Origin of the sequence: Ruegeria sp. HKCCA4633 (genome assembly GCF_013034605.1) — a bacterium.
Lineage (GTDB): Bacteria > Pseudomonadota > Alphaproteobacteria > Rhodobacterales > Rhodobacteraceae > Ruegeria.
Genome location: NZ_WQGJ01000003.1, coordinates 170,332 through 227,518, shown reverse-complemented (window position 1 = coordinate 227,518; position 57,187 = coordinate 170,332). Strand labels below are relative to the sequence as shown.

The following is a 57,187-nucleotide window of genomic DNA, read 5'->3' as shown; positions in this document are numbered from 1 at the left end:
GAGGCACCCGATGGGAATCCTGAACAGTCTTTTGCGAGCCGTGACCTGGTGGAACGGGTCCACTCTGAACACGCAGATCTATACGTCGCGTAAGGGCGTCAAAGTTGGCGAAGACAATGAAGGCAATGTGTTTTATCGAACGGCGGATGACAGCAAGCGCTGGGTGATATTCAACGGCGAGGCTGAAGCCAGTCGAGTTGACCCGGAATGGCACGGCTGGTTGCACCGCACCTGGGACGAACCTCCGACGGACAAACCTTTACCGCATAAATCCTGGGAAAAACCACATCAGGAAAACCTGACGGGTACTGCGCTGGCTTATACGCCGGCCGGATCGCTGCGTCGGGCCGAACCGGTTGAGCGCAAAGATTATGAGGCCTGGAGCCCGGAATAAGCGAGGCAAAGATGTCGAGCCATAATTGGACCGAAGTTGTTGTCGGTGGCGTCGTGTTGGCCGGTGCGCTGGCATTTGGTGTTTACGCCAGCCAATCGACGGGCCTGTCGAAGGGCGCGGCCGGGTATGAACTTGGCGCGTCTTTCAGATCGTTGGAAGGGGTCGGTGTCGGGACGGATGTTCGTCTTGCAGGTGTCAAGATTGGAACCGTGACCGGCGTGACGCTGAACGCGGATACTTATCGCGCAGACACGACCTTCACCATTGCCGATGGCGTCCTGGTGCCGGATGACAGCGCCATTGTGATCTCGTCCGAGGGGCTGCTGGGCGGAAATTTCGTCGAGTTAATGCCCGGCGGGTCACCATTCTATTTCGAACCCGGAGACGAGATTGAGGATACGCAAGGCGCGGTCAGTCTGATCTCTCTGCTGGTCAAGTTTGTGGCCGGAGATGGCAGCGAATGATCCGCGCTGCTTTAATTGCCCTTCTTATGGTCGGGACCAGCGCTGTTGCTCAGCAAAAGGTCCAGTCCGGTCCGGGGGCCATGTTGCGCGGATTGGACAAAGTCAGCGGTCAGACCGTCGATGTTGAAATGCAAAGCGGTGAGACCGAAGCTGTTTTTGGCTTGGACGTTGCCCTGGGGGATTGCCGCTATCCGGTTGACAACCCGACGGGTGACGCGTTTGCCTATTTGACGATTTGGGAAACGGGGAAAGCTGATCAGTTGTTTGACGGCTGGATGATTGCAACATCCCCAGCCCTGAACGCGCTGGATCATGCGCGTTATGATGTCTGGGTGATCCGCTGTATTACACCTGCTGCGGACTGATCTATTGATGCTGTGAAATCGGCGCTGAGATTCAGAGCCTCTTCCAGTTCCTTTTTGTAAGCGCTGCGTGGAATTTCGATGGCACCCAATGAAGCCAGGTGTGCGGTTAGAAACTGCGTATCGAACAGGTGGAATCCGGTTTGTCGCAGGCGGTCCACAAGATAGGCAAGGGCGATTTTCGACGCATCCGTTCGGCGTGAGAACATGCTTTCCCCAAAGAATGCAGCCCCCAAGGTTACACCATAGACACCGCCCACAAGTGCGGCTCTGTCCCAGACTTCAAGAGAATGGGCATAACCTGTTTGGTGCAATTGGCGGTACAGATCGTGCAGCTCTGCGTTGATCCAGGTGTCGGCCCGGTCGGCACAGCCATCCACGACGCCTGAAAAGTCCTGATTGATCGTGATATCGAACCCGCAATTGCGGATGCGGCGTGAAAGACTACGCGAGACATGGAACCCGTCCAACGGAAAGACGCCGCGAAACTTTGGATCGACCCAGAACAACTCGGGATCATCGCGATGTTCGGCCATCGGGAAAATGCCGATGGAGTACCCGTGCAGCAAAAGTTCAGCGGATAGGCTCATTTTGGGTAAGAGGGAACCGGAAGGCGTGCGCCCTCCGGTTCTTGGAGGTTACTATTCCATATTCTCCGCAAGCCAGCGCTCCAGCCAGTGGATGTTGTAATCGCCGCTGTGCAGGTCGGGTTCCTGCAACAAGGCATGGAACAGAGGGACTGTGGTATCGATGCCGTCCACGATCAACTCTCCCAGCGCGCGATCCAGACGCGCCAGAGCTTCGGCCCGGTCGCGGCCCTGAACGATCAGCTTCGCGATCAGCGAGTCATAGTAGGGTGGGATCGAGTAGCCGTCATAGAGAGCTGAATCCATCCGCACGCCCAGACCGCCCGGCGCGTGATAGGCCGTAATCTTGCCCGGGCAAGGTGAAAAGTTCGGCAGCTTTTCGGCGTTTATCCGAACCTCAATGGCGTGGCCGTTGATTTCCAGATCCTCTTGCCCAAATGACATCGGTTCGCCTGCGGCCACACGGATTTGCTCGCGCACCAGATCGACGCCAAAGATGCCTTCGGTGACAGGATGTTCCACCTGAAGGCGGGTGTTCATTTCGATGAAATAGAACTCGCCGTTTTCATAGAGGAACTCGATGGTGCCCGCGCCGATATAGTTGATCTTGGCCACGGCATCTGCACAGACCTTGCCGATCCTGGCGCGTTCTTCGGGGGTGATGCAGGGGCCGGGGGCCTCTTCAAACACTTTCTGGTGCCGGCGCTGCAACGAGCAGTCGCGTTCACCCAGATGCACGGCTTTGCCCTTGCCGTCACCGAAGACCTGAATTTCGATATGACGGGGAGTGGTCAGGTATTTCTCGATATAGACCTCGTCATTGCCAAAGGCGGCCTTGCCCTCAGCGCGCGCGGTCATAAAGGCGCTTTCCATCTCGTCGGCGTTCATCGCGACCTTCATGCCACGACCGCCGCCACCAGCGGTAGCCTTGATGATGACGGGATAGCCGAATTCCTCTCCGATACGCTTGGCATCTTCCAGCGTGGGAACGCCACCGTCCGAGCCGGGCACGCAGGGCACACCCAGCGCCTTCATCGTGTCCTTGGCGGTGATCTTGTCGCCCATCACGCGGATATGTTCCGCGGTGGGGCCGATAAAGGTAATGCCGTGATCTTCGACGATCTGCACGAACTCGGCATTCTCTGACAGGAAGCCATAGCCAGGGTGGATCGCTTGCGCACCTGTAATCTCACAAGCCGAGATGATCGCCGGTACGGACAGATAGCTTTGCGGTGAAGGAGGGGGGCCAATGCAGACCGATTCGTCTGCCATGCGCACGTGCATCGCGTCGCTGTCAGCGGTGGAATGGACGGCGACCGTCTTAATCCCCATCTCGCGGGCGGCGCGGATGACGCGCAGGGCGATCTCGCCTCGGTTGGCAATCAGGATCTTGTCGAACATGGGCCCGCCTTACTCGATGATGACCAGAGGGGTGCCGAATTCCACTGCGTCGCCATCGCCAACCAGAATGCGTTTAATCGAGCCCGATTTGGGGGCGTGGATGTGGTTCATGGTTTTCATCGCTTCGACGATCAGCAGTGTGTCGCCTTCAGAAACAGAAGCACCGACGCTAATGAATGCAGGCGCGCCGGGTTCGGGCTGCATATAGACCGTTCCAACCATAGGCGAGGTGACAGCGCCAGGGTGATTGGCCGGGTCTTCTTGCGCTGCGGGGGTTTCGGTTGCGACAGGGGCAGCCGAAGGGGCGACGGCTGGTGCGGGGGCCGCGGCGGGTACTGCGACCTGAACCGGAGCGGCTGCGGCCTTTGTCATGCGGCTGACGCGCACGTTGAGGCTGTCTTCCTCGCCATATTCGCGTTTGACCTGCAGTTCCGTCAGGTCGTTTTCGCGCAGCAATTCAGCCAGAGCCTTGATGAATGCCACATCCGCTTCGTGTTTGGTATCTGTCATGAGTGTCCTCGACGGTTCCCCTTTGGCCCGTCTGTTTTTGCGGGCTCTAATCAAATTACGCAGCGTTATAGGCCAAGCAGCCGTGCATGAAAAGCGCCGACTCGCACCATTGCGAGCTGGTTTGCCGCTTAAATTAAGGGGCCGAATGGGTCACAATGGCATTCCCGACAGCTTTGCGACCAACTCAGAAAGTTTTCGAGCGCCGAACTTTTCAAGCAAGCGGGCACGATAGGCTTCGATTGTCCGATAACTCAGCCCCAGTTCCCCACCGATTTCCTTAGCCGACAAGCCGCGACACGACAGGATGGCCACCTCGCGTTCACGTACCGTCAACTCAACCAGAGGCCGTTCTTCCGAGATGTCGGAAAAGCTCCAGATACCGTGTCGGAACGGGTCATCAGGGGTGAGTGAGCGGCCCCGAGCGCGGCACCAGAACAGATCGCCATTGCGCCGCCGCATGACGCGTTCATCGGTGTAGTATCCGGTGTCGCGCATCACCTGCAGGCTGCGCTCTCCGATCCGCTCCCAATCGGCGACCGAGGGATAGAGGTGCAGCAAAGGCATATTGCGATAGTCAGCTTCCTCACCACCAAACGTGCGCGAGAACTGCAGATTGCAGCGCCGGATAATCCGGTTCTCCAGCTCTACAAGGCCGATGGGTGCGTATTCAAAGGCGGGGTCGCTCATGTGGGTATCGTGCCGGGAAACAGCACGGAAGAGAAGGGGTGAAGCAACTTCTTACATGATGATGACAAGTTGCGCTGTCGTGGAGTGTGTCTGGATTGTGTAAACTATGTAAATCGAAATAGAAAATTTTGACCTAACTAAATGAGAAATATAGTATGTTTCGAAAATAATTTGGGGTGCTTAGCTTGTCGCGGGTCAGGAGGCAACTAACATGCGTGACGCTTTGACTGGAAGCCGCATTCGCGAGCGGCGGCAGATTGCCGGGCTTAAGCAAGCGGAACTGGCCCGTTTGGCGGGGATTTCGGCCTCTTACCTGAACCTTATCGAGCACAATCGCCGTCGGATCGGGGGTAAGTTGCTGGTGGATATTGCTGCGGCCCTGTCGGTTGAACCATCGGTGTTGACGCGAGGGATAGAAGCCACGCTGGTGTCGGCCTTGCGCGAAGCGGCAGATGACGCGGTTGGCCAGAATGCAGAGTTGGACAGCTTGGAGGAGTTCGCCGGGCGCTTTACCGGCTGGGCAGGTGTTCTGGCGCAGATGCATCGCCGTGTCGTCTCGCTCGAACGAAATGTTGAGATCCTATCGGACCGGCTGACTCATGACCCCCATCTGGCGGCCTCGATGCACGAGGTTTTGTCGACCGCGGCAGCGATTCGATCTACGGCCGCGATTCTTGCGGATACTGAAGACATCGAGGCTGAATGGCGCGAACGGTTCCATAAAAACCTGCACCAGGATGCCGAGCGGTTGGCGGACAGCTCCAAGGCGTTGGTGACATTTCTGGATGAAAGCGACGCAGCCGTCGACCCGCGTGGCGTTCCGTTGGAGGAGGTCGAAGCGTTTTTCCAGGCCCGCGATTATAGTTTCACGGAACTGGAAGAGGGGGGCGCTACGGATGCCGTCGATCTGAGCAGCCTAAATACCACAGCAGCCCAAACCTTGGCACGCGAGATGTTGGAGATTTACAGGGCTGACGCCCGGGCAATGCCACTGGATGCTGTCGCCGCTCGTGTTCGGGGCGCCCAACCAGACCCTGTTGATTTGGCCCATCATTTTTCTGTCGACATGGCGACCGTGCTGCGGCGTTTGGCTTTTTTGCCAGAAAGTGTTGTTTCTGAACCGGCGGGGTTGGTGTTGTGCGATGCATCCGGCAGCATCTTGTTTCTAAAACCAACACCAGGATTTGCCATGCCCAGACATGGCGAGGCTTGTCCGCTTTGGCCTGTTTTCACGGCGCTGAACCGACCTTTGGTTCCGGTGCGTAAGCAAGTCGAGCAAACCGGGCGGGCTTCGGCTGAGTTCGAGTGCTTTGCCTATGCGTGGCCCCATGCGGTGCCGGGCTATGATCAGGATCCGGCTTATCGATCCGTCATGTTGGTACGGCCGGTTCAAGAGCAAGCCGGTGATGCACCGGTTACGCAAGTTGGGCCGAACTGCCGGGTCTGCCCCCGCAACGAATGCACCGCTCGCCGCGAACCGTCGATTTTGAGCGAAGGTTTTTGACACTTTCCTGACAGAACGCTTAATCTGATCCTAATCGGTTGCGGGACGGACGACCGGTTTTGGGGAGGAACAGAAAATATGAGCCGCAAGGTTCTGTTGATCGAGGACGAGCCGAACATTGCCGAAGCAATCCGGTTTCTGTTGTCCCGCGAGGGGTGGCAGGTCGAGATTCATGGCGATGGCTCCGATGCGCTTGAGGTTATCCAGGGGGCTCAGCCCGACTTGGTTATTCTGGATGTTATGTTGCCGGGTAAAAACGGCATGGATATTCTGCGCGATCTCAGAGAGATGGAAGAACTGGCAAGCCTTCCGGTCTTGATGCTGACGGCGCGCGGGCAGTCGCGCGACCGGGAAATGGCGGAAAATGCAGGCGTTAGCCGCTTTATGACCAAACCGTTTTCCAACGCCGAAGTGTTGACGGCTGTGCGTGATCTTCACGCGCAGGCGACGCAAATGTAATGTCAGACGAGAGCGACAAAGGTCAGCCATCCAGCCCCAGACCCTCGCTTTTTCTGGAACGTCAAAGCTATCGCCGTCGCAGACTGACGGATGCGGCCCGGTTTTTGCCGTTTCTTGGGGCGCTCTTGTTCGCACTGCCGCTTCTTTGGCCCGACCGGTCCAGCGGAGATGCGGCCGTACCGCTTTCTTCGGCAATTTTCTACATCTTCGTCTGCTGGGGCGCGCTGATCTTGATCAGCGTGATTTTCGGCTTTGCCGCGCGCCGTATGCGCACGCCCGAGGACCCTGAAACAGGGGCCGAGTGATGACCACCGTAAACGTTCTGATTCTGGTTTGTCTGGGCTATGTGGTCTTTCTGTTTGCCGTCGCCTTCGCTGCGGATCGCATGGCTGCTGCTGGGCGTGGGAAATGGTTGCGCTCGCCGCTGATCTACACCTTGTCGCTGTCGATCTATTGCACCGCCTGGACCTTCTATGGCGCCGTGGGCAACGCCGCGCGGTCAGGGTTGGAGTTTGTTACGATCTATCTTGGCCCGACACTGGTCATGGTCAGCTGGTGGTGGGGGCTGCGCAAACTGGTGCGTGTGGGGCGCAGTCAAAGAGTGACCTCAATCGCGGACCTGCTGTCGTCTCGATATGGTAAATCAAACACGCTGGCGGTCTGCGTAACCATTCTGGCGGTATTGGGCGGAACGCCATATATCGCGCTACAGCTGCAATCGATTACCCTGTCTTTCTCGATCTTTGCCGAAGCTGACCCATCGGGCCTGTATCGCGAAGGGTCCAGTGTATTTTGGGTTGCGGCTGGCTTGGCCGTTTTTGCCATCCTCTTCGGAACGCGCAATCTGGACGTGAACGAACGCCACCACGGGGTGGTTACGGCCATCGCGGTGGAGGCTATCGTCAAGCTGTTTGCGTTGATTGCGGTCGGCGTTTTTGTCGTGTGGGGCATCGCTGGCGGTATCGGCCCGATGATGGAGCGGATCGACGCGTCGGAAATCGGGCAGTGGCATGTTGATGCCGGGCGGTGGACGACCTTTATATTCCTGTCGGCGGCGGCCTTTATCTGTTTGCCGCGCATGTTCCAGGTGATGGTGGTCGAGAATGACGACGAAAGCCATCTAAGAACTGCTGCCTGGGCTTTCCCCCTCTACTTGCTGTTAATGAGCTTGTTTGTAGTACCGATTGCCGTAGTGGGTCTGGACCTGCTGCCCGAAGGGGCTAACCCCGACCTTTTCGTCCTGACCGTACCGTTGTCGCAAGGCAATGACTGGCTGGCGATGCTGTCTTTCATCGGCGGGTTTTCTTCTGCGACATCGATGGTGATCGTAACAGCCATGGCTTTGTCCACGATGGTGTCGAACCATGTTGTCATGCCCATCTGGCTGAACACACAAGAAGGTACGGGCTCGGTCTCTGGCGATGTGCGCAATATCGTATTGATGGCCCGTCGTGTGTCCATCGCGGTTGTTATGGCGTTGGGCTTTTTCTACTACCGCCTGTCCGGAGGCGGTGCAGCGCTGGCTTCAATCGGATTGATCGCTTTTGCGGGGATTTCTCAAATTTTGCCCGCTTTGGTCGGCGGTCTGTTTTGGCGCGGGGCCACGCGAACCGGGGCTCTGGTTGGGCTGACGGTCGGTTTTGTTTTGTGGATTTACACCTTGTTGTTGCCCGGCATGAGCGGCGCGTCGATGCCGGAAACGGTGTTGCAGAACGGATTGTTCGGCATCAGCTGGCTGCGCCCACAGGCCTTGTTCGGGATCGAGGGGATCGACCCAATGGTCCATTCCGTGATGTGGTCACTGTTGCTGAACACAATCGCGTTCTGTGTGGCTTCTTTGCTGAGTTTTCCCAGCCCGTTGGAACGGTTGCAGGGCGCGCAATTTGTCAATGTTTTCGATCATTCGGTCGCGCCGCGTGGCTGGTCCGGATCGGTCGCGCAAAGCGAAGATTTGATGATCATGACCCAGCGGATTCTGGGCACCGGGCCCGCGCAGGAGTTTTTCCAGGCCGAGGCCGAGAAACAAGGAGGTCGATCGCATCTGCCCGAGCCCACGCCAGCATTCCTGGGCCGCCTTGAACGCGAATTGAGCGGATCAGTTGGAACGGCCACGGCTCACGCGATGATTGGGCAGATCGTCGGCGGCTCGTCGGTTTCGGTCGAAGACCTTTTGGCTGTTGCGGATGAGTCAGCGCAATTGCTGGAGTATTCCAGTCAGCTTGAGGTGAAGTCCTCTGAACTCAGCCGGACGGCACGGCAACTGCGCGAAGCAAATGCCAAACTCACGCAGGTTTCGGCGCAAAAGGACAACTTTTTGAGTCAGGTCAGTCATGAGTTGCGGACGCCGATGACCTCGATCCGCGCGTTTTCTGAAATCATGCGCGATACCGAAGGGCTGAGCAGGGATGAGCAGACCCGATACGCGACGATCATCCATGACGAAGCGCTGCGTTTGACCCGCTTGCTGGATGATCTGTTGGATCTGAGCGTGCTGGAAAACGGGCAAGTCAATCTCAACTTGGGTGATGATAGTCTGCGCTCGGTCCTGGATCGGGCCGTGTCCAGCGCATTGGCTGGTGCTGGGCGCAAGATAAGCGTGCGTCGCGCCCGTGCGGCCGAACGGATTGTCTTGCACACGGATCTGGACAGGTTGGGGCAGGTGTTCATTAACCTGATCTCAAACGCACAGAAATACTGTGACGCGGACGAGCCCGTTCTGACCATTTCCGCATATGATGTTGGCGGGCGCGTAATCATAGATTTCATCGACAATGGCAGTGGCATTCCGCCCGGCGCGCGCTCGATGGTGTTCGAGAAATTTGCCCGCGTCGGCGGCGACAAGGCCGGAGGGGCAGGTCTGGGCTTGGCAATTTGCCGCGAAATCATGCAGCGGTTGGGGGGCGAGATCAGCTATTTACCGGGGCAGGGCGGGGCGGCGTTCCGAGTCAGCCTGCCATTGGCGCACCGACAGGCCGCCCAGTGAAGCGGACATAAAGAACTTCGTAACGTCCGACGGTGTAAACCTGTTGCCAATTGCTGAAACAATTGGTGATCAGGCGTTATGTCAGAACCCGTCAATGCCGCATTGGTGCGCAAACTGTCCGCTGGGCAAAAGGATTTGGACGACCGGCCGCGCTCGGTTCTGCGGGCGCTGCGCTTGGGGTTCGCGCGGGCCGCGGGGGATCGCCTGAACTTGCCGCTTGCAGTGATCGGGGCCAGACAAACCAGTCAGTCTGCTGAACATCTGGTTGAAGCGATTGGTCAAGACTGGTTACTATTGGAGTTTGATGGGCCACAGGGACGTGCAGCCACGTGCTTGGACTCGCACTTGGTGTCCGCCATCGTTCAAACGCAAACCATCGGTGAGGTGATGTCGGACGCGCCAACACCACGGGCCTTTACAGATACCGACGCCGCCATGGTTGCGCCATTGGTCGAAGCGGCCTTGGCTCGATCTGCGGGTCTAATCGACCCGACGACAGAACAAGTTTGCCTTGAGGGAAACGAGTATTCGTCACGCGCGGCAGATTTGCAGAGCTTGTCTCTGACCATGACCGAGGATGAGTATCGCATCTTCGACCTGACCGTCGATTTGGCCAACGGGGTACGGCAAGGGCAGATTTCGGTCATTTTACCCGAAGCACCGGTTGCGCCAGAAGTTGTGGAGGAAACCCCAAGCCCTGCAGGCCCCCGCATTGAACAGTCTTCGGGTATGGTAAGGGCGGATTTGAATGCGGCCTTGTGTCGGATGACGTTGCCATTGTCCGCGTTGTCTGGGATGCAGGTTGGTGATGTCCTGCCGTTGCGCGGCGCGCGCTTGGATCGAGCTGAGGTTCTGACGATTGAACGAACGCGAGCAGGTGTTGGTCGCTTGGGACAGTGCGGTGGTCTAAGGGCCATTCGATTAAACGAGCATGCTGCTTTACCAGCGCTGAGCGGAGCAGAAGCCCAGGAGTTTATCGAAAGCCGGGGAGGGCTAAACCCTCAGGGCAGCCTGGACGCGCCAATTGACAGCGCCGTTGAAATCACGCCCCCGGTGCCCTTGGCCGAGACCGGTGGGACCCTTGCGGGGGATTTGGTCATTGGCGACTCTGAGCAGATGGTGGCGGAAATCTCGCAGCTGGCCGGTCTGAACGCATCAGAACCAGGGCTGGGTGAACAGTAATAACGCTTTAGGTCTAACCAGCCTTACTGCGAAGTTGCTCGAGAGCAGGGCGCAGACCGTCCAACTGGTATCCGGCGTTTGTGGTCGCGGTCAGGATGTCATCCGTGCTCATATGTTCGCATTGACCCAAAGCCCAAATCACTGAACATCGCGTGCCCGAAGCGCAATAGGCCAAGACCGGTCCGCTACAATTTTCCGCCATATCGCGCTGACGCTGCACATTCTCGGGCGTCATGGTCTGATGGGTCAACTCAAGCACTTCGTATTCCATGCCCGCAGCGCGCACTGCATCACCGATCGCGTCGGATCGCATTGTGGGTGGAACTTCGACGTTGGGTCGGTTGCAGATCACTTTGACAAAGCCGGCAGCAGCTATCGCTGGCACATCATCAACTGTGATCTGCGGTGAGACGGCATAGCGGGGGGTGATCGGTCGAATCTCCATGCCAATTCCTTAGGCTGCGTTTGCTGCTCTGTCCAGTTGCGCGCCAAAGGTCGGGGCCAGGAACATACCAACCACCATTGCGACCAGAAAAACCAGTCCTCCAAGCCCACCATAACTCAGCGAGGCCATGGCCGGTCCGGGGCAGAGCCCAACCAGCCCCCAACCCATGCCGAATAGGACTGAACCCACAACCAGTCTACGATCCACTTCGGGCTTCGCAGGAGGCGGAAATTCATTCCCGGTCAAAGGCTTGCGCCCGGTCGTCAGTCGCCATGCGACCAGCATTGGCAAAATGGCGCCCCCCATAACAAACGCCAAAGTCGGATCCCAGTTGCCGAATACGTCCAGCCATCCTTGAACTTTTGTCGTATCGGTCATGCCAGAAATCAACAATCCGGCACCAAATAGTGATCCAGCTGTTAGGGCAACAAGAAGGCGCATCAGATCAATCCCCAGATATGGCGTAGCAGAACAAGGGTCACGCCCCCGGCGAGAATGTAGAAGACGGTGGCCACAATGCCGCGGAGTGAGAACCGAGAGATGCCGCAGACCCCGTGACCAGATGTGCAGCCATTGGCGATACGTGTGCCGATGCCAACCAGCAAACCAGCTATGACAACAAGGCCCAAGTTGCTGGTGAGATGCGTTTGGGCCTCGGGCGCGATCAGCGGTCGCAGCAGAAGAGGCATGCCGATCAGGCCTGCAACAAAGGCCAACTTCTCGGCCTTCGTATCGCGGGCGCTGCCGTCAACAAGGCCGCCCAGAATGCCGCTTGCGCCCATAACCCGGCCATTCCCAAGCAGGTAAACTGCGCCGCCCAGCCCAATCAGTAAACCGCCGCACAGGCCCCAGACCCATTCTATTTCCATAAGTTATATCCTTTTTTAACTCGCGTCAGAGCTTGTTGACCGGCAGTTTCAGAAAGACATCACCTTGCTCATCCGCCGGAGGCATCTGCCCTGCGCGCATATTCACCTGTAAGGAGGGCAAGATCAGGCGCGGCATCGCCAAGGTCGCATCACGTGCGTCGCGCATTTCCACAAATTCTTCGATACTACGCCCCTGTCCGATGTGCACGTTCAGCGCCTTTTGCTCACCCACCGTTGTTTCCCAAGCGTATTCTTCACGGCCCGGCGCTTTGTAATCGTGGCCCACATAGATGCGCGTTTCATCAGGCAGGGCCAGAATTTTCTGGATCGACTCATACAAGGTTGCCGAAGAGCCGCCGGGGAAGTCGCAGCGCGCTGTACCAAAATCAGGCATGAACAGCGTGTCGCCCACAAAGGCGGCGTCGCCAATGACATAGGTTAGGCAGGCAGGTGTGTGACCCGGAGTGTGCAGCACGTCGCCGCGCATCTGGCCAATGTGGAAACTGTCACCTTCCGAGAACAACGCATCGAACTGACTGCCATCGCGTTGGAATTCGGTTCCTTCATTGAAGACCTTGCCGAACGTGTCCTGAACAGTAACGATCTGGGCACCAATCCCGATCTTGCCGCCAAGTTCCTGTTGCAGATAGGGGGCCGCAGACAGGTGATCGGCGTGAACGTGGCTTTCTAAAACCCATTCGACCTTGAGATCGCGACTGCGCACATAGTCGATGATTTGATCTGCAGATGTGGTCGCTGTTCGACCCGAGGCATGATCGAAATCCAAAACACTGTCGATGATGGCGCAGGCGCGCCCTTGTGGTTCGTGAACGACGTAGGACACCGTAAAGGTCTGATCGTCGAAAAACGCTTTCACTGCGGGCGTCATGAGGTCCTCCGTTTCCGTTGTGTATATCATATATGTAATTTGGAATGTGACACAACTGCCAATCTGAATTTGATGCCCGTCAAGGCAGGTTCGGTTAAATTGGCTTAAACTTTAACCTATCTGCGCCGAATTGCCGAAATTACGAATACGTCAGGCAAATTCCCGCACAAGTTCAGGTTAATATCTGTGGGTCGTATTCCCGTTACCTATATTTGGAATACTGGCAACACTTGGGAGGATGGTTATGACAGCAACTAATCTGTATTCCGAAGCAGAACAGCTTGAGCAGAAACTGGAAGGCGCGTGTCTGGACACGCGGTTGGCGCTTCAACCGAGTGTAAGCAAGGTTGTAGATCGTATGCGCCAGCAGGGGATGCATGTGCCATCTCGATTGCGGCGTCTCGATGCGGCGTTGTGTGAAGACGCTATGGAAGCGCAGTTCGACAACCTGCCGATCTGACAAGGGGGGTCATCCGAAGGAAATCCCTAGGATAACCATCATCAGTCCAATCACAGACAAGAACAAAGAGGCCAGGTTCCAGGGCAGAACGCCCTGAACCACCGCGCGCAACTCGTCATCCGACAAACCGGCCTTGCGCGCTTTCATCACGCGAAGAATACACCAGACCAGACCAAAGAGCCCGGCAAGGGAAAGGGCTGCACCGCCCCAGGTGATGAATTCGAACATGGTTCCCCACATCTCATCGTGAACTGACACCGCGCTTAACGGATCGAATCAGATCGTACAAGTGCGACCGGGGATTGGGTGCTTGCGACCCGGGCGGCAGCACTGTATCCGGCATCTTGCATCAGATTTTCAGCCTTTGGGAGAGACGCATATGGAAGATATCACCGAAGATCAGGCCGCCGCCAACTATCGCGTAACAGCAGGCGAGCTGCGCCAGTTCATCGAACGGTTTGAACGTCTGGATGCCGAGAAAAAGGACCTGGCCGAGCAACAGAAGGAAGTCATGGCCGAAGCCAAGGCGCGGGGCTACGACACCAAGGTCATGCGTAAGGTGATCGCGTTGCGAAAGCGGGACAAGGATGACATCGCCGAGGAAGAGGCGGTTTTGGAAATGTATAAAGAAGCGCTGGGCATGTGAGCCTTCCAAAGGGGCGGGGCAGCGCCACGCCCTTATTAATCGGGAAGAGGGATGTCTTGTAACTGGATTTCCCGACACATTTACAGCCGCATTTGCATCAAAGTGCATTGTTCTCATCCGGTTGTGACTGTAAGGGGAATGCAGGGCCCGACAAGGCCGCGCCGTGCGGGCGTGATGGAATGGTAGACATATCAGACTTAAAATCTGAAGGGCGTATGCCCGTGTGGGTTCGAGTCCCACCGCCCGCACCACAAAAGTAAATTAAACGATTATAAATAAACAATAAAAAAATGGGGCAACTTTCATTGCCCCACATTCTGCCCCACACTTGGCTATTCGTACCTGCGGTTTCAGGCCGCTTTTCGTTCGATCAGGTTTTTCAGATCCTCGACCTTCACCGTCTTGCAGCCCGTGCCCCGGTGACTATTCGATTTGCCGTTTTTTTCTGTGCACAAGATCGGTTGATCCGATTGGCATGGTGTGTAGAACGTTTACTCTTTATCCAGGGCGGATCCCTTAGCTACTTTCGCCCATTCGAGCCAAGCTTTTCGCTGTTCGGGGGAAAGGGCACGGAACGCCTCGAGAAGAAGCACCTCTTCGTCTTTGTCAGGTGCGCTGAAATCTACAAGCTCAGTTGGCTCAGATGATAGGTAAGAGTCCGAAGCGAACATTGGGCTGTTGCGAAAAAATTTAGCTGCATTCTTTATGAATGCCCGTCTAGCCAAATCTGTTTTTCTTTTCGCTCAACATATTCAGAGTATACTTCGGTAATGAAAGAGCAAGTAAACCTGAACTTTCTTGGTCGTTTTGAAGTTGTATCTGCACGTCAGCCACGTGGTCCTATCGCAAAAAAAGCGCAGTCGCTTTTGGCTTATCTCGCTGTGGAAAATGCCGGCCCGAAAAGCAGGGAACATTTGGCTGCGCTTCTTTGGGGTGAAACTGGCGACGACCGGGCCCGACATAACCTGCGCCAGACATTGTCGAACATCAAGCAGTATTGTGGAGCGGTTATTGCTTCAAACGGTCAGTATCTTGAGCTCGACAGAAACGTGTGTTCGTCGGACATAGCCGAATTTCTCGATGGTGTCGAAAGCGATGACCCGACAAGGCTTTTTTCGTGCCTTGAGCATTACAAAGGCGACCTTCTGGAAGGTATTCAGATAAATGCCCCTGCGTTCGAGGACTGGCTTCGCGACACGCGTCAACGCCTTCATGAGAGCGCCTGCACGATCATTGATCGCCTCTCGGAGGTGTTGCTCAAAGAGGGCAGAACCGAAGAAGCCGAAGGGGTTGTTCGGAAGCGATTGCAAATGGATCCGGCTTGCGAAAGTGCACATCGCGCATTGATGAACATGCTTGCACGACGCGGGCACCGCTCGGAAGCAATCAGGCAGTATCAGATTTGCGTCGATGCGCTGGAGCGCGAACTCGGGGTGAAACCGGAGGCTGCAACTTTGGCCATGTACGAAGAGATACGTACCGGCGGCCACAGTCAGGAGTGCGGGCAAAATGTGCAATACGAGCCCCCTGAACCCGGTGAATCCTCGCCAATCATAGCTGTCTTGCCATTCGACAACCTTTCCGGAGAGGACGATCTGTACTTTGCAGACGGGATAACTGAGGATATGACAACCGCGCTGTCACGGTTTCACGATCTGCAAGTGATAGCACGCGACTCATCCTTTGTTTACCGCGGCAATGATGTCCCTGAAAACGAAGCCGCAGCGGCCCTTGGCGCAAATTATCTGGTACGGGGAAGCGTTCGTCGATCAAATGCAGCAGTACGTATCAACGTGCAACTGCTGGACATTGAAAACAAACGAACGATTTGGGGGGAACAATACAACCGCCAATTGGAGGACGTGTTCGCAATCCAAAACGACATCGTGTCGACCCTGGTTGCCACGCTTGTGGGCCGGGTTGAAACTGCAAGGCTCAAACAAGCGCGTTCTGTTCCGGTCGAACGGCTCGAAGCCTATGACATCATGCTCAGAGGGAAGTATCACCACCACCTATTTACGGCCGAAGATTGCCAGGCCTGCATCGATTGCTTTGAGCTCGCGATCCAACGCGAACCGAATTACGCGATCGCGCATGCTTGGTTGGCGTGCGGCTATGGTCAGGCGATGGTCCACAATTTGGGCGGCATCGCAGAACTCGTCGACAAGGCGCAAGCAGCGGCCGAACGGGGCTTGGAACTGGATGAGAATGAAAGCGAGTGCCACCGTGTTCTGGCACAGGTCTACCTAACCCGTGGCAATCTGCGTCGCGCGCTCTGGCACCAGGAACGCGCATTGTTTCTCAACCCGAATGATGACCGTTCGATCTGCGCGATGGGAGAGCTTTTGACCTTTGCGGGACAAGCTGCAGAGGGCGAGATGTGGGTGCGAAAATCTTTGAAACTGAACCCCTACCACCCTCAACGATACTGGAGCCATTTGGCCCGCGCGCTGGTCCACCTTGAACGTTACAGCGAAGCTTTGGACATTTTGGATCGGATCGGAAGGCCAAGAAGCGACGACCTGGTATATGGCATCGTGGCAAGCACGAAGCTGGGGGACAAACGTCTTACGCAGAAAGCCCTGGACACGCTCCGCAACGCGCTGCCGGGTTTTGACGCTGAAGTGTTTGCAAAGACCTTGCCGTACGAGCGCGCCGAGGACAGTGAATTGATCCTCGACGCGCTACGTTCGGTTATTTAGGGGCCGCGTTCGCCCGGTCAGGCGGCACGGGCCTGTTTTCTCGCCATCAAATGGTCGGTCAAGTACTCTGCATCGCGGCCGACACCGTCAACGATATTGGAGCCCTTTGTTCTCTGAAAGCGCATACCGAGAACATACAAGCCCTCGACCGGTGTCACACCGTTCTTGTGCTCGATCTCGCCACGTTCATCCACGACCGGGACCTTGAGCCACGGATACTGGCGGGAATATCCCGACGCCCAGATGACAGAGCGGATGTTTTCTGCGTCGATATCCAAAGTTTCCGGGGCAACGGGCAACGTTACCGGCTGGATTGCATCAGGTTCGGATTGCGGCGCTTCAATGCCATTGGCGGCAATGTACCCGTCAATCTTTCCGAGGATATCGAACATCTGCGCATCGGCTTTGCGAACGGTCTCGCCAAGATCGCCGGCAAACCGAATGGAACGGCCGGTTACCCCGGTTGCGTGACCAGCCAGGCGGGCGCCGCGACTTTGGAGAGCGTTCAGGTCCAGATCGTGGTTGTCCAGTGATCCAACCAACTGGGGGGGCGGCATTGAACGCTCGTCCTTCGGATCGGCCTGTGCCGCAAAAGCGCCAATGGCGTCCATCCAGTAGAGGATGTCTTTGCCCCGATAACGGCGCGGAACCCGTATATGAGTGCCGACCGCAACGGTGACTTCGTGTCCGGCGTCCAACAACTCTTCGCCGATTTGCAGCCCCGTGGCCGAAGCGCCGACGATTAGAACGTGACCCTTGGGCACTTGCCCGGGATTCCGGTACTGCGCGGGCACGATTTGAGCAATGTCTTTGGGCAAATCCGCCGCAAAGCCTGGCACGCGGGGGATATCGCAGAAACCGGTTGCAACCACCAGGTTTGAAGAAATCCATTCGACTCTGTCCGTGGCAACCTTAAAGGCTCCGTCCTTTCGGCACTCGACCGCCAATACAGTCGTTCCCGTTTCAACGGGCGCTTCATAGGACTCTGCATATGCTTCCAGATGGCGGATAAACTCGCCCATGGACATGAAACCGTCAGGGTCGTCGCCCTGATAGTGCCAGTACGGCAGGCGGCTTTGCCAGTTGGGGGTCAGCATGCGCAGCGAATCCCAGCGTTCACTGCGCCACCGTTCAGCGATTTGCCCCCTTTCGAGGATCACGTGGTCGATGTTGTGTTCAGCGAGGCACCGGCCCATGGCGAGACCCGCTTGACCTCCACCAATGATGAGTGTGTTGACATGTTTCATGGCTTTCGCTCCTGCATTCTGAATTGCTGATGTACATCCAGTATCGCTTGGCGATGTCCGTAGGGTGTCTGCCCCGGCGTCATTGGACTATCTAAAATGCGTCTATTTCTTACGACGCGTTCGCGATGTTCAGAAGGAGGCTCTTAAAAGGCAATTAGCGTGCGTCCAGAAAATCGCCGAGACAGGAGCATTCGCGCCACGCGTTTGGTCAACAGGTCTGGTCCCGCAATCGATTGGATCCCCGCCGAATCTAAATTCCGCTTTGTCTCACACAGCGAAAATTCGCGGGTGCCTTGATTGTCCACCTCGAGTGAATGGCCGGTCTGGCGCAGCTGCATTGCGGCGACAGGAACGTCGGGAAACGGTAACAATGGGCCGAAAGCAGCAGCTGGTCTGATCAATGCGAACGGCAGGAAAGTCCGCACAGCAGACACTCGCTCCAGTTCATCAACGACAATAACCGGCCCGCTTGAGCCGTGATTTGGCTGCTGACGTCTCCAGGTGCCTATAGCGGCCACCTGAATACCTACGACAGTCTAGCGCGTGCCCTGCGGCGATAACAGCCGCTCCTATGTCCTGTCCGTCTGCGTAACACACCCCTACCCAGCGGTCATGGGTGCGCTCACCGTTCAACTGGCAGGAGATAGACTTGCCACGCAGATAGTTTATCATCCAGCGCTTGGCGTTCTGCCCTGAGCGTGTGCCCAACTCCGGCGCGTCAACACCGTTCAGCCTAACAGGGGTGCCGTCTACAACGATTGTGTCAGCATCTCGGACGTGTAGAGAGTCCGCAAAAGCTGGGACAGCAAGAAAAACGGAAGTGGTGAATATCAAGTATTTCATAAGTCGATAAAGTTTCCGTCCTTAAGAGCTACTTGAGGAAATCTCTACAGAAACCCGTTGCTCTTGAAAGAGTATTCCTCCTTTTTCCCGACAATAACATGGTAATAACATGGTCATGTATCAAAATGCCCAATGTTTCACAGGCGTCCTGTACGCGCTCAGTCACTTCGATATCTGCCTTGCTGGGGGTCGGGTCTCCTGATGGGTGGTTATGGACCAAGATTAGTGAGCTGGCGTTGAGTTCCAAAGCACGTTTAACGACCTCACGCGGATATACCGGCACATGGTCAACAGTGCCCTTCGCCTGTTCTTCGTCAGCAATCAAGACGTTCTTGCGATCCAGGTACAAGATGGGCACCAAGGATTCATGTTTAAAGCCCGCCAACACTTTGAGCCTGTTTGCCGGCGCATTCGCTTTATTCCAGATAGCGTGCAAGTAGTGAGCGGCGAGACCAAGACTTGTACAGCCAAGACAAAGGGCGGTGTTTGCATCGAACCCACTTGCCCAGCGAGACACACTGCCGACTGCATGGTGCTTTATCGGCGGATTCCGAGACCCCATAGGACCGCAAGTGGCAGTCCGAAGGGGCTGAGGCGCTTTGGACAGCGCGACGCCAATTTCTAGAGGTAGGGAGAGAACCGGCGTAGGGCACAACAATGCCTTAAGCACAGTGCATTTGCGCCAGCACTTGCGCGATTCATGCCAATTGTGCAAGGTGAGTCAAATTAGAAAAAACTTTTTAGAGTTGTAGGTAAGTTCGAGCATTGTTGAAGTTTCTGACTGTTTGAAAAACAGATTTCAGGAGAAGTACTTTGGTTGAAGAATCGGACCCAGCAAATCAGAAACCATCCGCCGTATCACCTGATTCGGCTGAAGCAAATAAAACCACAAACCAGCAAAGTGAATGGGTCGCCGAGGCAAAGAAAACGACTATTTCATTCTTATCAAAATTACTCGTTCCTCTTGCTATCGCAGCTCTTGCACTGTTGTTCCTGAACCAAATTAAAGCAGCTTTAGGAATAACGGCAATCGAGCGTTACCTTGTTGAACTTCAGAAGAGTGTCGCGCATTCTGAAGATACCGTTTTCTATCACCAGTTTGAATTTCAAATACCATCTTTGAAAGATGAAGAGAACATGCTCGCGTTCTATGGAATTTCCGAGCCGGTCATCAACCTTTTGGATAGAAATAAGATTGATGGGTTGGAAGGAACACTAAAAGAATTTTGGAGAAATGCACTTAACGAAGAGCGCGCGAAATCGCAAACTGATGAGTTTGTACCTATTGCCGAAGGTGGGAACTTACCCAATGAGTTAATCCTTCGTGTAAGAAATGACATAAATACGCTGCGCAAAGCCAACATTGAAATTGATCAAACAGTATTCAAGAACTTCCCATTTTCGGCAGCCATCGACGCGCTAGTTACGATATGGCACAATGTAAACTGCCACAATGTCTCTAACTTCCCCACAAAAGAAGTGGTCGCTTATTCGATGAAAGTTGATCAGGTTCAACTGTCACGTTCCGGGATCGGAGAACATTATCAAGACTTGGACCTTGATGGAATAAGTGTCTCCAATTTGGTGCCTACAGAGACCGGTTCAGACCTACGCCAACTATCTCTGGTGTTGGAGATATTTCCCGAGCGTGGTGCCGCAGAAGGAATAACTGCGCGAGAAGCGCTGGAACGGCGAGCGGTAGGCGCAACTGCTCTTTCATCCTGTTCATTTGAGATAATGATCTATGTTCGAGACAACCCTCGGGAATTTCAGCCTGGAGGCCTTGGAAGAACGATACAATCCTTCATGAAAAAGAACTTAGGAGGTTAATTTGAAAAGATACCTGTATTGGCTTTCCTTTGCCACGGCTCTTTTTGGCACCATCAACCCTTTGTTCGCCGCCGAGTGCCCAGAAGATAGCATTGAGCGGCAGTACAATGAACGTGCGGGTTCGGTGGCGGCAGTCTCTTCACCGATGCCTTTAGAGGGGGCATTGATCCCCGTTGTTTATGAGGTGGCTTTTAGTCAGACAGAGTTTTTTGCAACTAACTTTCGTTGCAGTGTCACTCGCCAACAAGCGTACCCGGCTTACCGCGCTTTCACTTGGTTAATTGAGCTACCCAATGATGAGGAATATTCTGTACTACCTATTAGAAACTTGACAAATGCTGCATTGGAATCCGAAGGATCCAACATTCAAAGGATCGGAGATATTGTTCTTTTTTTAGAGTCGGGACGAGAACTCTTCCTGTCTTCGTCAATTGACTTCTTAGTGAACAACAATGAACTCCTTTTTCCAGATAGCAGTCAATTTAGGCTACTGGTCAGCGGACCCTTTTTCCGCCCAACAAAAGATGGAGAAGAACCTATTGGGATCATTCTATCGAAGACCTTAGGGAAGCTTGGTGAGTATCGGAATTTCTCGGGCCGCCACGTTCTTTGCGTTGGCCAAAATGGACTTGATTTGCTAGAGCGAGATTGGCTTGCTGAAAAGCTAGGTGTACCGACTTCAAACGAAAAAGTACTTGACTCAGCGATTGACAAGTATGCGACAGAAAACTGCTCGGACGCGTTTCAAACTGGACCAGCATTTTGGGAGCGCCCGAGATCCGGTGACACTCAAAGTGTTCCGGGGATTTCTGGACTGTCACTCCGAGCAGCGCAGCGAAATGTCATTTTCCGTATTGGTAGCGGAGAGGACTATCGAACGTTTCTGGCATCATCAATATCAAGTGTCAGTTCGTTTGATATGATGGTGATTGTCGCTGCGATTGCCGCCGAAATCGACGACACTCTTCCGGTTGTTTGGGCAATCGGACTTCAAGATGAAGACTATTTGGCTGGGCCGTTGTTGCAATTGGACGGGAATCAGATGCGATTGGCACCGACCCATCGCCCTACTGGTGCTGTGTTGGTCCTCAAATAGACGCCAAGTTTGTATTTCCCGAGAGCCACGGAAGTCGCTGGAGTGTTCTGGGAGGCTATTCGCAGAGGAAACAGGTGTTGTTTGTAGTGTGATTTGGTCTGCGTTCAGAAACGGCAAAGTCTTGTTATCTGGACAAAACCACCCCAACCCCGCTTGCCGTATCGCCTTCGTCAAGGAACTGAATGCCTTGGGCTTCTAAGGCGGATCGGATGGCTTGTGCAGTTTCCTTTCTGCCACCCATGGGGCCGTCGTTTGTCTCAAGTCTGGCTATTGTAGGGTAGGACACACCTGACCGTTCCGCCAAGTCTACTTGAGACCAAGCCAATAATGCCCTAGCGGCTTTGATTTGCCTAATTGATAGAATTTCTACTGACATTTGCCTTGCTCGTGATGATATGATTTCTATCAATATCACAACCGGAGGAAACAGTAATGACTGAACAACGCGTTTGCGCGAACGATAGCGCTCATGAGCAGCCTCATCTGACTGGTCCAAGTTGATTGTTAGTGCATCATCGGCCTTTGATCCATCGGGATGATGGTTTCGGTCGCTGGCGGGCGATATGCCTCTTGCCATGCCTGCCCCACATTCTGCCCCACACTTGCGCCGCGTTATTTTGCGACATTCTGCAACAGTGTGCTACAGGTGCCAGTTGCATTTTGCAACAGGGCTAAGGTGTTAGCGACAGTTTGCAACATGTTGCACCAGAAACATGGTGCCCACCGCCCGCAACAAAATTTTATCTAACACTCTGTAAAAAAATAAAAGAACCTTCCGCATCAATCCCCCAACTAGCCCCCGCAATCTGCGCCGGATATGCGGAAGGATCGGCAGAGGTCACAGCCTCGCGCCTGCACCGCCTTATGACGGCTTCGAGCCCACATCGGACGTCATTCAGGACCAATACAGTTCGTCGTTTTTAGACGCCGGTCACAGACTGCAGGTTGTCTTGGTGCACGCCCTCATAGGCATCGAAGTAGGTCAACGAGCCTTCTTCGAACCAGACTTTCGCAAATTCCCGAAGCGTAAGATTGCTCCATCCTGCCCCATCGCGGCACTGCAAGAGCTTTGCAACATATTGCCTCGTAGCCGTTATGAATGAGCAATCATATCCACCTCTTGCGATCCGATCGGGGTCACCATGGCAGGGCAGGATGGCCGAAATATCCCAGGTGGAAAGCCGGTCAAGTTCGGCCAGGTGAATATCAAGGCGATCTGGTTCGGCGACATAGGTCACGCTATCTTCCAGCGCATCACCCGCCAGCAAGATCCTGGACTTTGGAAGGTAGAGCGCGACACCGTCGTGACTGTGAATATCCAAAGGACGTAGTTCAATGTCGGTCGTCCCAACACTCAACGCCATTTCACCGTCAAACACAGTTGTGGGCATCACTACCGGCTTGATCGGCGGATCGCTCTTCGAATAACTTTCCTCTTTTTCAACCAGCGCCTTTGCCGTTTTGTTGCCCGCAATGATTTCGCAATCAGCAAACACCTCGGTTCCAGCGATATGATCCTTGTGATGATGGCTAAGCACAACCCGAATTGATGTCACCCCACGACGTTGCAGCTCGCTTCGTATCCAACGAGCGTGATCAAGCGAGATGTGCGTGTCATAGACCACAGCGTCAGTGCCATTGAGGATGGCATAGCTGGCGACCCCGAGTGTATATGCCGCGTCGTCCATCCAATTCCACGACGGAGAATGAAGTCGGGCCCCTGCAACCCGACCGTCATAAAACGCCAAAATATTGGGGGCTGGCTCCAATACTCGCAAAGTTGCAGTTGAGGTCATCAGCCCGGATTTCTGGCTGTGAAGAAATTCAGATTTGCCGGGATGCGGATGCCTCCGTTGACTTCGAAGCAGCGAAAATTGGCGATTACATAATCGGTTATCGCCTCGATATCTTCCTCGCTCCCGGAGTACTTCTTGAGTATCCTCGCTGCCGGGCCGATATTCGAAGCCAAAGCCGCAGCACGCTCCAAGGGCCCGGGATGAGTTAGGTTTACCCTGATCGTTTCGCCGTTCACGTCTTTGAAACCAGCCTCTTCTAGAATTCCAGCGACATGGCCAGCGTTCTGAAAGCCCAGCGGTCCAGGGGCGTTGGGGTCTGAGCTTTCTAAAGGTCCCAGCCTGTCAACCGCACCGTCTTTGGGCACGTCAAACCAAGGATTTCCCTTGGCCGGTGCCCATGCAGCAAGAGCCATTCGGCCCGATGGCTTGATCTGGCCCCGAATATTGACGAAGGCAGCAACGGGATCGGCAAAGAACATTGATCCGAAGCGAGAGATCACCAAATCAAACGGCGCGTCAGGAAACTGGTCGGTTTGCGCATCCGCTAACAGATACTGTGCTTCAACCGTTGCTTCTTTTGCACGCTGGCGGGCCTGTTCGATCAAGGGTGCAGAAATGTCGACTGCGCATATTGTTCCGCCTGGTGCGACAAGCGAAGAAAACGTCCTGCTCGTAGCTCCAGTACCGCAACCTATGTCCAAGACGCGCTCGCCTGGCGAAGGCTTCGACCGCTCAACCAGCGCTTTGTCGACCGCGCCAAATACCACATCAAGTTCGCTTTCGAAATCTATCCACTTAAGTCCGCTCTTCGAACTCCAGTAGTCAGCCTGTGCTTGGTTATCTTGCATATGAGCATTGTGAAGGCGTTTGGCGGAAAAAAGCAAATGTCGGGTTTTTCCGCTAAGTAGAGGTTTAAGCAAGTTGACCGCATTTAGCCCAATGCAGACGCGCGATTTTGGACAGAAGCAATTTTCTTGTACAATAGATTTCATCAGCAAATCGGAGAAAACCGTGCGCCTAAGGTTGTTGCCGGTATTGAGTTTTGTATTTGCGTCGATTCGGTGCGGCGCAGCTTCAGCTGGTTCGTCCGGAGAGCGAAAGTTCTATTATCCAAACGCAGAGCCGCTCGGTGAAGCGGAGATGCGAGTTATCTCGCTGGGAACCGGAACACCTAATTTTCGACACTCTCAAGCGTCAGCGTCGTGGTTGGTTGAACTTGGCAATGGCGACAAGTTCCTCTTCGATGTCGGAACTGGTTCGTTAGCAAATTTGGCCGCGTTGGAAATCCCATACACTTATCTGGACAAAGTGTTCATTAGCCACCTGCACGTAGATCATATTGGAGACCTCGATGCACTTTTTGTGGGTGGCTGGGTGTCAAACCGAACGGTTCCCCTGCAGGTATGGGGACCAAGTGGCTTAAAGCCAGAATACGGGACCGCTGCGGCCATGGATGGCCTCCTCAAAATGTTGGCCTGGGACTTGGCAGGGCGGCGCGGGAATATGCCCTCGGCAGGTGGACACCTCTCGGTGACTGAGTTCGACTATTCTAAGACACAGATAGTTTATGAAAGCGATGGTGTTGTCATTCGATCTTGGCCCGCGATTCACGGCATAGACGGTTCAGTGTCCTACAGCTTGGAGTGGAAAGGACTTAAATTCGTCTACTCAGGTGACACCAACCTAAACAAGTGGTTCGTGGAAAACGCTAAAGAAGCGGATCTTGTCATTCACGAATGCTACTTAACGATCCAACAATTCATTGATATCAAAAACTACGACCCTGAACGCGCCCGATTGGTGGCAACGGTGGTTCACACGCCACCAGACGCGTGCGGAAAACTATTCGCGATGATTGAGCCGCGGCATGCGATTGCCTACCATACATTTGCCGATTTCGATATTGCTCCGGACACAATTGCAGCAATCCGAAAGACGTATGACGGCCCGCTCACTTTGGCTCAGGACATGCTTGTTTGGAATGTTTCGGAAGATGCCGTAAGTGTTAGAGAGATCGTCGGATCAGACAGTCCATTGCCTGTTGACCCTCCAACTCCTGCGGGCCCACCTGACCCCAGCGAAAGAACAGAGTTGTCGGATTGGCTTAATGCGGGTCGCCTAAATCTTAACGGAGACTAGCCTGCAATGCGCTTCAGTGGGATTAGCGGCCGCTTAATCCGCAGAGCAGTCATTCATGCCCGGTGCAGTTAAGGTCTACTTGGAGCCCAAGAGCGTCAGATCCTGCACCAGTGGTGAATGGCGGTAATGCGCAGAAACCAGAATTTGCTAAGTCCGTGTGCGGCCCATAACAGAACTTGAACCGTGCTTCGAACAACGACGGCTTCGAAACATACCAACTCGCAAGGAGAAGTAGTCTCAATCCTCATTCTGCCACAAGTGCGACAATTGCTTCTCGAGGCTGGGAATGTTGGTTGTTTGCCTCAAGCGGTTTGTTGAGCTTGCCACGATACACCAACGCGAACACGGGTGTGGTGAAATAGAAGGATACGACGGTCGACAACAAAACGCCTCCGGCGATTGCAACGGCGAATGGCGGCCAAAATGCGCCTCCACCCATGATCAGGGGTAGGAACCCGCCGAAGGTAGTGACCGTTGTCGAGATGATGTGCCGACTTGATCCAGTCACTACTCGCGCCATGGCCGCACGGTCGCCTTGGTTTGCGTCAACGTCTTGTTGCAACCCGGTCAAAATGATTATCGCCGCGTTGATCGAAACCCCGATTGAGCCGATGACCCCGATGATTGCTGTTATACCGAACGGGAATTGCATAACCGCCAGCGACAGCATTGAAAGGCCTGCAGACAACACGCACACGACCAAGGTCACCAGTGTTAGTCGGAACGAGTTAAAGGTCAGAACGATGGTCGCGAAGGAGAGTGTGACAATCAAACCAACAGAGGCAAGCAGATTGCCCACGGTGTTGGATCGGGCATCACTGTCGCCGCCTAAGGACATCGAATAGCCTTGCGGCAACACAAACCCGGACGCATCAAGCGCTTCTAGTATGTCCTGCAATGCCTCTTCGGGTAAAACACCGGGTACGATAAACGCCTGTATGGTGTTTTCGCGCACGCCATCCGTTCGAGTTATTACGCTTTCTGCCGGTTCAATCACGGGCTTGGCCAATTCCGACAGCGGTACCGCTGGGAAGGCTCCAGTCGCAGATATCGCAGCTGCATTTGGCAGTAGGATAGGCATACTGACAATCGTGCTTAGATCTGAACGCACCTCGTCACCTAAGCGAACGCGGACTGGTAACTGCTCGGTTCCTTCGATCAGCGATCCACCGGTAATGCCAACCAGCGCCGTGTCCAGCTGGCCAGCTATATCCGCCACGTCCAGCCCCAACAGACGGGCTTTGACTTCATCAATCTCGAACCGGACTTGAGGGGTGCCGCCGTTCACACTGGCGCGCGCCTGAGTCACCAAATCGAGATTGGCCATGACTGAACGCACCTCGTCGCCCAGATTGCGCAATACCGTGATGTCTTGGCCCTGAATTTTGACTTCAACCGGTGCGGCGACCGGAGGGCCCTGAACAAGACTGCGAACGATGATCTGCGCGTCAGGAAAGTCGGTATCCAGACGACGCTGCAACGCTCCGACAAGGCGAGCCGCGTCGTCAGCCGTGTCGGTCGTGATCATGGCTTGTGCAAAACCGGGCTCGCGTGAACGGTTGCCAACGATGTTGTAGTAGAATGCCGGGCCGGACTCTCCAACTGTCCAGTAGACACTCTTGACGCCGTCATCCGCCAGAAGCATTTCGTCAATCTGGCGCGCTGTTGCTTCAGTGGTGGCAATAGATGTTCCACCCGGCATGTCGACCTCGATATAGAACTGGTTTCGGTCGACACCCGGGAAGAATTGCGCCGTCAGCGTTGGAAAGGCCGCAAAGCCCAGCACAGGCAAGACCAATGCCAACGCGATGGATCGCACGGGATTAGAAACAGACAATCGGATTGAGGCCTCAAACAAGCGGGAAAGCGGCGGGATGACGATACCACGGCTCAGCATTCCTGCGTCTGAGCGATCGGACAGTAACCAGCCAGCAATCGCCGGTGTAACCGTCAACGCCACAACCAGGGACCAGACAAGCATAAGTACCACTGCGATAGCGATGGCACCTACAAAGTCGCCTGCGGGTCCCGGCAGCAAGATCATCGGCGTGAAGGCAAGCGCTGTTGTCACGGTCGATGCCAGCAGTGGCGCGGCCAACCGGCGTACGGCATCTCGCACGGCTGCAAGTCGCTCCATCCCATCCTGCAGACGACGTCGGATTTCATCGGTCATCACGATAGCTGCGTCAACGAGCAGACCGAGGGCAACAATCAGACCCGTCACGGACATCTGATGGATTGGCAATCCAATCATGTTCATCGTCGCCAGAGTTGCCAATGAGACGACCGGCAATACCAAAGCCACAATCGCGGCCGCCCGAACCCCCAACGTAACAAACAAAACTGCCACGACCAGAGCCACGCCAATGGCCATGTTGACCCCAACCTCTGACAAACGATCCGTTGTGTACTGGCTTTGATCAAACAGCAGTATTTCCTGCATGCCCAAAGGCACCGATGCAGCACCAGCCTCAAGTTCATCCCGAAGAAAGCCTGTCCAACGGTCGATCTGTACGCCGTCCTGCGCCAGAACACCTACCAAAACCGAGGGCTTTCCGTTGGCAAACGCTATTGAGGACTGCGGTTCGCGCGCGCCCCGGTCTACGCTGGCAATATCTCCGAGCTGCACCACGGCACCGTCTGCGTTTTCTCGCAGGATGATGCTTCGAATGCGGTCCAAAGTCTCAATTTCTCCGCTGATGCCTATTGTCAGGTCGACATCGGACTGCAAACGCCCAGACTGGACCTTCCCATCTGCTTCGGCGATCCGTTGGGAAATCTCGGCTACGCCAAGCCCAAGCGCAGCGGCCTTGTCCATATCGACGCTTACGAGCACCTCTTCTTCTGGCTGACCGAAATAGTCCACTGCGCGTGTATCAGGTATCGCACGCAATCTGTCACCCAATGCTTCGGCATGACGCGACAGCAAAGTTAACGGGAAGTCTGGATCCTCGGCCGCAACTGCAATGACCGCAGAATAGGCAGAAATGCCCTCGGCATCGAATTCCGGTGGCAAAACTCCTATGGGAAAATTCTGGCGCGCATCTTCGACGGCATCCCGAGCCTCGGCCCAAACCTGCTCAATGGTGGCTTCGTCTAGCGTTTCCAGCAATTCTACCGAAACGACCGACACACCCGAGCGGGAGACTGAACTGATCTCATCCACCTCGGCGATTTTCCGCATCTCTTCTTCGATTTCTGCTGTAACCAGCGCTTCAACCCGTTCTGGGTCTGCACCCGGGAACTGTGTCGTTACAGTTGCGAAGAGGTTGGTGATCGTAGGGTCTTCCTGTCGCCCAAGAGATAGGAACGAAGACAGGCCTGCAGATACAAGCACCAAAATGATGAGGGCAACCAGCCGGGGGTGGCGAAAGGTAAGGGTTTCCATCAGATCGCTCCGTTACTCGCCAGTGTCGAAGGCGACGCGCTGACCAACGCTGAATCGCTGCGGCCCCTGATCGATCAGGACTGTGCCTTCCGGAAACACTCCACGCACAAAGACACGGTCGTCTTCGGCATGCAGCACTTCGACCGCCGCTAGCCGCACAGTCTTTTGCGCGTCGGCAACGAGCAGGGTCCATTGCCCGCGCGTTCCTTCCTTAAGTGAAGTTGTGGACACCCAGGTTCCCGCACTTTGGACAGGTTCGAGTACATGCACACGTGCGGTTTGTCCGAAAGCAACGTCCGGCGCTTTCTTAAGGTCGAACAGCGCGGTTCGGGTTCGGGTCACCGGGTCAATATCAGGCCGCAAAGTTGTAAGCTCAGCCCTATATCTTTGACCTGCTACTTCGATCTCAACATAAGTCAGCAGAACCGGATCAACATCGAGAGGAACACCGATCCGAACCTGCGGCGACTCGACCTCGACCATACCCAGAACCAGCTCGCCTGAGCGCAGAGTTTCTCCACCGTCCACGTTTCGAGCGGTTATCTGACCGGCAAACGGAGCCTCTATACTGGATTTCTCGATCCGAACGGTTACATCACGCAAGGCCGCATCCAGTTCGCCAATTCTGGAAAGCAATTCATCTTGTTGGGAAACTGCCTCATCTAGGCGGGCTTGACTGGTAAAGCCTTGCTCGATGAGTTTAGCGTTTCGCTCGACCGTTTTCTTGGCAAATGCAAGCTGGGCTGCAATGGCATCACGTGACGCTGTGAGACGGTCGCGTTCGACCTCCAACAGAGCGACGTCCAATGTTGCGAGAAGCTGGCCCTTAGCGACCTCGTCTCCCTCATCCACCAGGATTTGGTCAAGCGTGCCATTCAATTCGAAAGAGATATCCGCTGAACGTTGAGGTTCGACTTGTCCGATGAATACACGTCCGACCGTGTAAGCGCTCTCCGACGTGATCAGCGTTGCGGAAACCGGGGTCACTGCGGCCGCTTCCGGTGAGGGAACAGCATCTGCCCTGCGAGTGAGCTCGGACGCGCCGAAGTAAACTGCGGCCGCTGCGACGGCTATGAAGCTGACGGTCATGCCGAGACGCGTAGTGCCGCGCAGCAAAAGCGAAAATAGGTTCGGTTTGATCGCTTTAGTAGATGAATTTGCAGGATTCGGCATTTGGGAACCTCATCAAGTTAGCGTCTCTAACATATGTTAGAAGTTCTTACTTTGACAAGGGGTACGTGATCTGGCACATCTTGGATCATGAGCAGCACAGAAAAAAATCACTCAACAACCATCCAGGCGACCGGTCATTCAATGAGCAAGAAGGCTTACCATCACGGCGATCTCCGTGCTGCGCTGATCGAAGCAACCCGACAGTTGGTTGAAGAGAAAGGACCTGACAGTTTTTCCGTATCTGAGGCGTGCAGACGCGCGGGCGTCTCGACTGCGGCACCGTACAAGCACTTCAAAGACAAGACAGAAATGCTGGTCGCCACTGTCCTTGAGGGAATGGATCGGTACCGAGACAAAATGCTTGCCGCACTGGAAGGCGTTCCTGAAGGATCCCCCGACCGCATTACCGCCATCGGGATGGAGTATATAGCCTTCGCTTTAAATGAGCCCGGGATCTTCAGGCTGAAATTTGGCGGCTTCACAGACCGCATCGCGGATCCCCGGCTGAAGGAAGGCGGCCAGCAAAGCTTTGCGATTCTGCTAGCTGAGGTTGCAAAGTGTCTCGGCGAACCGGGAATCACAGACGAAGTTCGCCGCCGCGGTTTTTTGCTATGGAGTTTCGTGCACGGGCTGTCGTTCATTCTGCATGACAAAGGACTTGCGGATAAAGGAGGAGAGTTCGATTTGCGTACTCTTCTCGAGGACGTTTCGGAAAGAATGCTCAGATGATCGTTCTCGGGACAAAACAAACACGACCCACCTTTGATGGCGGACAAACCCAAGCATTAGATCGCCTGCACCTATTCGACTGCTTTGGTTCAGGCAAATAACACTCTCCGGAAGCGCAGCGAATGTCCGCTATCCGAAATGCAAGGTCTATTCGTGAATGTCGCCTTCGTAATGAGCTAGTAGTAGCAGATATGGTGTACCGTAGAATCTTTAGTTCAAAGCCTCCGGTTCGCAGGCTGGCGCACTTTAAGCAGACTAGTTAGCTAGGAACGTCCGCAGGCGCCAGGATCGTCATTCCCACTCGACCTGCCACGGACATGATCGCCGGAATGTCTGGTGGTGCATCTGGCGCCGGAATATCGGTCGTGCCGTCAGGCATTGCTTCACCGGCTTCAGTAAAGAAAGTGTCATGCATCGCGCCGGGGGCATTAATGCAAAGTAACCGGCCAGGCCGCTCTCCGGTGCATGTAAAGGCGTGCACTGCGCCGTCCGGAACCTTAACGAAGTCACCACATTTGACGTTGACTGTCTCACCATTCAAAAAGAACTCGAATTCACCATCGAGCACATAGAAACTCTCATCTTCACCAGCATGATGATTGGGCGGTGCACCGGCACCCGGTGCCGTCTTTATCTCAACAATTGTGCAACGATCTCCAGTCTCACTGGGAAAGGCATGAAAGGTCAAAAGGTTCCCAAGTAGATGATAAATTCGCGGGCGAGATTCAGTCATTATTGCGACTCCCTTTACTTGAAACAAACTGCCCTTATGATACACATATCCACTTATGAGACAAGTGTATTATAAAGGGTTTGGAATTGGCGCCTCGTACAAATCAAATCAACCGAACGCGAGAAGTACTTCTTTCGGCTGCACGTGACCTGATGTCGGAAGGCAAGGAGGTCACGCTAGCAAAAGTCGCTGAACGCGCCAAAACCAGTCGTGCGACGGTCTATCGCTACTTTTCTGACCCAAGTGTCTTGGCTTTGGATGCGACGCTGGATCTTGACGTCACTCCCACGTCGGAACTTCTTGAGGGGCTGGATGACGTTAGGAGCCGTGTACATGTGGTCGCGCGCTACTATCTGGAATTTTCTCGGGTTAATGAGGCGCACTTCCGGCAGTTTCTGGCGGAATCACTCAAGGCATCTCTTGAGGATGGAACGGTCAAAATGCGTGGGGCCAGAAGATTAGCGGCTTTTTCGGAAGCACTTGCGCCAGTTCACCCATTGATGGAGCCGAAGGAAATTGACGACCTAGCAAAGCGATTGTCCATGACGACGGGCATGGAACAACTTGTCATTCTTGAAGACATTTTACGTGTGGACGAAGCTACTGGTTACCAACTTCAGAAAGGGTTGGTCGACGCTCTTTTGGATCGGTACTTGCCAAAAAACTGAGGCATGATTCAGATGCCGACTTTATCCTAAAACTGCTGGCAAATAGACAACTGTTCAACCTCCGTTTTGGGCTGGTCGCCGCCCTTGGCCCCCCACACGCCAATGACAAAAAGGTCCGCAAAATGGACATCCGTTGCGACTTGGCGAAGGACCGCTTCGAGCGCAAAGCCCACAATCGGATCCCGTGGTAAAGAACAGTAGGCAAGGCCAGTGTTCCGCGTTGTCTAGTTCGCAGGACTGACCGCGTGCAGTCGCCAAGTATTTGGAACGCCCTTCAACTCGTGCTCACCGCAGTCTTGAAACTCGAACGGCGCACCAAGCATCAGTTGCCGCGTGAGATCGGATGCCAGAACCTGTCCTTCCTTGGCTTGGCCCATCACCCGCGCTGCTATGACCACGCCAAGGCCGCTGATATCCTCACCGCGAATTTCAATCTCACCAGTGTGAGCGCCGAAGCGTGCGTTAAGGTCGATTGCAGACAATGCTTCTTTCACAGAACCAGCGCAGGCCAGCGCGTTCGTAGGAGAACTGAACGTCGCCAGCACGCCGTCGCCAGTGAATTTCACCAGATGACCACCGTGTCGAGAGATCTGGTTTGCGCAAATGTCATCGTGGCGGTTCATCAAGTTGCGCCAACTCTCATCACCGATGCGTGCTTGTTGCGAAGTGGACGCGACGAGATCTGAGAACAGAACGGTAGCAAGGGTGCGCTTGGGTTGGATCGTCGCCGGTGCTTCGCCGGTGACAAACTCGACGATTGAGGCCGAATAACTGTCCACGTCGCCTTCCCATGGCACATGCTCGTGGCCGGGTATGGTTTTGTATTTAGTGGATGGCATCAAACGCAGAAAATCCTGGGCGCAATCAGCCCCGTTGGGTTCTTCGAATTCGCGATGTATGACCAAAGTGGGTTGTGAAATAGAAGGCAGCAATTCCCGGATATCTATCCGGGCCGCCAATTCGAACAGGTTGGCGACTGTAATAGGGGTCGCGCTCATCCTTTGGAAATGCGCCCATGCTTCCTGAGCTTCAGCATCGTCCTCACTTGGGCCGAAAGCCGAAAATGGGTGAGGTTTATAGAGCTTCCCCCAATTCTCACGGAACTGTTTCAACGCGATTTCAAGGCTTTCGGGGGTCAGGTAACCGCGAGTTAGACGGCCTTGAGCGTACCCACCACACAAAGCCAGACGTTCAACGCGCTCGGGGCGCATCGCGGCATAGACACAGGCAAGGGAGGCCCCCTCGGAAAAAGCAATGACCGTGGCTGAGGTCATTTCAGTGACATCCATCACAGCCTCTATATCCATGACGCGCTCTTCAAGGGTTGGTGTCCCCTGAATGCGATCTGACATGCCGTTGCCGCGCTTGTCGAAAGTAACCAATCTTCCCACCGAGCTGAGAGCTGTCATCCACTGCAGATAGCCCGGGTTTTCCATGGACGCTTCCAGGTGCGAAATCATTCCGGGGACCAAAACAAGATTGCGTGGCCCATCGCCCCAAACTTGATAGGCGATGGAAAGCCCGTCGCTTTCGGTGAAAAGGGTCTCCACATTGGCAGTCATGCGCCCCTCCCAGTCGTTCTTTGGCCGATGCTCCGCCCATGTTTTCAATGGTGTTCGCCGCGGGGCCAGCGCGTGATCATATTGAGGTTCGAATGGCCTATCGGTCAATGATCTCTTTGGTTGAGCGCAACGTGCGTCATGCCTTAACTGTGATAATCAGGTTAAGAAAACTAAGGGTCTGCACTTGTCCGCAAATCATTCATACAAACAAGTAGCAACGAACGATCGCTTCGAGTCCTGAGCAGTCATTCTAAAATTCAAATTTGATTGTCATGGATCAAGGCGCCGAAACTATTTGTACCTCAATCTTCTCCAATCCAAAAGTAATTGGGAGGGGATTACTAATGACGACCCGACGTGATTTCATGAAAACCGTTCCGGCGATGGGAGCCGCTTTTGCCGTCGCGCCAACGTTCCTTTCAGAGGAAGGTTCCGCGCAAGCTCAGAGCGCCACACCTGCCGAAGGGCACTTTCATCCAAAAGGCAAAGCACCTTCCGAGCACACTTTGAAAATCCTCGCCGAAGCGCGGGAGGCGCTGCCGTTCTCAGATACCCGAGATTTCGACGAGCAGGCTCGTGGTTTTATCGCGGCAATGCCCGAAGACGAGATAATGGCGGATGCGGGCAACATTGCTTGGGACATGGCGAGCTTCCGCTTTTTCGACGAGGACAAGGACTGGCCCGGCATTCACCCTTCTTTGCAGCGTGTCTCACGGCTCAATCAGAACTATGGCCTCTATGAGGTGGTACCAGGCATATATCAGGTGCGCGGATTGGATTTATCCGATGTTTCCTTCGTACGTGGTGACAACGGATGGATTGTCATCGATCCGCTTCTCACGACTGAGCCCGCTCGCGCAGCGTGGAACCTTTTTCAAGAACATGTCGGTGATGGCCTTCCAGTCACAGCCGTTATCTATTCGCATTCACATGGAGATCACTGGGGGGGCGTCCGCGGGATAGTTGACGAAGCCGACGTACGCGCGGGCAAGGTAGAAATTATCGCACCACGCGACTTCATGCAGTTCACAATTTCTGAAAACGTCTACGCTGGTAACGCGATGAACCGCCGCTTGTCCTACCAGTATGGACAACAGCTTCCTATTAACCCGTTTGGCTTTGCCGGTCAGGGTCTAGGGCATCGCGTTTCGCTGGGCGCTCTTGGGCTGATCGCGCCGACAAAGATAATCGAAGAAGACATCGAATACATCGACGTCGATGGCGTGCGAATGGTCTTCCAAAACACACCGGGCACTGAAGCGCCTTCTAATATGAATACGTACATTCCTGATATGAAGGCCCTCTGGATGGCCGAGAATATTACCGGCACATTGCACAACATTTACACCCTACGCGGCGCGCCGGTGCGTGATCCGCTGCGCTGGTCTAAGTACATCTCGCGTGCGTTGCACCTATTTGGCGAAGAAGCAGAGGTGATGTTCCAATCGCACCATTGGCCTCGTTGGGGCAACGACCGCATTCAAGAGATCATGCGGGCGCAGCGCGATATGTACGCGCATTTCAATAATCAGGTGCTGCACTTTGCCAATCAGGGCGTAACGATCAACCAGATCCAGAACGTCTACGAGATGCCCAAAAGCTTGCAGAACGAATGGCATTGCCGCGGCTATCACGGCTCGCCCGAGCACAACAGCCGAGGGGTAATCCAGCGGTACCTCGGGTTTTGGGATGCCAATCCCGCGACACTTATCCCGCCGTCTCCGGAAGACTCAGCGCCGCTCTATGTCGAGATGATGGGCGGATCGGACAAGATCATGGCCAAAGGGCAGGAACTTTTTGGTGCGGGCGAGTACAAGATGGCCGTCGAAATCCTGAACAGGCTTTTCCTGGCTGAAAATGATAATCAGCTAGCTCGTGATCTCTTGGCAGATTGCTATGAACAGCTTGGCTACCAACAAGAAAATCCCGGATTGCGGAATAGCTTCTTGTCGGGTGCTTATGAATTACGCTCCGGCATCTCAGATGCGCCGGTGCTTAGCTCGACCAGCCCCGACGTAGTCCGCGCAATGTCCACCGAGCTGTTCCTGAACTACCTCGGCATCAAGATGGACAGCCGCAAAGCCGAAGGCATGCGGTTCACCATCAACTTGGTCACACCGGACAATGGAGAGAAGTTCATCATCGAACTGGAAAATGCCACCCTGACCAACATCGAGGGGTATCAAGCGAATGATCCGGACCTGACGCTTGTGATCAATCGCTCAGACCTCGAAATGACGATGATGGGTGCGGTAGAGCTGGAGCAGCAGATTGCAGATGGCACTGCTAAGATTGAAGGCGATGCCAACGTTCTCTCACAACTTGCCTCAACCATGGTTGACTTTGACCCATTGTTCGAGATCTTGCCCGGCACCGCGGCTGGGGAGGCCCAAGTCGTGGCGTCCAATGCGTATGAGGCTGTTCCCGGCGCGACAATCCCTGAATAACTCAGCTAAAGGCAAGGTGGACTATGTCACCTTGCCTCAATTTCCCTGTCTTTTGGAAATGACTAGATTTCGAACGGTAGCTTTGTCCGCTTAGCAGGCATTCATTGAATTCTGCCGAACGACCGCTTCGAGCCCGACGTAACCGTGCGTTTCAAGGCCGCTAACAAGAGGGTCAAATGTCTTTAACTTGCCGGCATTTCTTCGACTCACGTGTTGAATCGGTGTAACGCACCTTCGAAACGTCCGAATAGATGGCTTGGGTTTCCAAGCAAATCTCGGTCACGGTAGACAGCTTGTTGGGGGCCGGAAAGCGGACGAGTGCAGAACGCAAGTGAACGTTTAGGGCTTTGTATTTTGCCCCGTTGGCTGACCGCATGTGGGACAGTGATCGAACTGTGATATTGCTTCGGTGTGCACGCGGTTTCGGATATGATCTGCAGCGCGGCGCGACAGACCCAATTGCTTGCGAACGGCGTCAATTTCCTTCTCATCAGCCTCGCAGATATCGCCATCTTCCAGTGCTTTTCGAAATTCGAGCTCCAAGCTCGCACGTCGGCGGTGTAACTGGTCGTTTAGGCCGCTGGCGATGATACCTGCCGGCAATGCCGCCATTCCAATGCCAATCACTGTGATCGCAGCACCGAAGATCTTTCCGGCCACAGTAACAGGTGTCACGTCGCCATAGCCAACGGTCGTCAGCGTTGCCATGGCCCACCACATAGCCGCGGGGATGGAGCCAAACGCTTCTGGCTGCGCCTCGTGCTCTGCCAGCCAAGCGCCGCTTGCGGCAAAGATCAGCATCACCATCAGGATGAAGAAACCTGCAAAAAAAGCGCCGGCCTCTTCCTCGAACACGGCAAGCAACATGCCTAGTGCGGGCGAATACCGCGTGAGCTTGAGCAGTCGAAGCATACGAAATGTCCGAAGAAGACGCAGATCAACCGGGAAAATCAGGTAAAGCAGCGCAGGTAATATCGCTAGTAAATCGATGATGGCGATCGGCGAGACGGCCCAGGCGGCGCGCGTTTTGTAACTTGGATTTTCGGTGGCGACCCACAGCCTTGCCGCGTATTCGACCACGAAAACAAACAGAGAAAGACCCTCAAAGAGGTTCAGCGCCAGGCCCCAACGGAAATATATGGAGTCGACCGTTTCCAGGATAACGGCGGCCACGTTCAGCGTGATTAGGGCAATTAGAGCTATTTCAAGAAACCACGGACCGGTGGCCGCCCGGTCCGGGCGCTCGAGCCACCAATAGACTTTCCTTCTTAGAAAGCCTGAATTTGTCACAGCCTCACTCATGTCGAAACTTCGTCCAGGCGCGTGTCAAGGGGATTGCGATTTGCGATAGCAAAGCGGTCCCCCAAATAAGATTGCCAACCAATGAGGGGACATGTGGGACGACATAGAAACAGGCAATAGCCAGAACAATCCCAAACACCCGTACATCCCAACGGCCGAAATCCGATGCCAAACGGTGTTCTGTGACGCTCTGAAGCACCCAAAGCATTGCGATATAACCAGCAAGACCGAAACAGCCAATGGCGGCATATTCGGTTGGATATGGTTCCCAAAATCCGACTTTGACCTCGGCAGCAAGAGCGACGCCGACCATGACGCCGCAAAGCATCAAGATCAGATGCGCAAGCCACCAGATGACCAATGTCGACACCTTTTTGTCCTTTGGTTTGGCATTGCCGACAAAGTCGAAATAGATCCAGCACATGACGAACATCGACACACCACCGATGACAAAATTGACCAGCACGTCGGGCGAAACTTTGTAGATGCCTTTCTCGGACAGGGTGACGACCAGTTTGAAGAACCCTTCGCCCAAAACGATCAGTGTCAGCAGAGCAAACCGTTCGGCCATGTGGCCAAGGCGGGGAACGAACCGCTCAAAACGCAGGACGGTGACACCGGGGATCATGTACATTGCCTGCGTGGCCACCATAGCTGCCGCGAATACCCAATAGGCAAGCGGAGTGGGCAAAAAAGCCGCGATGGCAAAGATTACCGCAAAGACCGAGAAATTGCGGATCTGGGCCGTCGACATCGACTCGCCTGAAGAATTGGCCCGCCGGGCTCGATAGTACAGCGCCGCGATCATGGCCCTGTTCGCGGCAAATCCTAACGCGAAGAAAACCCAACCCTTTCCGTCAATAGCCGGGATCGCCGCTGCCATAAACATCACGGTACAGATCATTACGGACATGATCAGGCGATGCCAAAAATCCGTACTGACGTAGATCGAGTTGAATATGCTGAGTTCGCCCCACGCGTACCAGAGCGTAATGAACACCCCGGCGAACACAAGAAACCCATGCAGATCGAGATGATGCGAAAGGTAATTGCCCAGCAGAAAGATCGTCACGACATGGATCAGGTCATAGAACAGCTCGGCCCAGTGGACATGATCATGTGCGTGGTCAAGGTCCCGGTGATGTTGGGGCTTTCGCCACATGGGGTGGTCATGCAGTGCCATAAATTAGAACTCTTCAAGGTTGAAAGGCTGTAGTGGCCGACATGCAGCCACCCCGACTGAATTTTTTCTATAACGGAAGGTTGTCGCGGAGACCTACGTCATGCAACCCCCACAATGGTTGTTCAGCGAGGGCATGCCGGGCAACATCCGTCCGTTCGTGGATTTTTTGTGCCGGAAGGACACGGCATTCACGGGTGTCACGCGGCCCTGTCGTCTCGTAGTTGCAGCAGGATGCGGGTGTAGTTTTCTACGCCCTGCGCGCCGGTCACAAGGTGGCGTTGGTCGAACATCATTGCGGGCACGCCTCGAACACCTTGGTTGATCCAGATTTGCTCTTTCTGGCGCACGTGATTGGCCCGATCTTGGCTTTGCAACATGTCCAGCGCATCCGCGCGGTTCAGCCCGATGCCAGCAGCCGCGCCGGCCAGAACCTGTATGTCCGAGACATTTTCGCGGCGTGTAAAGAACGCCGAAAAAAGGGCCTGCTTCATTTCGCGGCCCTTGCCTTGCTCGGCGGCCCAGTCAATCAATTGATGCGCGCGGAAGGTGTTATATATCCGCATGTCATCGGCGTAATTGAACGTGAACCCCAGTGCTGCGCCCATCTCGGTCAGGCGGGCTCGTGCCTGGATCGACCCTTCCAACGTGGTCCCGTATTTCGATGCCAGATGGTCGCGCAGGTTCTCTCCGCGTTCTGCCATCTGAGGATTCAGCTCGAACGGGTGCCAGCGGATATCCAGTTCGACGCCGGTGTCGCGTGCGGCCTTGGCGAGCTGGTGGTAGCCAATCACACACCACGGACAAACAACGTCTGACACGACATCGACACGGAAAGAGGGCGCATCTGGCACGGTTCAGGTTCCTTTCACATCTCCGGAAAAACGCGCCGCGTTTTCCTTGGCAAAGGCGCTGGCATCCGCGTTAGCATCCCAGAACTGTGGGTTGGCCTTGGGGATGGTCAGCGCTCTCTGCACAGCGGGCCGGGCATCGATACGCTCAAACCAGGCGTTCAGATGCGGAAGGTCCGACACATCCACCCGGGCCCAGACATAGGCACGCGCCCACGGGTACAGCATCATGTCAGCGATGGTGTATTCGTCCGCTGCAATCCATTCACGCCCGTCCAGCCGTGTGTTCATCACCTCCATCAATCGGCGGCTTTCGTCCACGTAGCGACGGATCGAGAAAGGCTCTTCGTGGCCATTTGGCGCGGCGATATGCTGGAAATACATTGCCTGTCCCATCATCGGCCCCACATGGCCGACCTGAAACAGCATCCACTGCACAACCTCGGACCGCTTGACCGGGTCCGACGGCAGGAATTTTCCATATTTCTCGGCCAGATGCCACAGGATCGCACCGGATTCGAAGATGGCACGGCCTTCCGAACGGTCCTCAATCGTTGGGATCTTTCCGTTTGGGTTCAGCGCCAGGTAATCCGGCGCCTTCTGTTCCTGTTTGGAAAAGTTGATATGGGTCAGGTCGTAGGGGATACCTGCCTCTTCCAGAAAAATGACCGGCTTGTAGCCGTTCATCGTGCCTGCGGTATACAGGTGAATATCAGGCTGGGACATGTTCAACCTCGACAAAAGTGGATTTCAGATGCGCGTCAAATCGAGCGAAATCGGCCTCGATTTCGGGGTTCTTCATAACATCGAATGCCGCGAATGTCGGTAGGGCCTGCATACCGAAGAACTTGGCGTTCAGATGCATCGGGCGCAGCAGATCGTCAACGCTTGCTCCGGCAAAGAACGGCTCGGCGGGGTTGTCGAATGCTTCTTTCGGCGCATTAAATGTCACCGACAGCATGTATGTCTTGCTGTGCAGTGATCCACCCATGCCGTAGTTGGCTTTTGGTGCGTCGGCGGTGCGACCGTCGCCAGCGCATAAGCGGCCATCCATTCCGGCTGTGTAGACCTCATCCATATATTTTTTGAAGATCCATGGGACGCCCATCCAGTTTACCGGGAACTGCATGATGACCGTATCTGCCCAAACATGCGCCTCGACCTCTGAATTTGCGTCATAGCCATCAGCAACGGTGGTAATGCGTACTTCGTGGCCCATTGCGGCCAACGTTCTGCGTGCGCGTTCGACGAGGCTGGCGTTCAACTGTCCGGGGGCGAATTCGTAGGGCTGGGTGCCGTTCACGATGAGGATTTTACTCATGTCCATATCCTATATGTGCACTGTGTGAACCCCTTGACGTAGGAGGGGGTCGGGAGCATTTGAGTATTGAGGTGTGGAAAATCAACCAGTATACTTTTAGTAACCTTAAAAAATAAGGGGAAGGATAACGATGCGGGCGCGGGTGGACGAAGATGTGAAAGGGCGCCGAATTGTGACAGAGGCCTGCCAGGAGCCATGCGCAATTGAACGGGGCATGCGGATCATCGGTGGTAAATGGACCGGGTCCATCCTATGGCACCTGAAGGATCGTCCGGTGCGTTTCAACGATCTTGCTCGGTTGCTGGGTGGGGCCAGTAAAAAGATGATTGCCGAGCGGCTGCGCCAGCTAGAGGATCAGGGGTTGGTGAGCCGACACGTGATGGATACCGCGCCGGTTTCCGTGCAGTATTCTATCACTGACCTTGGCCGCACGGCACTTGGGTTTCTCGACGAATTGCGAAAGTGGAGCGAGGAATTGCCTAACGGCTTAAAGTGATGACTTTAGTCCGTGTTCAATGATCTGAAAGTCAGAGTTTTTCTGACCGCGTACCGAACGAGGTTTTCACCAATCTGAGGATGAAGTGACAAGGTTACTTAGAAAAGCAATCCAAGGGTTTGTTTTCCCCAAGAAAGTAGTGCGAATAAATTTCTGCGGGCCGCTCAGTGCCATTTGAACCGACAGGTGACGTAACAGCTGTCCCGCAGGCCACGAGTTTTGTTGAACCAAGTTCTGGCATCCTCAGCGAATGGCTGCTTTGCCAAGTAAACGGCAGCGAAAGCCAGTCGATATGCATTGCGATTTCCAATCTGTCCGCAAAGTGGTCGTCCATGCCAAGTGCAGCGAATGACAGCGTTGGAGTCCAAAGGCGACTTAGGTGATGAGCGCAGCATGTGTCGTTTAGGGCGGAAAGCGGGGGGTCGCTGCGCGCGCGGAATGACATGGTTCCAGCTGTCAAAGCTGGCCTTCGAATTGGATCTTCTATGGAAGTGCATTTGAATACCCCAGAACCAACAAGTTGCCCAAATGAAAAAACAATGAGTCGTTCCAATGCACCACCGCGGTGTTCACGGCAGCTTTCTTTGATAGCATGCAAGAAAACTGAGCAAATATTCCGCTACACGCAAAAATGAGCTGAGATATTGGGCGAACCGGCAGTCCGATGACTGCATTCAATGACCTTGTAATTGCGATCAATGAGTCTTGGGCTCACTTGAGTTTCTATGAAACAACACCTGACTGTCGTTGTAGTAGAGCAGAATCAAGATCGTGCTTTTGCAATAGTAGATGCCTTAAAAGAGTCCGGTGACGTAGAGGTTTTTGTGATCGGCAACGTCTCTGGGCTGGCACGCAAAATCGCAACGCATGGCCCAGACATTGTCCTCATTGATATCGACAATCCCTCGCGCGATATGCTGGAAGAGCTGACCGTTGCGTCGGGTCCATTGGAACGTCCAGTAGCTATGTTCGTCTCGGGCGCAGCGGGCGGATTGGCGAAAGCCGCTGTTGAGGCTGGGGTGTCAGCCTATGTGGTCGACGGATTGCAGGCCGAACGCATCAAACCTGTGATCGATACGGCTATCGCCCGCTTTCAGGTCCTACGCCAAATGCGGACCGAACTGGCCGAAACCCGCCGTGCGCTGGAAGAGAGAAAAGTGATCGACCGTGCCAAAGGGCTGTTGATGAAAGCAAAGGGCGTGTCAGAGGACGAAGCCTATGCCCTGCTGCGCAAAACCGCGATGAACCAGAACCGCCGGGTCGCAGATGTGGCAGAAGCTCTGGTCACTGCTTCGGGGTTGTTATCATGAGAACCGTAACTCTGCCTGTTGCCTACATGCCCTTGGTCGACGCGGCCCCGCTGATCGTTGCGCGCGAGATGGGGTTTGATCATGCAGAAGGGATTTCGCTGGATATGCGTCCAGCTCCGTCATGGTCATCTCTGCGAGATATGCTTGCCTTTGGGCATGTGGATGCCGCGCATCTGCTTTCACCGGTCCCTGTTGCGATGGCCTTGGGTCTTGGTGGCATTGCGACACCTTTATCTGCTGTGTCCGTCCTGTCACTGAATGGCAATGTTATAGGCGTTGGAACTCGACTGGCTGGGCGGTTAACCGACCAAGGCTACGGCTTCGATTTCTCAGATGCCGCTGCGGCTGGGTCCGCGTTGGCAAAAGCCACCGGTGACGTGTTGGTCTTTGGTGTGCCTTTTCCATTTTCCATGCACGTCGAATTGTTGCGCTATTGGGTTGCGGGAACCGAGTTGGCCTCGAAACAGGTCGAAATCCGCACCGTCCCGCCGCCATTGATGGCGCAGGCCCTTGCCGGTGGCGAGATCGATGCGTTCTGCGTGGGCGAGCCGTGGGGCTCTTACGCCGCGGACGATAATGTTGGTGCACTGTTGCTACCGGGTAAAGCGATTTGGACCTGCGCACCGGAAAAGGTGCTGGCGGTCCGAAACGATTGGGCAGAGACCGAACCGCACCTGCTGGGTAGCCTCATGCGCGCGGTTTGGAAAGCCGGGCGCTGGCTGTCGAAGGCCGACAGCCGGACCACCGCGTCCGAAATGTTGTCGCGCAAGGCATACCTCAACGTGTCACCGGAACTGATTGACCGCGCCCTTATGGGAGAGTTCACCATCTCGGCGAGCGGTGAGCAGCGACAGGTGGACGGTTTTGTTGAATTCTTTGACGGTGCCGCGAGTTTCCCATGGCGCAGTCAGGCCAAGTGGATCGCGCATCAACTGGCGAAACGGAATGGGATCGATGTTAGCACTGCCGAACGTCAGGCCGCCCGAGTCTTTCGCAGCGATCTGTATCGACGCGAGCTTGTCGGCTTGGGTGTCGAAACTCCCGGCGCGTCGGAGAAGCTCGAAGGTGCGCTGCCCGAGTCGATCGCGGTGGCCTCGGTAAACGGAAGCCTGATTCTGCCGCCCAATGTTTTTTTCGACCGTCGCATTTTCGAGCCCGCTGGTTGAGAGTGCCTAATTTTTTTGCAATGCAGCATGAATTCATGCCGCATCGCAGAAAATTCGCATCCTGATGCCCAAAAGCGGATGACGGCCCGGTTCAGGGATGCCTAAATCAGGACATCGGCAGGCAACGACGCCCACCGACAGAATTCGCCCAAAGTATTGGGCACCTCACGAGAGCAAAGCCGCTCGACCAACTGCCAACTCCTCCTGGCGGTGTGTGTCGGCGGTTTTTTTTGTTTGCCCAAGGGGTTGGGCTAAACCGAAAGGGATCGATATGAAAAAGCTTCTTCTGAGCCTCGCAGCGTCTACAGCGATTGTATCTCCGGCATTGGCTGAATTGGAACTGGAAAAAGACGAACTGACCTTTGGCTTTATCAAACTGACCGATATGGCGCCGCTGGCCGTGGCCTATGAGAACGGTTATTTTCTGGACGAGGGCCTTTTCGTCACGCTTGAGGCGCAGGCCAACTGGAAAGTACTGCTGGATGGCGTGATCGACGGCCAGTTAGATGGCGCGCATATGCTGGCCGGTCAACCGCTGGCGGCCACTATTGGCTACGGGACCGAAGCCCATATCATCACACCGTTTTCGATGGACCTGAACGGCAACGGCATTACCGTCTCGAACGAGATTTGGGAAGAAATGAAGCCCAACATCCCAAAGATGGATGACGGCCGCCCGCAACACCCTATCAGCGCCGAGGCTCTGGCCCCGGTGGTTGAGAAATACAAATCCGAAGGAAAGCCGTTCAACATGGGCATGGTCTTCCCGGTTTCGACCCACAATTACGAGTTGCGCTATTGGCTTGCCGCCGGTGGTCTGCACCCGGGGTATTACAGCCCCGAAAACGTGACCGGTCAGATTGGCGCGGATGTGTTCCTGTCCGTGACGCCTCCACCGCAAATGCCTGCCACGTTGGAGGCCGGCACGATCTACGGTTACTGCGTGGGTGAACCGTGGAACCAGCAGGCTGTTTTCAAGGGTATCGGTGTACCGGTGATCACGGACTATGAGCTGTGGAAGAACAACCCTGAAAAGGTGTTTGGCATCACTGCCGAGTTCGCCGAAGAGTATCCCAACACCACGTTGGCCGTGACCAAGGCTTTGATCCGCGCTGCGATTTGGCTGGATGAGAACGACAACGCCAACCGCCCTGAAGCGGTCGAAATCCTGAGCCGCCCGGAATATGTGGGCGCGGATTACGACGTCATCGCCAACTCGATGACCGGCACATTTGAATATGAAAAAGGTGACAAACGCGAGGTTCCCGATTTCAACGTGTTCTTCCGCTACAATGCGACCTATCCCTTCTATTCGGACGCGGTCTGGTACCTGACCCAGATGCGCCGCTGGGGTCAGATCGCCGACGCGAAGCCAGACAGCTGGTATGACGAGGTCGCTAAGTCCGTCTACAAGCCAGAAATCTATCTGGAAGCCGCGCGCCTGTTGGTCGACGAAGGCCTTGCGAATGAAGCCGACTTCCCCTGGGAAAGCGATGGTTACAAAGCGCCGACCCCGGCAGAGGATATCATCGACGGCATCGCCTATGACGGTCGTACCCCCAACGCCTATCTCGAAAGCCTGTCCATCGGTCTGAAAGGCGATCAGAAGATCGTCGGCTCGGACGTACAAGGCTAAGCCCGAAGCGCCGCGCCCGGCCAGCGCTGGGTGCGGATTCCAAAGTGCCCCGCCATCGCAAGGACACATCAGATGACAACGGTCGATCCCGAATTCAACGCTGACGCAGCCCGAGAGGAACGTCGCGCCCGCCTTTTCACCCGCATCAACGCGGCCGACAAATGGTTCCAAGTGCTGGGCCTCAGCTGGGCCACGCCTGTTCTGAAAGCCGCCGCCGGGGACAACCCGCGCGCCCAAATGACCGAGATATGGCGTCTTCTGGTCGTCCCCCTGCTGTCGATCTGCGCGTTCCTGCTGCTTTGGGGGACACTTGCCCCGAAAGTGCAAACCTCTCTGGGTGCGGTCCCCGGACCGGCTCAGGTCTGGGAAGAAATGATCAACTTGAACGAGGACGCGCAGGCGAAGGCTGTCAAACGCGCCGAGTTTGAGGCGATGGTCGAGAAACGGAATCAAAAACTGATCGACGCAGGCCGCGCAGATGAGGTCAAGCAAGTCGCTTACACCGGTGCGCTGTCCTACTATCAGCAAATCTGGACTTCGATCAAAACCGTGTTTTTCGGGTTCCTGATCGCGACCGTAGTAGCCGTGCCTTTGGGGATCGCCGCCGGTCTGTCCCCAACTGCGAATGCGGCTCTGAACCCACTGATCCAGATCTTCAAGCCGGTCTCGCCGCTGGCATGGCTGCCGATCGTGACCATGATCGTCTCGGCGGTATACGTGACCAATGACGGCTGGTTCGCCAAATCCTTCCTGATCTCGGCCATTACCGTGACGCTGTGTTCGCTGTGGCCCACCTTGATCAACACTGCACTGGGTGTGGCATCCATCGACAAAGATCTGGTGAACGTCTCCAAGGTTCTGAAAATGAACACTTATACCAAGATCACCAAGCTGGTGCTGCCTTCAGCGCTGCCGCTGATTTTCACCGGCCTGCGCCTGTCACTGGGCGTAGGCTGGATGGTCTTGATCGCCGCGGAAATGCTGGCGCAGAACCCCGGTCTGGGCAAATTTGTCTGGGATGAGTTCCAGAACGGTTCCTCCAGTTCGCTCGCCAAGATCATGGTTGCAGTCTTCACCATCGGCATTATCGGCTTCCTGCTGGACCGGGTGATGTACGCGCTGCAATCCCTGTTTACCTTCACGAATAATCGGTGAGCGCGATGAGCATTCTGAGCTTCAAAAACACCTCGAAATCCTTTGGTGTAGGCACCGCGCGCACAGATGTTTTGAAGGGCATCAATCTGGACGTACAAGAGGGCGAGTTTCTGGTGATCCTCGGGTTTTCGGGCACCGGTAAGACGACCCTGATCAACTTGATGGCCGGCCTGGATATGCCGTCGAATGGCGAGGTCACCTTTAAAGGTGACCCGATCAAGGGGCCGGGTCCCGAACGCGGCGTGATCTTCCAGAACTACTCTTTGATGCCGTGGTTGACGGTCAGCGGCAATGTGGGTCTGGCAGTGGATACGGTCTTTCCCGGCCTCAGCAAGGCCGAGAAAGCCGAGAAAGTCGCGCACTACGTCAAGATGGTAGGCCTCAGCCACGCCGCTTCGCGCCGCCCGGCTGAGCTGTCCGGCGGGATGCGTCAGCGGGTCAACGTGGCGCGCGCCTTGTCGATGAACCCCGAAGTTTTGTTGTTGGATGAACCGCTGTCGGCGCTCGACGCCCTGACCCGCGCCAATCTGGCCGATGAGATCGAAAATATCTGGGAAGCCGACAAGAAGACCTGCGTGCTGATCACCAATGACGTGGATGAGGCGATCATTCTGGCGGACCGTATCATCGCTCTGAACCCTGATGGGACATTGGGGCAAGAGTTCCGCGTGTCGATCCCGCGCCCACGTGAACGTGGGGCGATGAACAACGATGAGACCTTCAAACACCTGCGCGCTGAAGTCACTAAATACCTGATGGATGTGGGGATCGAGGCCAAGGTCGAAGGCTCGCGCATCTTGCCGGATGTCACCCCGATCCACGGAGTTCCAACGGCGGTCGCCGAGGCCCAAAAGGGGATGATCGAGAGCCGCTTCCTCGACTTTTCACAGTTACACAAGGTGTATCCGACGCCCAAAGGTCCTCTGACCGTGGTCGAGGATTTCGACCTGAAGATCGACAAGGGCGAGTTCATCTCGCTGATCGGCCATTCGGGTTGCGGCAAGTCCACCGTTTTGACCATGGCCGCTGGGCTGAACGACATCTCGAAAGGCGCGATCAAACTGGACGGTCGTCACGTCGAAGGGGCTGATCCCGAACGCGCCGTGGTGTTCCAATCGCCCAACCTGTTCCCCTGGTTGACCGCCAAGGAGAACGTCGCGATCGGTGTCGACAAGGTCTATCCCAGGGCCAGCATGGCCGAGCGGCAGGACGTGGTGGAGTACTATCTGGAACGCGTCGGATTGGCCGATGCGATGGACAAATCCGCAAGCGACCTGTCGAACGGCATGAAGCAGCGCGTCGGCATCGCCCGCGCTTTTGCCCTATCTCCCAAACTCCTGTTGCTGGATGAACCTTTTGGAATGCTCGACAGCCTCACGCGCTGGGAATTGCAGGAAGTGCTGATGGAGGTCTGGTCCCGCACCAAAGTCACCGCGATCTGTGTGACCCATGATGTGGACGAGGCGATCCTTCTGGCCGACCGCGTGGTGATGATGACCAACGGCCCACAGGCGACCATCGGCAAGATCACCAAGGTCGACCTGCCACGCCCACGCACGCGCAAAGCCTTGTTGGAGCACCCAGATTACTACGCGTACCGGCAGGAAGTCCTCTATTTTCTGGAAGAATACGAACATGGCGCCAAACCCAAAACACCCGCCCCCAAAGCGATTGCAGCGGAGTGAAATCATGAAGCAAAGACTTGTAGTCATTGGCGCAGGTATGGCCTCGGGCCGGGTGCTGGAGCACCTGACCGACGCCGCGCCGGATGCGTTCGACATCACCCTGTTCAACGCCGAGCCGCGCGGGAATTACAACCGGATCATGCTTAGCCCGGTTCTATCGGGTGAGAAGACATACGAAGAGATCGTAACCCATGACGATGCCTGGTACGCCGCGCGTGGTATCGCCTGTCGCTTTGGTGAGAAGGTTGAGAAAATCGATCGTGAGATGAAGGTGGTCGAGGGCGAGAACGGACATGTGCCTTACGACAAGCTGGTAATTGCCACCGGGTCGACCCCGTTCATGATCCCTTTGCCCGGTCATGATCTAGAAGGCGTGATCGCCTATCGCGATCTGGAAGACACCCAGCGGATGATGGGCATGGGCCCGGACAACAAGGTCGTTGTGATTGGCGGCGGTTTGTTGGGTCTCGAGGCTGCGGCGGGTATGGCCGCGCATGGAGTAGACGTCACCGTGGTCCACATCATGGGTCATCTGATGGAGCGTCAGCTGGATGAGGCCGCAGGCTATCTGTTGAAGAAGTCGCTGGAAGACAAAGGCATCAAAATCTGCCTGCAAGCGAATTCCAAGGAAGTCCTTGGGGAAGACGGCAAGGTCCGCGCTCTGTTGCTGGATGACGGGACCAAGTTGCCCTGTGATCTGCTGGTCATGGCGGTGGGCATCCGCCCCAATACGGCGCTGGCACAAGAGGCTGGTCTGGCCACCGGGCGCGGCATTCATGTGGATGACCAGATGCTGACCTCGGACACGGATGTCTATGCTGTCGGCGAATGCGTCGAACATGACGGAGAAGTCTTCGGCCTTGTTGCGCCGCTCTACGATCAAGCCAAGGTAGCAGCGCAGTCGTTGCTCGAGGAAGAGGCGGCATTCGTTCAAAAGACCCTCTCGACCAAGTTGAAAGTCACCGGTTGTGATCTGTTCAGCGCGGGGGATTTCGCGGACGGACCTGGACGTGAGGACATCGTCTTCCGCGATCCTTCACGCGGTGTTTATAAGCGCCTTGTTATCGAAGAGGATCGTCTCGTCGGCGCTGTCATGTATGGGGACACAGCCGATGGCAGTTGGTTCTTCGGCCTGATCAAAGATGGCACAAGCATAGAGGAGATGCGAGAAACGCTGATCTTCGGCCCGGCCTATCAGGGGGGCGACACCGCGGACCCTCTCTCAGCCGTTGCAGCATTGCCGCCTGAGGCGGAGATTTGCGGCTGCAACGGCGTATGCAAAGGCGAGATTGTCGAGGCGATCAATGCCGGGGCCGGGGATCTGGGCGCGGTGCGCGCAAACACCAAGGCCAGCGCGTCTTGCGGAACTTGCACGGGGCTGGTCGAACAGGTCTTGCAAGTCACTTTGGGCGACGCTTTCCAATTACCGACCGCGCAACCGATCTGCGGTTGTACCGACCTCAAGCATGAGGATGTGCGGCGTTTGATCAAGGGCCAAGAGCTGAAAAGCCAGGCCGCTGTCTGGCAGGAGTTGGGATGGAAAACGCCCAATGGCTGTCATGTCTGCCGGCCGGCGATCAACTATTACCTGCTGGCCGATTGGCCACTGGAGTATCAAGACGACCCACAAAGCCGCTTCGTCAACGAGCGCAAGCACGCCAACATCCAGAAAGACGGCACGTTCAGCGTTGTGCCGCGTATGTGGGGTGGCATCACCACCCCCGATGAATTGCGCGCTATCGCCGATGCGGCGGACAAATACGATGTACCGACCGTGAAGGTTACAGGTGGTCAGCGCATCGATTTGCTGGGCGTGAAAGGGGAAGACCTGCCTGCGATCTGGTCGGATCTGAACCAGGCCGGTCTGGTCTCGGGCCATGCCTATTCCAAGGGTCTGCGCACGGTCAAAACTTGTGTTGGAACCGATCATTGCCGGTTTGGCACGCAGGACAGCACTGGTCTGGGTATCAAGCTAGAGAAAATTCTCTGGGGGTCGTGGACGCCGCATAAGCTGAAGCTGGCCGTATCCGGCTGCCCTCGAAACTGCGCCGAGGCGACCTGTAAGGACATCGGCGTCGTCTGCGTCGACTCTGGCTATCAGATAAGCATCGGCGGGGCCGCAGGGATGGATGTCAAAGAGACCGAGTTACTCTGTCAAGTTCCCACCGAAGAAGAAGCGACCGAGGTCGTGATGGCCGTCACGCAGGCCTATCGAGAAGGCGGTAAATATCTGGATCGACTGTATAAATGGCTGGGTAAGGTGGGCATGGATTGGGTCAAAGCTAAGGTCGTCGATGACGTTGAAAACCGCGCCGCCCTGGTCGCCCGGTTCGAACTGTCGCAGAGCATCTACCGCAAAGACCCGTGGGCAGAACACGTCAAAGAAAAAGCGCAGTCCTACGCGCCGATTGCAGATTTCACACTGGAGGCCGCGGAATGAGCTGGATCGACATCGGACATATCGACGAGGTGCCCCTACGCGGGGCACGTCTGGTGAAAACGCATATCGGCTGCATCGCGGTCTTCCGCACAGCCGAGGCGGATATCTATGCCGCGACCAACAGCTGTCCGCACAAGGGCGGTCCACTATCCGAGGGTATCGTGCACGGGCAATCGGTGACCTGCCCTTTGCACAATTGGGTCTTCGACCTTAATACCGGCGAAGCGCAGGGCGCTGATGATGGCCGCATCACCACCTATCCGGTGCGCCTTGAGGATGGCCGTATTCTACTGAACGACGGCGCGATTACCCGGCGGAGCGCAGCCTGATGGATGGAAGTGGTCTGCCCGAGGTTCGCTCGACCTGCGCCTATTGCGGGGTCGGCTGCGGTGTGCTTCTACGGCCCGATGGGGTCGGAGGTTTGACCGTTCGCGGCGATCCGGATCATCCGGCGAACTACGGTCGTTTGTGCTCGAAAGGACTGGCTTTGGGTGAAACCGTCGGGCTGGAACACCGGTTGCTGGTTCCTCGCGTCTTTGGCCAAGACACCAGTTGGGACAATGCCTTGCAATTGGTCGCAGATCGGTTCTCTGCAGCTATCAAGAAGCATGGTCCGGACAGCGTGGCTTTTTATGTTTCAGGACAGTTGCTGACCGAGGACTACTATGTTGCCAACAAGCTGACGAAAGGCTTCATGGGCTCGGCGAATATCGACACCAATTCGCGGCTTTGCATGGCTTCAACCGTGGCCGGGCACAAACGCGCCTTCGGGACAGATACAGTACCCGGAACCTATGAGGATCTGGACGAGGCTGATCTGGTTGTTTTGGTTGGCTCGAATCTCGCTTGGTGCCATCCCGTTCTTTACCAACGCGTCAAGGCTGCGCGTCAGGCGCGCGGCACGAAGATTGTTGTCGTTGATCCACGCCGAACCGCTAGCTGCGATCAAGCCGATTTGCATTTGGCATTGCAACCCGGCAGCGACGTCGCGCTATTTAACCGGTTGTTGAGCAGAATTCACCAGACCGGGCATGTGGCAGTGGATTTTCTGGATCGCAGCACTGGATTCTTCGAAGCACTCGAGCTGGCGCAGCTTGACGATTCTGACGCGACCGGGCTCAACCCCGATGAGATTGAGGCTTTTTGTGACCTGTGGATTGGGACTGAGCGCGTTGTTACGATCTTCAGTCAGGGCGTAAACCAATCCTCTTGCGGAACAGACAAGGTTAACGCGATCCTGAACTGCCATCTGGCCACCGGGCGGATCGGGCGCGCAGGGATGGGTCCGTTCTCGGTCACCGGTCAGCCTAACGCTATGGGGGGCCGAGAGGTCGGTGGCTTGGCCAACATGCTCGCATGTCACTTGGATATCGAAAACGAAGCACACAGATCAGCCGTCCAGGACTTCTGGAAGGCGCCAAAGATGCCAGAGAAGCAGGGGCTCACAGCTGTTGACCTGTTTCGCGCTGTCGAAGGCGGTCAGATAAAAGCACTTTGGATCATCCACACCAATCCGGCGGCTACCATGCCTGATGCAGACCGAGTGATGGCGGCTATCGAAAAATGTCCATTCACAGTTGTAAGTGACCTGACTGCCCAAACAGACACCGCACGCGGTGCAGACGTTTTGTTGCCCGCTGCGGGGTGGGGCGAAAAAAGCGGTACAGTAACCAATTCAGACCGCACAATCAGCAGACAACGCGCCGTTCTGTCACCTCCGGGACAAGCACGCGCAGATTGGGATGTTATGGCCGAGGTGGGCCGCCGCATGGGGTGGGCCGAGGCATTCAGTTATGAGACACCGGCGCAGATTTTTCGAGAATTCGCAAATATGACCTCGCTTGCCGTGGCATTTGGCAAAGACCTGGACATTACAGAATTTTCGGACATTGATGACGCGGGCTACGAAGCGCTGAGCCCGACACGGTGGCCGACGACATCTCGCAAATCGGATGGTCGTTTTTTCGGTGATGCGCAATTTTTTCATCCTGATGGTAAAGCACGTTTTGTCCCTGTTACCCATCGTGCACCTCAAGCGACGACTTCTGAACAATACCCGTTTATGTTGAATACGGGACGAAACCGGGATCAGTGGCACACTATGACCCGGTCTGGGTTGTCACCCCGTCTTTCGGCCCATTTGGCCGAACCATATGTCGAGGTAAATCCGAATGATGTCGATCGGTTGGGCCTTGCTGCCGCAGATTTGGTCGAACTCAACAGCGTAGTAGGAAGCGGTATCTTTCGACTTCGCATCACAAACGCAGTCGCGCCAGGTCAAGTGTTTGCTCCTATTCACTGGACAGGTGAAACGGCGCCAACAGCCCGTGTGGATGCGCTTGTTCCAAGTGTAGTTGATCCAGTCTCTGGACAACCTGAGAGCAAGGCGGCGGCTGTTTCGGTGCGACGTGTGAATGCTTCGTGGTACGGTTTCGCCGTGTCCGTCGACGCGGCCTCACCAACGGCAGAATACTGGGCAATGAGCAAAACGGCCAAAGGTTACAGGATCGAGTTAGCAGGGATGCAAGACATTGACGATTGGGAACACAAAGCCCGCGAGTGGTTTGGACTGCCCGATGCCGTAGTGACTTCAATCAAAGATTCCAAACGCGGCTCGCACAGGATCGCGCTGTCGGACGGAAAGCGCCTTTTGGCGGCGCTCTTCATCTCCCGCCAACCTATCACACTAATGCGAGAATATTTGGCAACTTTGCCTGAGGTCTCACTCCATCAGATTCTGTCTGGCCGGTCATCTGCTGCTTCTGAAGACTGTGGACCAATCGTCTGTTCGTGTTTTGGGGTCGGACTAAAAACCATCATCGACGCCATTCGCGACAAACGTTTGATCGATGTGGACGATATCGGAGATGCTCTTCAGGCTGGAAAGAACTGCGGTTCATGCAGGCCAGAGTTGGCTGACTTGGTCAGGGCGCATTCGAAGTTGAACCGCAATAGACCGAAGAATTGCCTGTTAGATCAATAAAGGTAGACGCGGGGTTTTCGAGCAGGACTGCGGTTTGCTTTAGTTAGCATTCAAATCAAGCATGGGTTCCATTCATTCTATACCACATATCCAATTCAGCTTATTGGGGTCAGGCGATGGCAACGTAGCACAAACGAGAACTCTAACCGACTCCTGCGCCAGTACTTCCCGAAAAGTACTGACCTCTCCGTGCACGCCCAAGAGCGTTTTGATGCCGTCGCCCGCGAACTCTACGAGCGGCCAAGAAAGACCTTGAGTTACTTCTCACCCGCAGAGACGTTCGAAGAGTGTGTTGCATCGATCGTTTGAATCGTACCGCAGAGCGGACGCCACCCAGTCGCACTTTAGCAAGGCTGCGATCCCACGCGGCTGCGTAACTCGAAAAGGCTCGGCCATCCTTGTGCCAGTGACTGGAAGAGCGGGCTGCTGACGAGTCGTTACGGGGGCTGGCGGGTGTTCGCTAGTGCTGGCGGGTGGGGTCCGTAGCGGAAATTTGTAATGGCGCTCTGTGTCCCAGTTCACAGAACCGCTCATTCATCCAGGTTAACGTAGCGTCACAAGAGGAGGTCGAAATGCTTCTTAAGGCTTTAAATACTAGGCACACTCGCACCGAACACGCTGTAACCATGATACACCCAGTTGTGCGTATCTTGCGTCATTGCAAGCAAATGCAACGCCAAGTGAACCGCTATTATTGAATTCGAGCGTGGGTAACCGTTTTTCGGAAGTCTGCGTAGGGTTCTGTGCGGTGCGAAAAGGTTTAATAATTGGTTATTTTGGATCCCAAGCGGCTAAGCCGATCCGCTAACGGCCGTTGCCGAGCGTTGATACATGCCTGAACGCAAGAGCCGCATCGGACGTTCGAGCAAAGCGCGGCGAAAGACTAATTTGAGCCCTTAACAGAAATGCTTGAGGGGCAGCGCGCCCAGGGTCTGCTGTGCAGATTAATTGCAGATAGGTAACTCCAATGGCGGCTGTTTGCGCAAGGATGCTCTCCAATTATTTATAATCGGTTGGAGGCTGCTTTTGGGCCAGAACTTTGGGGCGCCAATTGCTTGTAGGCAAACTGCGTTCCAATAAACTCCAGCTCGAGACAGTGATTTTCCTTTTTTTACCACCTTGGCGACAGCGTTTATGTCTTTGGATTCTGGGTAGATGTAGAGCGTCGTCGGGTTCCCCTCAACAAGTGCCAAAATCTCTTTTGAGTCGGACTGAGACCAGGTTGTGCAACCGTTGCTACGACCACCCGTATAGTTCACAAGTTTTCCGTAGGGGACATAGCCGTCGTTGTCTGCATGTGTGCTTCTAGGATTCTTGAATCTACATTGCCACTTAAGGAAGACAGCTGGATGGCCTCCAATGGCGCGCTCCCGAGCATTGCTCGTTTCTCCTTCCCCATCGAACAAAAGAAAAGTGCGGTAGAACGGCTGCGTTTTGCCGGAGTGACTGTAATAACCTTTGAACGACGTGCGGGTTTCAGCCGTCACATAGGCACCGCCGGCGGTAAGTTTAGACCCTTCTGCATTGCTGAAGTTCTTCGCGCATTGCCGACCATTCGAAAAATTGGCGTTCTTTAGTTTTCTGCCATTGCCATAGCCGGACGAAACCGCTCGGAAGGACTTTTGTGACTCGCAAATGACGTAAAACCGCTTGCCCGGATTGCCGTTTCTTGCAGTGCTGGGGCGGGTTGCATCCTTGGCAAGGTAGCAGGGGTTCTTTACTTCGCCTCGTCGTACTTTCTCGATGTAAAGCGCACGCGCCCTGTTCAGAACAATTGGTGCGATTTGCCCATCACCTGTTCCCACGTGTTTTTGTAACCACGCTGGTATATCTTGCGAAAATGCTTCGACGCGGTCCGGCAAGAAGCCTACCGAGATGGCAATTGCCGCGGCAGAGAGTGTGAGACGGAGTGAATTCTGTAGCAACGGGAGATCTCCTGCTAGAATGTCCTCAAGGTCAGCCTACCACAGTTCTTACGCCCGAGAATGCCGGCCAAGTGTGTGACGAAGCTTTCTGTTGCCTGAAATCCCGGTGTTCGTTTTGGGAGGCATTTTGAGCATCTTCGACAAAAAAGCTTTGATGTTGCTTTAGTAACTGGACATTCGGATATTTGCTTCCAAATGACTGCCATGATCACACGTCGAAAGTTCCTGTTGGTAACGACAACCGCAATTTGTGCGCCGTATATTGGACGGGGACAAACGGTGGCGCTGAATGATGCAATCAGCGATCTTCAGCAGTTGCATTCACTTCAAATTCAACGCGGAGACGACGTCATTTTTGCTCAGGCTCGACAGGGTGCAGGCCTGGATAAACCAGCGAATATAAAGTCTTGTTCGAAAAGCATTGTGGCTTTGTTGCTTGGGACGGCGATCGACCGGCAGGAAATCCCGTCTGTGAATGCCACCTTGCAGGAGGTCGCTCCGCAACTCTTGCCCGCCAATGCCACACCCGGTTCTGAGAGCATTACAATGGAAGATCTGGTGACACTGCGGGCAGGGCTCGAAAGAACCTCTGGCAGCAACTATGGAGAATGGGTCAACTCTCCCAACTGGATAGCGGATGCTTTGACACGACCCATGGTTGCAGAGCCAGGACAACAGATGCTCTATTCTACCGGATCGACCCATCTGCTTGGCGCAGCATTGACTGTGGCGACCGGCCTAAGTCTTTTGAGATTGACGCGTGAGAGGCTGGGTGCACCGCTTGGTATCGAGATACCTGCTTGGACGAAGGATCCACAGGGTTACTACTTGGGTGGGAATGAGATGGCGATTACGCCGAGGTCGATGTTGAAGATCGCGGTGTTGCTTCGGGACCGCGGGGCTTTTGCCAACAGGCAGATCATTCCTGAGCGTTGGGTCTTGGAATCGACCAAGCCACACGGCCGTTCGCCTTTCTCTGGATTGGATTACGGCTATGGCTGGTTTCTGTCCCCTTCAGGATATGAGTTGGCGCGTGGGTATGGGGGCCAAATAATAGCGGCCCATCCTGATCGAAACCTTGCTGTCGCAATTACATCTGATCCTACGCATCCGGCGCGTTCTGGAGGGTATTTTGGAGAATTGGTCAGGTTGTTGGATGGTCCGATCCTGAACGCCAATTAGATAAAGCACTTTTTGAAAACCCTAGAGTGCGCTGTAACGGTCAATGTCCGAAGCGGGCGCGTAAAGCATTCAAGTCGTCGAAATACCTTGATCCAGACTCATCTGGTTGAGGACATTGACGCCGAATTTACTGGCCACGTCGACAACAAAGTCATTCCCAGTTTGGATAGGGCTCGCCGGACTGTCTCCTCCAACTCGGGCTTGCTATTAAAAATTCTTTCCAGAAAATCTATTACCGATTGGCCTTTGCGGCCAATTTTGACCAAGACTGTAAGAACTCAATGAATAGTCTGCTCAGCCCTGCAAAGTGGGCATCCGCCCCGATTATGCGAACGCCTGCATTGAACCCAATTCGGTCAT

Annotated in this window: 53 protein-coding genes, 1 tRNA gene and 1 pseudogene; 29 read left to right on the top strand and 26 right to left on the bottom strand. The window is 55.1% G+C overall.

The genetic code is table 11. The annotated features are described in order from the left end of the window. Window positions 1-10 precede the first annotated feature (10 nt). From GOV85_RS10460 to GOV85_RS10450, 3 genes are read left to right on the top strand one after another with little or no spacing between them, the layout of a single operon-like run. The gene (locus GOV85_RS10460) at window positions 11-394 is read left to right on the top strand and encodes an NADH:ubiquinone oxidoreductase subunit NDUFA12 (protein ID WP_171177723.1); all 384 of its coding nucleotides are present in this window, start codon (window positions 11-13) and stop codon (window positions 392-394) included. An 11-nt stretch (window positions 395-405) separates the two neighbouring features. Further along, entirely contained in the window at window positions 406-858 is a 453-nt protein-coding gene (mlaD, locus tag GOV85_RS10455) for an outer membrane lipid asymmetry maintenance protein MlaD (RefSeq protein WP_171177721.1), read from the top strand. After that, window positions 855-1,223 (top strand): DUF2155 domain-containing protein, encoded by a 369-nt coding sequence (locus tag GOV85_RS10450; protein WP_171177720.1) that lies wholly within the window; start codon window positions 855-857, stop codon window positions 1,221-1,223. Before mlaD ends, GOV85_RS10450 begins: the two co-directional genes overlap by 4 nt. On the opposite strand, the gene aat is transcribed toward GOV85_RS10450, so the two are convergent. The 4 genes from aat to GOV85_RS10430 form a co-directional block, all read right to left on the bottom strand. Further along, window positions 1,178-1,810 (bottom strand): leucyl/phenylalanyl-tRNA--protein transferase, encoded by a 633-nt coding sequence (gene aat / locus GOV85_RS10445; RefSeq protein ID WP_171177718.1) that lies wholly within the window; start codon window positions 1,808-1,810, stop codon window positions 1,178-1,180. The genes GOV85_RS10450 and aat overlap by 46 nt on opposite strands. A 51-nt stretch (window positions 1,811-1,861) precedes the next feature. Continuing rightward, the gene (accC, locus tag GOV85_RS10440; protein ID WP_171177716.1) at window positions 1,862-3,208 is read right to left on the bottom strand and encodes an acetyl-CoA carboxylase biotin carboxylase subunit; all 1,347 of its coding nucleotides are present in this window, start codon (window positions 3,206-3,208) and stop codon (window positions 1,862-1,864) included. Between the two features lie 9 nt (window positions 3,209-3,217). Continuing rightward, window positions 3,218-3,718 (bottom strand): acetyl-CoA carboxylase biotin carboxyl carrier protein, encoded by a 501-nt coding sequence (gene accB, locus GOV85_RS10435; protein ID WP_171177714.1) that lies wholly within the window; start codon window positions 3,716-3,718, stop codon window positions 3,218-3,220. 150 nt (window positions 3,719-3,868) lie between these two features. Further along, on the bottom strand, window positions 3,869-4,405 hold the full coding sequence (locus GOV85_RS10430; RefSeq protein WP_171177712.1) for a LuxR C-terminal-related transcriptional regulator: 537 nt from the start codon (window positions 4,403-4,405) through the stop codon (window positions 3,869-3,871). A 211-nt stretch (window positions 4,406-4,616) separates the two neighbouring features. Here GOV85_RS10430 and GOV85_RS10425 point away from each other — a divergent pair, with 211 nt between their 5' ends. The 5 genes from GOV85_RS10425 to GOV85_RS10405 all read left to right on the top strand — a co-directional run bounded on the left by GOV85_RS10425 (window position 4,617) and on the right by GOV85_RS10405 (window position 10,533). Beyond that, window positions 4,617-5,909 (top strand): helix-turn-helix domain-containing protein, encoded by a 1,293-nt coding sequence (locus GOV85_RS10425; protein ID WP_171177710.1) that lies wholly within the window; start codon window positions 4,617-4,619, stop codon window positions 5,907-5,909. A 78-nt stretch (window positions 5,910-5,987) separates the two neighbouring features. Further along, on the top strand, window positions 5,988-6,368 hold the full coding sequence (locus GOV85_RS10420) for a response regulator transcription factor (RefSeq protein ID WP_171177708.1): 381 nt from the start codon (window positions 5,988-5,990) through the stop codon (window positions 6,366-6,368). Beyond that, window positions 6,368-6,673 (top strand): hypothetical protein, encoded by a 306-nt coding sequence (locus GOV85_RS10415; RefSeq protein ID WP_171177706.1) that lies wholly within the window; start codon window positions 6,368-6,370, stop codon window positions 6,671-6,673. The genes GOV85_RS10420 and GOV85_RS10415 overlap by 1 nt, the downstream gene beginning before the upstream one ends. Continuing rightward, complete coding sequence (locus tag GOV85_RS10410; protein ID WP_171177704.1) at window positions 6,673-9,351, top strand: sensor histidine kinase; 2,679 nt, start codon at window positions 6,673-6,675, stop codon at window positions 9,349-9,351. Before GOV85_RS10415 ends, GOV85_RS10410 begins: the two co-directional genes overlap by 1 nt. A gap of 78 nt (window positions 9,352-9,429) precedes the next feature. Continuing rightward, window positions 9,430-10,533 carry a FliM/FliN family flagellar motor C-terminal domain-containing protein gene (locus GOV85_RS10405; RefSeq protein WP_171177702.1) on the top strand — a complete coding sequence of 368 codons (1,104 nt, stop codon included), beginning with the start codon at window positions 9,430-9,432 and terminating at the stop codon, window positions 10,531-10,533. Between the two features lie 13 nt (window positions 10,534-10,546). On the opposite strand, the gene GOV85_RS10400 is transcribed toward GOV85_RS10405, so the two are convergent. From GOV85_RS10400 to GOV85_RS10385, 4 genes are read right to left on the bottom strand one after another with little or no spacing between them, the layout of a single operon-like run. Further along, window positions 10,547-10,978, bottom strand: coding sequence for a TIGR01244 family sulfur transferase (locus tag GOV85_RS10400; RefSeq protein WP_171177700.1), 432 nt, complete (start codon window positions 10,976-10,978; stop codon window positions 10,547-10,549). Between the two features lie 9 nt (window positions 10,979-10,987). Continuing rightward, window positions 10,988-11,419, bottom strand: a complete 432-nt coding sequence (locus tag GOV85_RS10395) for a DUF6691 family protein (RefSeq protein WP_171177697.1) — start codon at window positions 11,417-11,419, stop codon at window positions 10,988-10,990. Continuing rightward, a complete protein-coding gene (locus GOV85_RS10390) occupies window positions 11,419-11,847 on the bottom strand; it encodes a YeeE/YedE family protein (RefSeq protein WP_171177695.1) in 429 nt (142 codons plus the stop codon). Before GOV85_RS10390 ends, GOV85_RS10395 begins: the two co-directional genes overlap by 1 nt. A gap of 25 nt (window positions 11,848-11,872) precedes the next feature. Next, window positions 11,873-12,736 (bottom strand): MBL fold metallo-hydrolase, encoded by an 864-nt coding sequence (locus GOV85_RS10385; protein ID WP_171177693.1) that lies wholly within the window; start codon window positions 12,734-12,736, stop codon window positions 11,873-11,875. Between the two features lie 244 nt (window positions 12,737-12,980). Here GOV85_RS10385 and GOV85_RS10380 point away from each other — a divergent pair, with 244 nt between their 5' ends. After that, window positions 12,981-13,196, top strand: coding sequence for a hypothetical protein (locus tag GOV85_RS10380; protein WP_171177691.1), 216 nt, complete (start codon window positions 12,981-12,983; stop codon window positions 13,194-13,196). Window positions 13,197-13,205: 9 nt separating this feature from the next. Here GOV85_RS10380 and GOV85_RS10375 read toward each other — a convergent pair whose 3' ends face one another. Next, window positions 13,206-13,424 (bottom strand): hypothetical protein, encoded by a 219-nt coding sequence (locus tag GOV85_RS10375; RefSeq protein ID WP_171177689.1) that lies wholly within the window; start codon window positions 13,422-13,424, stop codon window positions 13,206-13,208. A 151-nt stretch (window positions 13,425-13,575) separates the two neighbouring features. Here GOV85_RS10375 and GOV85_RS10370 point away from each other — a divergent pair, with 151 nt between their 5' ends. The 3 genes from GOV85_RS10370 (at window position 13,576) to GOV85_RS10360 (ending at window position 16,544) form a co-directional block, all read left to right on the top strand. Further along, on the top strand, window positions 13,576-13,842 hold the full coding sequence (locus GOV85_RS10370; protein WP_171177687.1) for a DUF2312 domain-containing protein: 267 nt from the start codon (window positions 13,576-13,578) through the stop codon (window positions 13,840-13,842). Window positions 13,843-14,007: 165 nt separating this feature from the next. Further along, window positions 14,008-14,093 (top strand) — tRNA-Leu (locus GOV85_RS10365). 615 nt (window positions 14,094-14,708) lie between these two features. Next, entirely contained in the window at window positions 14,709-16,544 is a 1,836-nt protein-coding gene (locus GOV85_RS10360) for a BTAD domain-containing putative transcriptional regulator (protein ID WP_217358289.1), read from the top strand. Between the two features lie 17 nt (window positions 16,545-16,561). On the opposite strand, the gene GOV85_RS10355 is transcribed toward GOV85_RS10360, so the two are convergent. The 3 genes from GOV85_RS10355 to GOV85_RS21770 all read right to left on the bottom strand — a co-directional run bounded on the left by GOV85_RS10355 (window position 16,562) and on the right by GOV85_RS21770 (window position 19,151). Next, the gene (locus GOV85_RS10355; RefSeq protein WP_171177683.1) at window positions 16,562-17,791 is read right to left on the bottom strand and encodes an NAD(P)-binding domain-containing protein; all 1,230 of its coding nucleotides are present in this window, start codon (window positions 17,789-17,791) and stop codon (window positions 16,562-16,564) included. A 447-nt stretch (window positions 17,792-18,238) separates the two neighbouring features. Continuing rightward, window positions 18,239-18,634: a thermonuclease family protein gene (locus GOV85_RS10350; protein ID WP_171177680.1), complete on the bottom strand. Its 396-nt coding sequence runs from the start codon at window positions 18,632-18,634 to the stop codon at window positions 18,239-18,241. 28 nt (window positions 18,635-18,662) lie between these two features. Beyond that, window positions 18,663-19,151, bottom strand: a complete 489-nt coding sequence (locus GOV85_RS21770) for a RadC family protein (RefSeq protein WP_371813585.1) — start codon at window positions 19,149-19,151, stop codon at window positions 18,663-18,665. Window positions 19,152-19,447: 296 nt separating this feature from the next. Here GOV85_RS21770 and GOV85_RS10340 point away from each other — a divergent pair, with 296 nt between their 5' ends. Both GOV85_RS10340 and GOV85_RS10335 read left to right on the top strand, forming a co-directional pair. Beyond that, window positions 19,448-20,464, top strand: a complete 1,017-nt coding sequence (locus tag GOV85_RS10340) for a hypothetical protein (protein WP_171177678.1) — start codon at window positions 19,448-19,450, stop codon at window positions 20,462-20,464. Between the two features lies 1 nt (window position 20,465). Further along, entirely contained in the window at window positions 20,466-21,560 is a 1,095-nt protein-coding gene (locus GOV85_RS10335; protein ID WP_171177676.1) for a hypothetical protein, read from the top strand. 124 nt (window positions 21,561-21,684) lie between these two features. Here the strand turns inward: GOV85_RS10335 and GOV85_RS10330 are convergent, their stop codons facing one another. The 3 genes from GOV85_RS10330 to GOV85_RS10320 all read right to left on the bottom strand — a co-directional run bounded on the left by GOV85_RS10330 (window position 21,685) and on the right by GOV85_RS10320 (window position 24,348). Further along, window positions 21,685-21,936: a helix-turn-helix transcriptional regulator gene (locus GOV85_RS10330; protein WP_171178089.1), complete on the bottom strand. Its 252-nt coding sequence runs from the start codon at window positions 21,934-21,936 to the stop codon at window positions 21,685-21,687. 544 nt (window positions 21,937-22,480) lie between these two features. Next, a complete protein-coding gene (locus tag GOV85_RS10325) occupies window positions 22,481-23,356 on the bottom strand; it encodes an MBL fold metallo-hydrolase (protein WP_171177674.1) in 876 nt (291 codons plus the stop codon). Next, window positions 23,356-24,348: a class I SAM-dependent methyltransferase gene (locus tag GOV85_RS10320; protein ID WP_171177673.1), complete on the bottom strand. Its 993-nt coding sequence runs from the start codon at window positions 24,346-24,348 to the stop codon at window positions 23,356-23,358. Before GOV85_RS10320 ends, GOV85_RS10325 begins: the two co-directional genes overlap by 1 nt. On the opposite strand from GOV85_RS10320, the gene gntH reads away from it, so the two are divergent. Further along, complete coding sequence (gene gntH / locus GOV85_RS10315) at window positions 24,296-25,495, top strand: guanitoxin biosynthesis MBL fold metallo-hydrolase GntH (protein ID WP_171177671.1); 1,200 nt, start codon at window positions 24,296-24,298, stop codon at window positions 25,493-25,495. The two genes, GOV85_RS10320 and gntH, sit on opposite strands and share 53 nt — an antisense overlap. A 244-nt stretch (window positions 25,496-25,739) precedes the next feature. Here gntH and GOV85_RS10310 read toward each other — a convergent pair whose 3' ends face one another. Beyond that, window positions 25,740-28,883, bottom strand: coding sequence for an efflux RND transporter permease subunit (locus tag GOV85_RS10310; protein WP_171177669.1), 3,144 nt, complete (start codon window positions 28,881-28,883; stop codon window positions 25,740-25,742). A gap of 12 nt (window positions 28,884-28,895) precedes the next feature. After that, window positions 28,896-30,056 carry an efflux RND transporter periplasmic adaptor subunit gene (locus GOV85_RS10305; RefSeq protein WP_171177667.1) on the bottom strand — a complete coding sequence of 387 codons (1,161 nt, stop codon included), beginning with the start codon at window positions 30,054-30,056 and terminating at the stop codon, window positions 28,896-28,898. An 87-nt stretch (window positions 30,057-30,143) separates the two neighbouring features. On the opposite strand from GOV85_RS10305, the gene GOV85_RS10300 reads away from it, so the two are divergent. Further along, window positions 30,144-30,785, top strand: a complete 642-nt coding sequence (locus tag GOV85_RS10300) for a TetR/AcrR family transcriptional regulator (protein WP_216599024.1) — start codon at window positions 30,144-30,146, stop codon at window positions 30,783-30,785. Between the two features lie 259 nt (window positions 30,786-31,044). On the opposite strand, the gene GOV85_RS10295 is transcribed toward GOV85_RS10300, so the two are convergent. Next, a complete protein-coding gene (locus GOV85_RS10295) occupies window positions 31,045-31,518 on the bottom strand; it encodes a cupin domain-containing protein (protein ID WP_171177665.1) in 474 nt (157 codons plus the stop codon). Between the two features lie 80 nt (window positions 31,519-31,598). On the opposite strand from GOV85_RS10295, the gene GOV85_RS10290 reads away from it, so the two are divergent. Then, window positions 31,599-32,186, top strand: coding sequence for a TetR/AcrR family transcriptional regulator (locus GOV85_RS10290; RefSeq protein WP_371810786.1), 588 nt, complete (start codon window positions 31,599-31,601; stop codon window positions 32,184-32,186). 224 nt (window positions 32,187-32,410) lie between these two features. Here GOV85_RS10290 and GOV85_RS10285 read toward each other — a convergent pair whose 3' ends face one another. Beyond that, on the bottom strand, window positions 32,411-33,748 hold the full coding sequence (locus tag GOV85_RS10285; RefSeq protein WP_171177661.1) for an adenylate/guanylate cyclase domain-containing protein: 1,338 nt from the start codon (window positions 33,746-33,748) through the stop codon (window positions 32,411-32,413). A 344-nt stretch (window positions 33,749-34,092) separates the two neighbouring features. On the opposite strand from GOV85_RS10285, the gene GOV85_RS10280 reads away from it, so the two are divergent. Then, window positions 34,093-36,195, top strand: a complete 2,103-nt coding sequence (locus GOV85_RS10280; protein ID WP_171177659.1) for an alkyl/aryl-sulfatase — start codon at window positions 34,093-34,095, stop codon at window positions 36,193-36,195. A gap of 339 nt (window positions 36,196-36,534) precedes the next feature. Here the strand turns inward: GOV85_RS10280 and GOV85_RS10275 are convergent, their stop codons facing one another. The 5 genes from GOV85_RS10275 to GOV85_RS10255 form a co-directional block, all read right to left on the bottom strand. Next, a complete protein-coding gene (locus GOV85_RS10275; protein WP_171177657.1) occupies window positions 36,535-37,497 on the bottom strand; it encodes an ion transporter in 963 nt (320 codons plus the stop codon). Then, entirely contained in the window at window positions 37,490-38,680 is a 1,191-nt protein-coding gene (locus GOV85_RS10270; RefSeq protein ID WP_171177655.1) for a low temperature requirement protein A, read from the bottom strand. The genes GOV85_RS10275 and GOV85_RS10270 overlap by 8 nt, the downstream gene beginning before the upstream one ends. A gap of 197 nt (window positions 38,681-38,877) precedes the next feature. After that, entirely contained in the window at window positions 38,878-39,531 is a 654-nt protein-coding gene (locus tag GOV85_RS10265) for a DsbA family oxidoreductase (protein WP_171177653.1), read from the bottom strand. 3 nt (window positions 39,532-39,534) lie between these two features. Then, window positions 39,535-40,254 (bottom strand): glutathione S-transferase family protein, encoded by a 720-nt coding sequence (locus GOV85_RS10260; RefSeq protein ID WP_171177651.1) that lies wholly within the window; start codon window positions 40,252-40,254, stop codon window positions 39,535-39,537. Further along, entirely contained in the window at window positions 40,241-40,849 is a 609-nt protein-coding gene (locus GOV85_RS10255) for an NAD(P)H-dependent oxidoreductase (protein ID WP_171177649.1), read from the bottom strand. The genes GOV85_RS10260 and GOV85_RS10255 overlap by 14 nt, the downstream gene beginning before the upstream one ends. A gap of 130 nt (window positions 40,850-40,979) precedes the next feature. On the opposite strand from GOV85_RS10255, the gene GOV85_RS10250 reads away from it, so the two are divergent. Then, window positions 40,980-41,345 (top strand): helix-turn-helix domain-containing protein, encoded by a 366-nt coding sequence (locus tag GOV85_RS10250; RefSeq protein ID WP_171177647.1) that lies wholly within the window; start codon window positions 40,980-40,982, stop codon window positions 41,343-41,345. Between the two features lie 94 nt (window positions 41,346-41,439). Here the strand turns inward: GOV85_RS10250 and GOV85_RS10245 are convergent, their stop codons facing one another. Further along, on the bottom strand, window positions 41,440-41,679 hold the full coding sequence (locus GOV85_RS10245) for a hypothetical protein (RefSeq protein ID WP_171177645.1): 240 nt from the start codon (window positions 41,677-41,679) through the stop codon (window positions 41,440-41,442). A gap of 391 nt (window positions 41,680-42,070) precedes the next feature. Here GOV85_RS10245 and GOV85_RS10240 point away from each other — a divergent pair, with 391 nt between their 5' ends. The 9 genes and pseudogenes from GOV85_RS10240 to GOV85_RS10200 form a co-directional block, all read left to right on the top strand. Beyond that, entirely contained in the window at window positions 42,071-42,655 is a 585-nt protein-coding gene (locus tag GOV85_RS10240) for an ANTAR domain-containing response regulator (RefSeq protein WP_171177643.1), read from the top strand. Beyond that, a complete protein-coding gene (locus tag GOV85_RS10235) occupies window positions 42,652-43,821 on the top strand; it encodes an ABC transporter substrate-binding protein (protein WP_171177641.1) in 1,170 nt (389 codons plus the stop codon). Before GOV85_RS10240 ends, GOV85_RS10235 begins: the two co-directional genes overlap by 4 nt. 271 nt (window positions 43,822-44,092) lie before the next feature. Then, the gene (locus GOV85_RS10230) at window positions 44,093-45,457 is read left to right on the top strand and encodes a CmpA/NrtA family ABC transporter substrate-binding protein (RefSeq protein WP_171177639.1); all 1,365 of its coding nucleotides are present in this window, start codon (window positions 44,093-44,095) and stop codon (window positions 45,455-45,457) included. Between the two features lie 72 nt (window positions 45,458-45,529). Then, window positions 45,530-46,612 (top strand): ABC transporter permease, encoded by a 1,083-nt coding sequence (locus GOV85_RS10225; RefSeq protein WP_171177637.1) that lies wholly within the window; start codon window positions 45,530-45,532, stop codon window positions 46,610-46,612. Window positions 46,613-46,617: 5 nt separating this feature from the next. Further along, entirely contained in the window at window positions 46,618-48,297 is a 1,680-nt protein-coding gene (locus GOV85_RS10220) for an ABC transporter ATP-binding protein (RefSeq protein WP_171177634.1), read from the top strand. Between the two features lie 4 nt (window positions 48,298-48,301). Further along, the gene (gene nirB / locus GOV85_RS10215; RefSeq protein WP_171177632.1) at window positions 48,302-50,737 is read left to right on the top strand and encodes a nitrite reductase large subunit NirB; all 2,436 of its coding nucleotides are present in this window, start codon (window positions 48,302-48,304) and stop codon (window positions 50,735-50,737) included. Beyond that, window positions 50,734-51,066, top strand: a complete 333-nt coding sequence (gene nirD / locus GOV85_RS10210) for a nitrite reductase small subunit NirD (protein WP_171177629.1) — start codon at window positions 50,734-50,736, stop codon at window positions 51,064-51,066. The genes nirB and nirD overlap by 4 nt, the downstream gene beginning before the upstream one ends. Beyond that, window positions 51,066-53,720: a nitrate reductase gene (locus GOV85_RS10205; RefSeq protein WP_171177627.1), complete on the top strand. Its 2,655-nt coding sequence runs from the start codon at window positions 51,066-51,068 to the stop codon at window positions 53,718-53,720. The genes nirD and GOV85_RS10205 overlap by 1 nt, the downstream gene beginning before the upstream one ends. Window positions 53,721-53,837: 117 nt before the next feature. Continuing rightward, window positions 53,838-54,029: pseudogene (locus GOV85_RS10200) on the top strand (transposase); the annotation flags it as partial. A 635-nt stretch (window positions 54,030-54,664) separates the two neighbouring features. Here the strand turns inward: GOV85_RS10200 and GOV85_RS10195 are convergent. Next, window positions 54,665-55,645: a hypothetical protein gene (locus tag GOV85_RS10195; protein ID WP_171177626.1), complete on the bottom strand. Its 981-nt coding sequence runs from the start codon at window positions 55,643-55,645 to the stop codon at window positions 54,665-54,667. A 195-nt stretch (window positions 55,646-55,840) separates the two neighbouring features. Between GOV85_RS10195 and GOV85_RS10190 the strand changes: the two genes are divergently transcribed. Continuing rightward, window positions 55,841-56,827 carry a serine hydrolase domain-containing protein gene (locus GOV85_RS10190; protein ID WP_371813584.1) on the top strand — a complete coding sequence of 329 codons (987 nt, stop codon included), beginning with the start codon at window positions 55,841-55,843 and terminating at the stop codon, window positions 56,825-56,827. Window positions 56,828-57,187: the final 360 nt, after the last annotated feature.

Coding starts and splice junctions, on each gene's coding strand:
- GOV85_RS10430 (WP_171177712.1), bottom strand. CDS start 4,405: ATGAGCGACCCCGCCTTTGAATACGCACCCATCGGCCTTGTAGAGCTG.
- GOV85_RS10320 (WP_171177673.1), bottom strand. CDS start 24,348: ATGAAATCTATTGTACAAGAAAATTGCTTCTGTCCAAAATCGCGCGTC.
- GOV85_RS10225 (WP_171177637.1), top strand. CDS start 45,530: ATGACAACGGTCGATCCCGAATTCAACGCTGACGCAGCCCGAGAGGAA.
- GOV85_RS10395 (WP_171177697.1), bottom strand. CDS start 11,419: ATGCGCCTTCTTGTTGCCCTAACAGCTGGATCACTATTTGGTGCCGGA.
- GOV85_RS10380 (WP_171177691.1), top strand. CDS start 12,981: ATGACAGCAACTAATCTGTATTCCGAAGCAGAACAGCTTGAGCAGAAA.
- nirD (WP_171177629.1), top strand. CDS start 50,734: ATGAGCTGGATCGACATCGGACATATCGACGAGGTGCCCCTACGCGGG.
- GOV85_RS10300 (WP_216599024.1), top strand. CDS start 30,144: ATGAGCAGCACAGAAAAAAATCACTCAACAACCATCCAGGCGACCGGT.
- GOV85_RS10305 (WP_171177667.1), bottom strand. CDS start 30,056: ATGCCGAATCCTGCAAATTCATCTACTAAAGCGATCAAACCGAACCTA.
- GOV85_RS10330 (WP_171178089.1), bottom strand. CDS start 21,936: ATGTCAGTAGAAATTCTATCAATTAGGCAAATCAAAGCCGCTAGGGCA.
- GOV85_RS10450 (WP_171177720.1), top strand. CDS start 855: ATGATCCGCGCTGCTTTAATTGCCCTTCTTATGGTCGGGACCAGCGCT.
- GOV85_RS10235 (WP_171177641.1), top strand. CDS start 42,652: ATGAGAACCGTAACTCTGCCTGTTGCCTACATGCCCTTGGTCGACGCG.
- GOV85_RS10295 (WP_171177665.1), bottom strand. CDS start 31,518: ATGACTGAATCTCGCCCGCGAATTTATCATCTACTTGGGAACCTTTTG.
- GOV85_RS10285 (WP_171177661.1), bottom strand. CDS start 33,748: ATGACTGCCAATGTGGAGACCCTTTTCACCGAAAGCGACGGGCTTTCC.
- aat (WP_171177718.1), bottom strand. CDS start 1,810: ATGAGCCTATCCGCTGAACTTTTGCTGCACGGGTACTCCATCGGCATT.
- GOV85_RS10275 (WP_171177657.1), bottom strand. CDS start 37,497: ATGAGTGAGGCTGTGACAAATTCAGGCTTTCTAAGAAGGAAAGTCTAT.
- GOV85_RS10370 (WP_171177687.1), top strand. CDS start 13,576: ATGGAAGATATCACCGAAGATCAGGCCGCCGCCAACTATCGCGTAACA.
- GOV85_RS10190 (WP_371813584.1), top strand. CDS start 55,841: ATGACTGCCATGATCACACGTCGAAAGTTCCTGTTGGTAACGACAACC.
- GOV85_RS10385 (WP_171177693.1), bottom strand. CDS start 12,736: ATGACGCCCGCAGTGAAAGCGTTTTTCGACGATCAGACCTTTACGGTG.
- accC (WP_171177716.1), bottom strand. CDS start 3,208: ATGTTCGACAAGATCCTGATTGCCAACCGAGGCGAGATCGCCCTGCGC.
- GOV85_RS10325 (WP_171177674.1), bottom strand. CDS start 23,356: ATGACCTCAACTGCAACTTTGCGAGTATTGGAGCCAGCCCCCAATATT.
- GOV85_RS10260 (WP_171177651.1), bottom strand. CDS start 40,254: ATGTCCCAGCCTGATATTCACCTGTATACCGCAGGCACGATGAACGGC.
- GOV85_RS10425 (WP_171177710.1), top strand. CDS start 4,617: ATGCGTGACGCTTTGACTGGAAGCCGCATTCGCGAGCGGCGGCAGATT.
- gntH (WP_171177671.1), top strand. CDS start 24,296: ATGCAGACGCGCGATTTTGGACAGAAGCAATTTTCTTGTACAATAGAT.
- GOV85_RS10400 (WP_171177700.1), bottom strand. CDS start 10,978: ATGGAGATTCGACCGATCACCCCCCGCTATGCCGTCTCACCGCAGATC.
- GOV85_RS10255 (WP_171177649.1), bottom strand. CDS start 40,849: ATGAGTAAAATCCTCATCGTGAACGGCACCCAGCCCTACGAATTCGCC.
- GOV85_RS10280 (WP_171177659.1), top strand. CDS start 34,093: ATGACGACCCGACGTGATTTCATGAAAACCGTTCCGGCGATGGGAGCC.
- GOV85_RS10220 (WP_171177634.1), top strand. CDS start 46,618: ATGAGCATTCTGAGCTTCAAAAACACCTCGAAATCCTTTGGTGTAGGC.
- GOV85_RS10460 (WP_171177723.1), top strand. CDS start 11: ATGGGAATCCTGAACAGTCTTTTGCGAGCCGTGACCTGGTGGAACGGG.
- GOV85_RS10205 (WP_171177627.1), top strand. CDS start 51,066: ATGGATGGAAGTGGTCTGCCCGAGGTTCGCTCGACCTGCGCCTATTGC.
- GOV85_RS10245 (WP_171177645.1), bottom strand. CDS start 41,679: ATGGACGACCACTTTGCGGACAGATTGGAAATCGCAATGCATATCGAC.
- GOV85_RS10310 (WP_171177669.1), bottom strand. CDS start 28,883: ATGGAAACCCTTACCTTTCGCCACCCCCGGCTGGTTGCCCTCATCATT.
- GOV85_RS10350 (WP_171177680.1), bottom strand. CDS start 18,634: ATGAAATACTTGATATTCACCACTTCCGTTTTTCTTGCTGTCCCAGCT.
- GOV85_RS10240 (WP_171177643.1), top strand. CDS start 42,071: ATGAAACAACACCTGACTGTCGTTGTAGTAGAGCAGAATCAAGATCGT.
- GOV85_RS10415 (WP_171177706.1), top strand. CDS start 6,368: ATGTCAGACGAGAGCGACAAAGGTCAGCCATCCAGCCCCAGACCCTCG.
- GOV85_RS10270 (WP_171177655.1), bottom strand. CDS start 38,680: ATGGCACTGCATGACCACCCCATGTGGCGAAAGCCCCAACATCACCGG.
- accB (WP_171177714.1), bottom strand. CDS start 3,718: ATGACAGATACCAAACACGAAGCGGATGTGGCATTCATCAAGGCTCTG.
- nirB (WP_171177632.1), top strand. CDS start 48,302: ATGAAGCAAAGACTTGTAGTCATTGGCGCAGGTATGGCCTCGGGCCGG.
- GOV85_RS10355 (WP_171177683.1), bottom strand. CDS start 17,791: ATGAAACATGTCAACACACTCATCATTGGTGGAGGTCAAGCGGGTCTC.
- GOV85_RS10230 (WP_171177639.1), top strand. CDS start 44,093: ATGAAAAAGCTTCTTCTGAGCCTCGCAGCGTCTACAGCGATTGTATCT.
- mlaD (WP_171177721.1), top strand. CDS start 406: ATGTCGAGCCATAATTGGACCGAAGTTGTTGTCGGTGGCGTCGTGTTG.
- GOV85_RS10410 (WP_171177704.1), top strand. CDS start 6,673: ATGACCACCGTAAACGTTCTGATTCTGGTTTGTCTGGGCTATGTGGTC.
- GOV85_RS10420 (WP_171177708.1), top strand. CDS start 5,988: ATGAGCCGCAAGGTTCTGTTGATCGAGGACGAGCCGAACATTGCCGAA.
- GOV85_RS10390 (WP_171177695.1), bottom strand. CDS start 11,847: ATGGAAATAGAATGGGTCTGGGGCCTGTGCGGCGGTTTACTGATTGGG.
- GOV85_RS10250 (WP_171177647.1), top strand. CDS start 40,980: ATGCGGGCGCGGGTGGACGAAGATGTGAAAGGGCGCCGAATTGTGACA.
- GOV85_RS10405 (WP_171177702.1), top strand. CDS start 9,430: ATGTCAGAACCCGTCAATGCCGCATTGGTGCGCAAACTGTCCGCTGGG.
- GOV85_RS10375 (WP_171177689.1), bottom strand. CDS start 13,424: ATGTTCGAATTCATCACCTGGGGCGGTGCAGCCCTTTCCCTTGCCGGG.